This is a genomic window from Pseudomonas sp. MF06569 (genome assembly GCF_059862735.1).
Map to the genome: position 1 here is coordinate 115,344 of NZ_JCBCUZ010000009.1, position 56,744 is coordinate 172,087.

Genomic DNA, 56,744 nt, shown 5'->3' on the forward strand with positions numbered 1-56,744 from the left:
TATTCGGGTTTGGACATAAACCTTTTGGCCATGGCAATCATGAGGTCGAGACTAGCGGGATCACTTTGATCGTTTTCGGCAAGCGTCTGCAGCTTTAGATTCAAGGCCTCGAAAAACTCATCGGCGCCAGAAACCTTGGCTACTACTGCCTTGCGGTGATCCACGAGTTCCTGTGCACGCGGCCCCAACGACCCCCGGCTGATCCAGAATGTTGGGTAGCGACGGCTTGGAGCCCTCATAAACGCCTCGCGCAAGGCGTTGTCCCATTCGCCCGACCACCCGGCAATGACCAATCCAAACTCGTCAATAATTCTGTCCAGGATTGCGTTGAATTCTGGCGGATAGGCATCAAGCTCCACATCCGTGTTCAGGATCCTAGCGTCCTTATAATCCCCGTGGATCTTCAGGATGTAGCACTGAGTGTGGGTGAGCGGCTCAGCTCCTAGCAGTTGATCGTGCGAACTTACGACCGTTGGGGTAATACCAACATCCCGCAGAGCGTTTTCCATCAGCTGATCGAAGTTGGTAGTGATGATGACCCGGACATGTTTCGACCTGATCATCTCAGCGATCGCTCGATGGGCTGGAGTCGGAAGCTTCACACCACGCTCTCGCTCATCATCTGTCGGCTCCAAGAAGCCCTGGATGATTGCGCGCCTCTCGGACTGCGTTGAGGCAACTTCTTCCAGTAGTGCAGAGTAGCTTGGCTGTTTGCCCGTTTCTTTTACGTACCAAGCCGCCCAATCAATCTGCTCTTCGGCGCCAGAGGCTAGCGCCGCCTTTCTGATGAGCTCCAAAGTGATTTCCCACCCGGTTGGAATTCCTGCTGTTTTGGAAAGCCCCGATCCAATCAGGACGGCATATACCCCTTTGTTCTCGTGCATCGAGAAAGCCAGGCGGGTGGTTGGATCGTTCGCAATTATGCTCATCAGTACATCCGTGATGTGATGGTTAGCCGGGTGGCTCAGGACGGGTCAGGACGGGTCAGCTTAGCGCTTTGTTATCAGACTTTCTTCTTGATCAGATCCAGCACTTTCTGACCATCAGGCATCCCTGACATTGTGCGCAGCAGCACAACGTTTCTATCCAGGATCTTCTTGATTTCAGCTGCCGTGATCGGCTTATCGAGAGTCTGGAAGTCTTGCAGTTTTTGGTAATGGCACTCTTCCAGATGACCGTGGTGAGTCTTGGTTAGCGTCTCTCCAGTACCTTTGCCATAAGCGACAATCCCCTTCCCGTTTTCGTACAAAAACACCACATCACCGGCATTGATGCGATTGATGTTGCGTTTCCATGGGTCATAGAACGCGGCTGCGATCTGTTCACCGAGCATCATGTCGTGATCCTCGATGCTATGGCGCTTGTTCGTGTTCAGCACATGAAAAGCAGCTGCCGGCGCGTCTTCAATTTGCGCTATGGCTTCATCTCTATCATCGAGCTTCATCGCCTCTCTGGCGATCTCCGCACCTTTTTCCAACAGCTTAAGCATGACCTCCTGACGAGATATCTCGATGTGGTCAGCGAGGCCTTCGACAAAGGCGTAGAGCTCCTTAGGCATCCGTACCGTCGCGACGGCAAGCTCATTTTTGGCTTTCGCGGAATTTTCAATCAAAGAAACGATGTCGTTCATATCTTATCTCCGGCTTAGTGATGGCCGAAGAATTTCACGCATCAATAAGTGATGCAATATTTGAGGATAAATAAATTCTTTTCCAGAGCAATTATAAGAATCTCCGATTAATGCATGGCATGCTTCTACGCAGCAGGAGCAACGGCCTCAGCTGGAGCTTTTTGTACTGCGATGGCATCCGAGCGATGCCATCAGGCTTTTGCTGGCCCAGTCAAAGACCTCAAGCCCGCCCTCGCGTAGCCAAATCGCGGGCATCTTTATCCACGGCAGCAGCCTCATTTCCCCCCTTGCATGCCTATCACGATCACTGCTGCCAACGGCCAAAAACAGGCGATTTTTACTCGTCCGCCGAACGAAACTGTTCGTCTATCGAATCGTGGCGTACTGTATCCATGCACAGTTATGGTGACCTAACTTACCGTCTGCTTTGGGTCGATTTCTGTCTGTCGCCAACGACAACAATGCGCAGCTCTCAGCCGATCATGGTTACAAAGCGTACTGGTCGGATCGAACGCAAACGCCTGGTCAAGTGCAATTCAATCGAGCGGTCAGTGCCGATGCAATCAGGTGGTCAAGTGGAGTGCAATTTCGCATATGGCCTTACGAATACTCATGACTGGTCATTTTTCTTGCCTGACACGGCACAGCAACCAGCAGCATGTATGCCCCTGTGTATGCCTTGAATCATAGAGTCACGAAAAGCCATTGATTACTGGGATATTACAGCCCTGTTCAAACGTCCCCGGCCCACCAAATAGCTGTCCAGACCTGTCTCAGACAGTCTGCGAAACACCCAAGAAGCCCGCCTAGTGCGGGCTTTCTTGTTTCTGGCTATCCGCCACTGCCCCCTCTATACCTTCCCGCGTGCATCCCCCTGTGGATTCTTGACCTGATTTAGAACCATCAATAGATGGCAAGGGGAGTCGCCCGAACCTGCGCCACATAATCCAACAACAACGCTATTTTGTTTTGGTCGTCAGATCACCCGCCACTTCCTTGGCCAGCGCCATAAACGCCCGTGCAGCCGAGGATTGATAGACATTCTTACGCTGCATCAATACCGCGGTGCGCTCTAACCGGTGCGGCCCTAACTCGACAGACACCAACTCTGGGTGCTCCCGCGCTATGGCGGCCGGCAGCAAGGTCGACAGCGTGGTTCTGCGCACCACTTCAATCAACGCGCCAATCACATTTGCCTCCATCACCACGCGCGGGCGGATGCCGTGTTGGTTGCAATAACGGTCGATCTGCTCACGGGTAGCGAACGCTTTGCTGAGCAGAATCAGCGATTGCGCATTCAGCGTCTCCAGATCGATAGCCCGCTCCCCGGCCAGCGGATGTCGGCTACCAACAACCAAGGCAAGCGTTTCAACCAGCAGCGGATAAGCCTCGATGTCTGGCGCATGCACCTCATCAAACGCAATCCCCACATCCAGTTCGTCCGTCAGCAGCAGGCTCTCCATGTGCTCCTGGGCGAGTTCATGCACGCTCAGCGCAATGTTCGGGTAGCGACAGTGAAAGGCTTCCACCAACGGCCCAACCAGGTAGGTAGTGAAGGTTGGCGTCACCGCTATACGCAGCGCTCCTCGACTCAAATCGGCCACATCATGGATCGCACGCATGCCTTCGCGCAGCTCCTGCGCCGCCCGCAATGCATAACGCAGGTAAACCTCCCCGGCATCGGTCAGGCGTGTTTTGCGCCCGGAACGATCAAACAACTGCGCCCCGAGGCTTTCCTCCAGCTGTCGCACTTGCTGCGACAACGCCGGCTGCGAAACATGCAGTGCCGCCGCCGCACGGGTAAAGCCCTGATATTCCGCGACCGCAAGAAAATACTGAATATGACGGGCTAGCATGGTTACACCCATAAGATTATCTAATGCTGATAATCATATATGAGACTTTTACCTTATTGCACGAGCTCCGTAACCTTTGCCTCAACGCATCGCGAACCAACGGAGTCAACCATGCAAGACATCATCGACGGTTTCCTTAAATTTCAGCGCAATGCCTTTCCTGAGCGCGCCGGTCTGTTCAAAGACCTGGCCAACCAGCAGAACCCACGGGCGTTATTCATCTCTTGCTCCGACAGCCGGCTGGTGCCGGAACTGGTCACACAGCGTGAGCCGGGCGACCTGTTCGTCATCCGCAACGCTGGCAACATCGTGCCCTCCTACGGCCCTGAGCCGGGCGGCGTGTCCGCCTCGGTCGAGTACGCCGTCGCAGCCTTGAAAGTCAGCGACATCGTGATCTGCGGGCATTCCGACTGCGGCGCCATGACCGCCATCGCCACCTGCAAATGCCTGGATAACATGCCCGCCGTGGCCGGCTGGTTGCGCTACGCCGATTCCGGTCGGGTGGTCAACGAGGCCCGCCAGCATGTCGATCAGCATGCCAAGGTCGCCTCGATGGTGCGCGAAAACGTCATCGCGCAGTTAGCCAATATCCAAACCCATCCCTCGGTACGCCTCGCACTCGAAGAAAAGCGCGTGACGTTGCATGGCTGGGTCTACGACATCGAAAGCGGTTGCATCCAGGCCTTCGATAGCCGCACCGGCAAGTTCGTGCCGTTGGCCGAAAGCCCTGCCGTTTGCGCGGCTTCGCACTAACCCTAATTTCTACCCACGGAGATATCACCATGATCCAGTCACAAATCAGCCAAAATACTCGCCTTGCCCTGACAGACGTCATCCTTTTGGCCAAGGCCCGCAAAGACCTGTCGTTCGCTCAGATAGCCGAAGGCACCGGCCTGCACGAAGCTTTCGTCACCGCCGCCCTGCTCGGCCAACATCCACTGCCAGCAAACGCGGCCCAAGTGGTCGCCGACACCCTGGGCCTCGACGCAGATGCCGCGCTCCTGCTGCAAAGCATCCCGCTGCGCGGCAGCATCGGCAACGGCATCCCCACCGACCCTACTATCTACCGCTTCTACGAAATGATTCAGGTCTACGGAACCACGCTCAAGGCTCTGGTTCACGAGAAGTTTGGCGACGGCATCATCAGCGCCATCAACTTCAAACTGGACGTCAAGAAGGTCGATGACCCGGACGGCGGCTCCCGCGCGGTGATCACCCTGGATGGCAAGTACCTGCCGACCAAACCGTTCTGATCACTCGACCCATGGGCCCGGCGCCGCATAGCTGCCGGGCTCCATTTTCCTGGAAATCTGGAAGAGGGCCTCTGAACATGAAAGCGTTACTTGTTCTGATATTCGGCTTTTTTTGTGCTGCGGCGATGGCCGACGAGCCGCTACCGGTTGAGCAATACAGCTATACCCAGCACCTGGACATCGCCCACGTCATTTCCATCAGCGAAGTCGCCAACGTCTGCGCTGTGGTCCCCGTACGTATGACCTATGAAGACTCTAAGGGCCAGAAACACATTCTTGAATACCGAGTGATGGGTAACGGCTGCTCCAACGGTTGAGCGGCCCAAAGTTTGTTTTTTATCGATGCGCCTGAGGGCAGCAATATAGAGGGCCAACGTCATGGATTTAATCTTTCGCAATGTACGCATTGACGATGCAAAACCGCTGATGGACGTAGCGGTACACGACGGCAAAATTATCGAGATTGCGCCTACCATTTCAGCGCAAGCCGTGCAGGAAATTCAGGGCCACGGCAACGTGCTGATCCCGGGTTTTGTCGAAGGTCACCTGCACCTGGAAAAAGCCAACATCATGCACCGCAAGGCCAATCGCTCCGGCACATTGAAGGAGGCGATAGCGGTTACCGCCGAACTCAAACCCACGTTGACTCGCGACGACATTCTCGAGCGCTCGACTCAAGCACTCCGTGCATTGGTGCAGTCCGGCACTACCCACGTACGAGCCCACGCCGAATTCGACCCGGTGCAAGGCTTCACCGGCTTTGATGTGGTGCTGGAACTGCGCGATAAGCTGCGCGACGTCATCGACATCCAGGTGGTGGCTTTCCCACAGGAAGGGATCCTGAAACTACCGGGCATGCAGGCAATGATGGTTGAAGCCATGGAGAAAGGCGCAGATGTCGTGGGTGGTATTCCCTACAACGATGACTCGGCCCATAAACACATCGACTACGTATTCAACCTGGCCAAGCGTTATGGCAAGGACATCGACTTCCATCAGGACTTCGCCGACAACGCCGAGCACATGACCATTGAATACCTCGCGCACAAGACTATCGAGGAAGGTTATCAAGGGCGCGTGTGTGTCGGTCATCTGACCAGCCTGAGCGCCGTGCCGCCGCCCAGACAGCGGGAGATCATTGCCTTGATTCGCGAGGCCGACATCAGCGTCATGTGCCTGCCCGCCACCGACTTGCACCTCGGTGCGCGCGGCGACGGCCATAACGTACGCCGCACCCTGACGCCGGTGCGGGCACTGCGTGACGGCGGCGTGAATGTGTGCCTTGCCACCAACAATATCCGTAACGCATTTACCCCGTTTGGCACAGGCGATTTGCTCAATATCGCGCAATTGGCGATTCCGGCCTGCCACCTGGGCGGGGCGGATGACCAGGCCACGGTGTTGTCGATGCTCACTACTAATCCGGCGAAAGCGCTGGGGCTGAAGGATTATGGATTGGCGCCGGGTGCGTCTGCTGATTTGGTGTTGCTGGATACGCAGTCGGTTGGTGATGTGATTCTCGACCTGCCCACGCGGTTGATGGTGCTTAAGCGCGGGAAGATCGTGGCGACATCGGTCTGTCAGCGCTCGGTGGCTTTCTGATCCTGCGCGCTTGCCCTGGATAGAAAACCAGATTCAGGAACTGCTGCCGCATCGCTGGCAACCGGCTTAGTTGCGCAAGATGGAATGCCCGGACGGTTACAGCCGACCGAGGCATTTGAGTGGTTCAAGGTAGACCGGGCCATCGGTAACGTGCGCAACCAACGGCCCGACCTGATAAAGAGGATTGATTGAAGTAAAAGTACCTGGGGCTGCACTCAGTTAAGCGATCATAGCTCGCGCTTCATACCAATTTACTTCGCCATAGATTAATAAATCCAAGAAGCTTACTTGATATTTCCTTGTGGTGACTTTCCGTAACATATGCAATCGCATACGCGATCGCGTTCGAAAGAACCAATGAAATACAGAGCCCAGAGAGCCCTGAGAAGCCAATTTTCTGCAACCAGAACAATACCGTGTAATGCGTCAGAAACAGGGTGAAGCTGTAGCCCGCCAACGCGCTAAAAGCATATGAAAGCCGTGGCCGAAGCATCTCCCTGTCGGAGTTATATCCAACAGCCAGGAGCAGCAACCCAATAGAAAGAAGCACGCCCGCGAAAACATTATAAGCATTAAGCGTTTTTAGATACGCTGCCACCGAAGCCAACAACACGACCGAAGCTAAATACTTAGCACCGACCACCCGCGAAATTCGTTCGAATAGAAACGCCGAAAAAGCGCCAACAAACCAAATGATTTCTAGATGCCCGGCTTCACCTTGAGCGTTAACGTAAAATGTGTAGTACCCACCAAAGCCGATACATACGCTCGATAAAATCCAATTTTTCCGGAAAAAAACGATTCCGCCAAACAAAATATATATCCACCACTCAAACATTAAGCTCCACACGGGCCGCATCGTCCCGAATGGCATCGATGGCACTAATGACAGACTATTTAAAAAAGCATTCGCATTTAAATTCTCCCGAAGACCTGCATCAGGAAAGGCCAGGAAGCCAAAATAATCGACGACCAATACAAACACCAAGCAAGGTACAAGCGTCGTGTAGATTCTTGCAAACCTATCGACGTAATACCTTAAATAGTCGCCACCCTTGTACTCTATGTTCGCAAGCACACTCCTACAAATAAGGAAACCTGACACAAAGAAAAAACCAACGACAGCAATTGATTGAATATAGGGTGCCTTTAACGGGAAAAACCCATCCCAGTACCCAAAAAAGAACCCGAACCCATGTCCAATTACGACTATCTGGGCAAGGAAGAACCGGATAAAGTCAAAATAGGTAACACACTTTGAACTTAATGGCTTCACCAGCACACCCCTAAAATCTATTAAGCCCACTCTTGCGCGGCATAGCCATTTTTGCCCACGCAACTGATCACTTCTACTGGTGAAAAGAATCGCCATCACCCTCAAATCTCACGCCACGAATGTAAGCTTGGCAAGCCCGCAAAGCAATAATTGCCTGATCACCCTCCCCGGCTATGGCGATAATTCGTCCAGCAGCCGATGGGTCAAGTTTGCCTCTCGCGACTCCATGCTGCCGGAGTCGGCAGGGGTTGACAGCCCACCGCTATCGCCTTGGACTGCGGCGGCGAGTAAGACGTAAGGGAGCGGTGAACACACCTTCCGAGCTCCCAAATTAAGGGCGATGTTGTCCGCCTATTTTTAAGCGGACCCGATAGCCCTTAAATGCGCCAACGAAGCTCATACCCCAAGTCGTTCAAAGCCCAGGTTGTCCAGGAATGCCTGCAACCCGGCGCCTCCATTTCCAGCGTTGCCATTAGTCACGGCATCAATGCCAACGTGATCCGTAAGTGGCTGCCGCTTTATCGAGATCAACCGCCCGCAACGCTGCCGGCGTTCGGACCGATAAAGGTCGCTCCAAAGCGAGCGACTGAACCGTCAGTGATCATTGAGCTGCCTTTTGGCGAGCAAACCATCACGGTGAAATGGCCATCCTCAGATCCCGAGGGTTGCGCCCGTTTTGTTCGTGGGCTTGCTCCATGATCCGCATCGATGCGATCTGGCTGGCCACCGAACCGATGGATATGCGCGCCGGCACTGAGACCGCGATGGCTCGCGTCATTGCAGTCTTTGGTGCGGCGCAGCCGCACTGCGCTTATCTATTTGCAAACCGTCGCGCCACTCGCATTAAAGTCCTTGTACATGACGGGTTTAGCGTTTGGCTGGCGGCTCGCCGACTGACTCAAGGAAAATTTCACTGGCCCAGCAGTCGACATGGCACCCAAATGGAGTTCAGCCCCGAACAGCTTCAGGCGCTGGTAATCAGGCTTCCCTGGCAGCGACTTGGATCTACCGGATCAGTCCGTATGCTTTAGAGGACATGGCTGACAGACATCGAGATGAGGGTCAGTCAAAGTCAGCACCATGACTCCTACCACTTCCCTCGATCAACTCAATACGGAGCAACTGCGCAGCTTGGCTGCGCAGTTGCTCCAGCATGTTGAGCATTTGGATCAGCAGGTTGCCGTGCTGGGCAAAGAAGTCCTGCACCATAAAACCCGAAACCAGCAGCTTATCCACGAAATAGCTCAGCTCAAGCGCCATCGCTTCGCCAAGCGCGCTGAGTCATTTAGCCCCGACCAAGCCAGTTTGCTCGATGACCTGATCGACACCGATATCGCGGCGATTGAGGCCGAGCTTGAAATTCTGGCGCCGAAATCAGCGTCATCTCCAGCGCGCCTGAAGCCCAAACGCAGCGCATTACCTGCCGAGTTTCCACGCACACTGATCCATCACGAACCCGAAAACACCCAATGCACTTGCGGCTGCGCCCTCAAGCGTATCGGCGAAGACGTCAGTGAAAAGCTCGACTACACGCCGGGGGTGTTCAGCATTGAACGACATGTGCGGGACAAGTGGGTCTGCAACGACTGCGAAACCCTGGTTCAGGCACCCATTCCCGCGCAGTTTTTTGATAAAGGCACCCCTACAGCGGGCCTGCTGGCCCAAGTGATGATCGCGAAGTACGCCAATCATTTGCCGCTGTATCGCCAAGAGAAAATCTTTGGCCGGGCTGGCTTGGCTATCCCGCGCTCAACATTGGCCCAGTGGGTCGGTACTTGCGGTGTGCAACTGCAGCCGCTGGTCGATGCGCTGCGTGAGGTGGTGCTGGAGCACGATGTGGTGCACGCCGATGAAACGCCGGTGCAGATGCTTGCGCCAGGCTCGAAGAAAACTCATCGCGCCTATGTCTGGGCCTATGCGACGACCTCGGCTGCCGATATTCAGGCAGTGGTGTATGACTTCAGCCCTGGTCGTTCGGGCGAGTATGCCCGCAACTTTCTGGGCGACTGGAAAGGCAAGTTGGTCTGCGACGACTACGGCGGCTACAAAGCCAGCTTTGCTCTGGGCATGACTGAAATCGGTTGCATGGCCCATGCCCGGCGCAAGTTTTACGAATTACACGCCACCAAGAAAAGCATCCTCGCGGAGCAGGCGTTGCAATACATCGCTGCGATATACGAGGGTGAGCGCGAAATTCGAGACCTGGAGCCTGATAAGCGACGACGAATACGTCAGGAAAAAGCAGCTCCGCAGATGGAAACCTTGCATGCCTGGATGATCGCCCAGCGCGAGCTTGTGTTTGAGGGGTTGGCCATCACCAAAGCCTTAGCTTACAGCCTCAAGCGCTGGATAGCATTGAGCCGTTATCTGAACGATGGAACGTTGCCCATAGACAACAACCATATTGAGCAGCAAATTCGTCCTTGGGCTCTTGGAAGAAAAAAATGGCTCTTCGCAGGGTCGTTACGCAGTGGCAAACGTGCTGCTGCGCTGATGAGCTTGATCCAGTCGGCCAAGCTCACCGGGCATGATCCGTATGCCTGTCTGAAGGACGTTTTCGCCCGGCTGCCGACGCAGCGGGCAAGTGAAATCGGAGAGCTGTTGCCACATCGTTGGCAACCGACTTGATTACGCAAGATGGGATGGCCGGGCGGATACACTTAATCGAATCAGTTACAGGAAGTAGCATGGCGGTTGAAAACCTTTTCCCGAGTTATAAGGGATGTAATGGGATAGACGGCAACAGACGACATGCCGAGGCGACAGAGGCAGCACAGGCCGCGTGGGACAGGACTGTGGCCGCGAACGCCAGGAACGATCGGGAAGGTGACAAACGTAGAAAGGCGATCAAGAAACCGGAGGAAGTCAGGCCAGTTGGCTGCGTTTTCGCCAAATCGTGTACGTTGCCCGATGGGATTATCAACCACAGTAACTCGTGCGGTGTTATCCCGTTGGAGTTGCTCAGTCAGTACGGTGCTTACGCGGTACTAGGTACCTCCAGTGCAGCGTCAGCCTCGGGTACGGCACTCCAATGGATTGGCGGCTCTGGCAGTGCGATGGAACTGGCCAAACGCATGGGCGGCAGTTTGTGGACGATGGCTCCCCCCAATGTGAAGATCATAGTTGGCATGGTGTTACCCAACACGACTTCACCCGACAGCGCCTTCTACACGTCCGAGCAATAAGCTGAACTCACCGAAGCCAATACGCGGGTGCGGGTAAACGTTAAACACCTGCCAGACGGTGCCGTAACCCTGTACGGGTTCTATACCGGCACCAAGAGTGAATGGCAGAAAGTGCCGGTGATTGCGGCCGAGGCCAGCGGCGATCAGATGGTCGCGGATTTTGGAAATGGGATCAAAATCATCTGGACCCCGGCAGCCGATCCCAACGCCGTGCTGGGGATTCCAGCGCTCGAAGGCGTCACGCTGAAACCTGCCGCGTGGGTGTTTCCACCCGGTGAGAAAGCCAACCAAATTCTGATTAACCCAGCGTATCCGCCGGACTATCAGGACGCGATTATCTGGTTTCCGAGTCAGCCCCAGGTTGCGCCGATTTACCTGTCAATCAACGTCAGGGGTGGCGGGGATATTAAGTACCACAAGCCCCCAAAAGAGCTTGCCGCTTTTCCAGACGCTAAACCTGCAAAAGATAAAAGCTCAATCCAAGGAGGAGGCGGTAAGCGGCGACGCTGGAAAGATAGCAAAGGGCGCATCTACGAATGGGACAGCCAGCACGGGAAAGTTGAAATTTATAGCCCGCAAGGCACTACGCACCTTGGCGAGTTTGATCCTGAAACAGGTGAACAATCCAAACCCACCATACCGGGAAGGACAACCCCGAAATAAGAGAGACTCCATCATGTTTTTATGGATTAGCGGTTTTTTACCAGGCGATAACGAAGACGATTCGCTGAAGTACGAGTTAGATGTATCTCATGAGTTTGAGCAACGCGTGTTGGATGTTCTTGGATGGTCTGACCTAGGTAGTAGCCCTGATGGTGATTGGCTACTTAATGCTGAGCAGGTACAGCAGATTTCGAACATTGTTGGTGAGTCTTTACCAGCGGACTTAGATTTATTTATCGGTGTAACTGCTTAATTATGAGTGGATGGTCGTTCGGGCATGTTCCAGGTTACGGAAGCACCCTCAACCTCGCCATGGCGGGGTTGAGTCAGTAGGAGAGGCGCGGCTCTATGACGGTGCTGTATGAATCGCCCCCCCCCCCCGCCGCCACAGACAGTTTCCAGCCTCATAACGAGGGACTTTCAAAGACCTCAGGCAATCGGAATCAATGGATCAGCCGCCGCCCACGCCGCGTCACGGTTTGCGGCTGGCGGGTAGATCCACACGGTGTTGATCTGGGTCTTCAGCGATTTGCCTTCCTCGCGGGTCAGCTTGACCTGGCGATCCCAGCCTTCGGTGTAGACCGCGCCCCAGCCTCCCAGGTCCAGGCACGTGACGTACTTGGGCTGGCTGTACGCAATCGGTGCCACGCCCAGGATCTGGGCTGCAACGTTGTTGCCTGCGTGACGCCCCAAAACAATGGCGTGCTGACATGTCATCAGTGCATGGTTGCCCAGGTCATCGGTTGCGGCGTAGGCAACATCACCGGTGGCAAAGATGTCTTTCTGGCCAATGACTTTAAGGTGGGCATCCACATGCAGACGCCCAAGGGAATCACGTTCTCCCGGGATCTGCGCTGTCAGCGAGCAAGCCCGCACACCTGTGGTCCAGACCACGGTCTTCGCGTCGATTCGCTGGCCATCTCCAAGGGTCACGCCCTGTTCATCAACGACCACCACCGACGATTTCAAGCGCCATGTCACTCCCAGTTCATCGCTGGCCTCGGCAATCGACTGGCTGATTTCAGCCCCCATTGACGCCCCGACTTTTTCACCACGGTCCACGATGATCACTTCAACGTCGGCGTGATCACCCAGTATGGCCCGCAGACGAGCTGGCATTTCGGTCGCTGTTTCAATGCCGGTAAAACCGCCACCCGCCACGACCACTGTGTTGCGGCCACGGCTTTCTGGAAGGTCTGCCAGTGACTTGAGGTGATTTTCCAGGCGCACGGCTTGCTCGATCTGGTCCACATCGAAAGCGTGTTGCGCCACGCCTTGGGTCTCGGGGATCGCAAGCCGGCTGCCAGTGGCCAGAACAAGTTTGTCGTAGCTGAGTACGTGTTTCGTACCGGCGGCATCGATGTAACCGACCGTTTTTTGCTGGGCGTCGATGGTCTCTGCCGCCCCCTTGATGAACGTTACACCTACTGCATCGAACAATTCGCCAATCGGTGCGAACAGCTGGTGCGCGTCCGGCTCGTAAAAACGCGGGCGTATGCGCAGCTCGGCCTGAGGGGCCAATACGGTCACTTCAACTTCGTCGTGGCCATGAATGTCGAACAACCGCGTTGCACTCAAAGCGGTCCACATGCCACCGAAGCCTGCGCCAATAATCAGAATATGCTGTTTCATTTTTTATCCCCTGATGAGAAGCCCGAGCAAAGCAACCCCGAATGACGATCACCACCGAACCTCAATAACGGCGACTATATTAGTCGTAGTTATGTAGAGCAATCTTTATTTTTTGCCCATGACCCTGCCGCAACGCCCAAGGAGCGTTGCTCGCCTGACTGATCGCTGCTAAAATATGCGACTAATTCAGTCGGAGATATTGATGTCTCTTTACAGCGCGGGCGTTGAGTACGGCATTCACTGCCTGCTTTTTTTGGTAGGCGATGGCGGCGAAAGCCGTGAGGCAAGCGTGCGTGATCTTGCAGAGTTGCAAGGCGTACCTCAGGACTACCTGGCAAAGATTTTCACCAAGCTGGCCAAGTCCAGACTGGTCGTGGCCACCGAAGGCGTGCGCGGCGGATTCAAGCTGGCCAGGCCTGCTGACGAAATCAGCATTCTCGATATCGTCAACGCTATCGACGGCCAGAAGCTTATTTTCGATTGCCGGGAAATTCGTGGCCGCTGCGCACTCTTCGAAGGCTCGCCGCCTGCCTGGGCGCTGGACGGCCACTGTTCGGTTCACGCGGCGATGATGACGGCACAAAAGCGCATGGAAGAGGCCCTGGCCCAACAAACCATTCTTGATCTTGCCCGAAAGGTCGGCCGAAAATCCCCCGCCGAGTTCCCGGCACAGGTCGGCAAATGGATCAACGATCGTCGTGAGAAGAAAAGCGCCGCGCAGCCTTATGACGACCAGGCCATCCCGGTAACTGACATCTCGGACTAAGCCCAGGCCCTTTTACAAACCCCACCGCAAGCGCCGACAAAATCAGCACAATCGATACCCCCTCACTGACATCCACCGAGTGTCCAAGCATCAGCACCGACCCTGCGACCCCGAATACCGGAATCAGCAAGGACAGCGGCGCCACCTTGGACACCGGGTATTCGCGCAGCAATAAATTCCAGCCCCAGTAGCAGAAATGCGTCGCTGCGTAGACCTGAAACAAAAGCGAGAACACCGCTACCCACTCAACGTGTTCGACCAATGCGGTAAACGGCGCAGATCCGTGGGCCAGCCAGGTGAGCAGCAACAAGGGAATCGGCGGGAACACGCTGGCCCAGACCACAAAGGCGAACATCTCCCGGACCCTGGACTGCTTGATGATGACGTTGCCCACACTCCAGCTGAATGCACTGATCAGCAACAAGCCATAACCCACGGTCGTGCCGTGGCCGGGACTGGCGAGAATAATGCTGACCAGACCCAGCACCGCAAGCCCTACCCCCAGCATCTGACCCAGGCTCAGATGCTCGCGAAACAGCAACACCCCCCAGCCCAGGGTGAAAAAAGCACTGAACTGAACCAACAGGGCTGCAGTTCCGGGCGGGACTCCCAATTCGATGCCCAGGTTAATCAGCGCCCACATCGCAACACCAAAAATCAGTCCATAAGCCGCCAGCCACTGCAGGGCTATCGGGGGACGCTTGATAAAAAACACCCACGGCAACGCCGCGAGGGTAAATCTGAGCGCAGTCAGCAACAACGGATCAATGGCAGCCAGACCCAATTTGGTAATGGGAAAATTAAACCCCCAGACGGCCGTCACCATGACGGCCAGGGCCACGTGTTTCTTTTGCATAGCGTTCTGCTTCCAGTAGGCAGGGCTGGCGAGCGTGCGCACCAACCGAGGCGTCACTATGAACACTTGCTACCAAGGCCCGCTTGCACTATCAGGTCATAGATCATTAAATTCGGGCCATGCGCGAAACTGACATCGATACCTACGAGAACATCCCCCGTGACGCAGTGGTCACGGCCAATAACTATGCAGACGGCCAGCACTTTGCGCTGCACACCCATCGTCGCGGGCAATTTGCCTATGCCGCCAGCGGTGTCATCACCGTATTTACCGACCAGGGCAATTGGGTCGTACCCCCGCAAAGGGCTATCTGGGTTCCAGCGGGGGTGCCTCACGAAATGAGCATGGCCGGGCCGGTGACCATGCTGAACACTTATATCCGCAGCCCCGCCTGCAGCCGGCTTGGCCTGCCCGCACAGTGCCAGGTCTTCGGTATCTCGCCCCTGCTCCACCAGTTGCTGATCCAGGCCGTGGATATCCCGGCGCTGTATGACGAGACCCGTCGGGAGGGTCTTGTGATGGGGTTGCTGCTTCACGAAATAGCCGGCATGCCGCCCCTGTCACTCAATGCACCGTTGCCGGGTGAGCCAAGGCTGGCACAGGCCTGTCGTACGTTGCTGGAACAACCGTCACTGGATATCGGGATTGATGAGATGGCCCGCCAGGTCGGCATGAGCCGCCGCACCTTCACCCGGCTATTTCGCCAGCAAACCGGAATCAGCTTTGTCGAATGGCGCCAGCAAGCATGCCTGTTGGCAGCCGTGGTGCGCCTGGGTAACGGCGAAGCCATTACGCGAGTGGCGACTGACCTGGGCTATAGCAGCCCGAGCGCCTTTACCAGTGTGTTTCGCAGAGTACTGGGCGCGGCACCCAGCCGGTATTTTCCGAAAGGACTGCCTTGAACCGGTCACGGCCAAAGCTAATACCCATAAAAAAAACCTCGGCCCTTTCACAAGGGCCGAGGTTGTTTATGACGTGAGCTCAAGCCGCGCTTGTCGACTGCCCGCCACGCACGTCAGGCTGCTTCCAGGACTCTGCCGCCGACTCATCGATGGCTTGCTGGATAGCCTTTTTACGATGCTCTTCAGCACGACGGCCGAAGAACCACACCATGAAGGTCATCAGCGACACCGCCAGCAGGATCAGGCTGGCCACGGCGTTGATCTCGGGTTTGACCCCCAGGCGCACCGCCGAGAACACTTCCATCGGCAAGGTCGTGGAACCCGGCCCCGACACGAAGCTGGCCAGTACCAGATCGTCCAGCGACAGGGCAAAAGACATCATGCCCCCGGCAGCCAGTGACGGCGCGATCATCGGGATGGTGATCAGAAAGAACACCTTCCACGGCTTGGCACCCAGGTCCATCGCCGCCTCTTCGATCGACATGTCCAGCTCGCGCAGACGTGACGACACCACCACCGCCACATAGGCCGAACAGAATGTGGTGTGGGCGATCCAGATAGTGACCAGGCCACGCTCTTGCGGCCAGCCGATCATCTGCGCCATGGCCACGAACAGCAGCAACAGCGACAGACCCGTGATCACCTCAGGCATCACCAGCGGCGCCGTTACCAGGCCGCCAAACAGCGTACGGCCCTTGAAGTGCGAGATTCGGGTCAGTACGAACGCCGCCAGGGTGCCCAGCGCGACGGCTGCAATCGCCGTGTAACAGGCAATCTCCAGCGAGCGCATCACCGAGCCCATCAGTTGCGTGTTGTCCAGCAACCCCGCGTACCACTTCAGCGACCAGCCGCCCCATACCGTGACCAGCTTGGAGGCGTTGAACGAGTAGATCACCAGGATCAGCATCGGCAGGTAGATGAACACCAACCCCGCGACCAACATAAAACTAGAAAAACGGATGCGATTCATATCTTGCCCTCCAGCTCTTTAGCCTGGCTGCGGTTGAACAGAATGATGGGCACGATCAGGATCGCCAGCATGACGACAGCCAGCGCGGACGCTACGGGCCAGTCACGGTTGTTGAAGAATTCCTGCCACAACACTTTACCGATCATCAGGGTTTCCGGCCCCCCGAGCAGTTCCGGAATCACGAACTCGCCCACCACCGGGATAAACACCAGCATGCAGCCGGCGATGATGCCGTTTTTCGACAACGGGACCGTGATTTTCCAGAAGCTGTTGAACGTGCTCGAACCCAGGTCAGACGCGGCTTCCAGCAGGCTGGTGTCGTGTTTCACAAGGTTGGCGTACAGCGGCAGGATCATGAACGGCAGATACGAATACACAATGCCGATGTACACCGCGATGTTGGTGTTGAGGATCTGCAAAGGTTCGCTGATCCAGCCCATCGACATCAGGAAACCATTGAGCAGGCCGTTGTTGCTGAGGATGCCCATCCAGGCATACACCCGGATCAGAATCGCGGTCCAGGTCGGCATCATGATCAGCAGCACCAGCACGGTCTGCATCTCTTTGCGCGCATTGGCGATGGCATAGGCCATCGGATAACCAATCAGCAGGCACAACAAGGTGCTGAAAAAGGCCATCTTCAGCGAGCCCAGGTAGGCGGCGATGTACAACTCGTCGTCACCCAGCATGGAATAGTTGCTCAGGTTCAGCAGCAGCTGAATTTTCTGGTCAACGTAACCGTAGATCTCGGTGTAGGGCGGAATGGCGACGTCGGCTTCGGCAAAGCTGATCTTCAGAACGATGAAGAACGGCAGCATGAAGAACAAAAACAGCCACAGGAATGGAATCCCGATGACCAACTGACGGCCACCGGGGGTTATTCGTTGCAGTCGGCGCTTGAGTTTTCGCATGTTCATGAGCGCAGTACCACGCCGCTGTCGTCTTCCCACCACACGTAGACCGCGTCGTCCCAGGTAGGGCGCGCGCCACGGCGTTCGGCGTTGGCCATGAACGACTGGACGATCTTGCCCCCGGGCAGTTCCACATAAAACACCGAGTGACCACCCAGGTAAGCGATGTCATGCACCTTGCCGTGGGACCAGTTGTAGGCCGACTCGGGCTTGAGGGTGCTGACCAGCATTTTTTCCGGGCGGATGGCGTAGGTAATCGATTTGTCCTGCAGGGACGTCGTCACGCCGTGGCCCACGTAGATCTTTTGATCCAGTTCCGGGCTGTGGATGATCGCGTAGCCCTCCTCGTCATCAATGACCGAACCGTCAAAGGAGTTCACGTTGCCGATGAACTCGCACACCATCCGGCTGACAGGCGCTTCATAGATGTCGACCGGGCTACCGATTTGAGCAATCCAGCCCAGGTGCATGATGGCGATACGCTCAGCCATGGTCATGGCTTCTTCCTGGTCATGGGTCACCATCACACAGGTCACGCCAACCCGCTCGATGATCTCCACCAGTTCCAATTGCATCTGCGAGCGCAGTTTTTTGTCCAGCGCGCCCATCGGCTCATCGAGCAGCAGCAGTTTCGGGCGCTTGGCCAGCGAACGGGCCAGGGCCACGCGCTGACGCTGACCACCGGACAATTGGTGCGGCTTGCGTTTGGCGTACTGGGTCATGTGCACCAGTCGCAGCATTTCCTCAACGCGGGCCTCAATGTCACTGGCGGACAAACGGTCCTGCTTCAAGCCAAAGGCGATGTTCTGCGCCACCGTCATGTGCGGGAACAGCGCGTATGACTGAAACATCATATTGATCGGCCGCTCGTAGGGCGGCATGTCAGTGATGTCTACACCGTCGAGGAAAATACGGCCCTCTGTTGGGCGCTCGAAGCCTGCCAGCATGCGCAGGAGGGTCGACTTTCCGGAGCCGGAGCCTCCGAGCAGGGCGAAGATTTCGCCTTGATGGATCTCCAGGGACACATCGTCAACAGCGATGGTTTCGTCGAACTTCTTGGTGACACGGTCGACTTTTACCAACACTTTCTTCGGTGCCTGGTGACCTTCAAGAGCCTTCCTATAGGTACTGGAGGCGTTTGCCATATGAAACTCCCAACAGGTTTCAGTCGCCAGGCCAACGCGGCCCGACTTAGTAGTGGATAACCCGCAGCGAACGGGCTCATTCGGCGCCGCATTTGCGGTTGCCTGGTTGTACTTGTTGTTATCGCGGTGTGTTGCCGTGAGGGACTGACACGCAAAGAAACGCCCACCTGCTTACGCAGACAGCCCAATCCATAAGCGAAGATGAAAACCGTCAGTCAGCGTGAATCACGAAGAGATGCTCGTTGCCGGCATGCATCGCCAAACGCCTGGAAAATACTCAAGTAGACAGGGTTGTTCTGAACCTGCCATTCCGGATGCCATTGCACACCCACGGCAAAAGCCTGGCTGAACTCGACAGAAACCGCCTCGATCAGACCGTCCGGTGCAACGGCTTCGGCACGCAGGCCGGGGGCCAGGCGATCAATGCCCTGGCTGTGAATCGAATTGACCTGGAACGTGCGAGGCAAGCCCAGCGCGTCGAAGACACCACCCGGCTGCACCTCGACGTCATGAGCCGGTGCGTACTGCACGGCCAGGTCCGGGTGATCCGCTTCGCGATGATCGAGAAAGCCGGGGAGCTCGTGGACCTTCTGGTGCAGGCTGCCACCGAATGCCACGTTCATTTCCTGGAAACCTCGGCAAATGCCGAGCACCGGAACGCCCGCAGCAATGGCCGCACGCAACAGAGGAAGGGTCGTGGCGTCACGCGCCGGATCGTGATCCGTGCCCGGCGTGCTGGGGGCACCTTGATAGTGGAATGGCTCCACATTCGAAGGCGAACCCGTGAACAACACACCATCCAGATGGGCGAGCAGCTCATCTGTTTCGGTCAGTTGCCCCAGGGAAGGAATGATCACCGGCAACCCCAGAGACGCGACGCTGACAGCACGCAAGTACTTGTCGCCGCTGACGTGGTAAGGGTGCAGGCCAATCTGTTTGACGCATGCAGTAACGCCGATCAATGGCTTGAGTGCCATTTTTATCACCTCGAAGTTTCACACTTGAACGAGCTTTTCCGGAGCTTAGTCTTGTTGATTTTAATTAACAACTCCAATGTAAAAAATCTAAAACACTTCAAGGCAAATCATCAGCCTTCTCAGGCTCGAAATGGCTTATCAGAGACCAAAAAGCCCTCATTCGACCTAAAAAATAACGATTTAAGACAGGGTGTTCGCTATTGACTTCACTAAACCTTTCGGATTGACTGAGCTCGTGAAAGGGCAGTGAACATAATAATTAACATAATAGGTGCATCATGTCGGTTCCCCTGCGCGCAGTTCAGCTCAATGAAGCGAACGCATTCCTTAAGAAATATCCTGAGGTTTTGTACGTCGACCTTCTCATTGCGGATATGAACGGCGTGGTGCGCGGCAAGCGCATCGAGCGCACCAGTCTTCACAAGGTTTACGAGAAAGGCATCAACCTGCCCGCCTCCTTATTTGCACTCGATATCAACGGCTCTACGGTGGAAAGCACCGGCCTGGGTCTGGATATCGGTGACTCGGACCGGATCTGCTACCCCATCCCCAACACCCTGTGCATCGAGCCGTGGCAGAAACGTCCGACGGCACAACTGTTAATGACCATGCACGAACTGGAAGGCCAGCCGTTCTTCGCTGACCCACGGGAAGTGCTGCGTCAGGTCGTCTCCAAATTCGATGACATGGGCCTGACGATTTGTGCAGCCTTTGAACTCGAGTTCTACCTGATCGACCAGGACAACGTGAACGGCCGCCCGCAATCGCCACGGTCGCCGGTGTCAGGCAAGCGTCCAATGTCGACCCAGGTGTATTTGATCGACGACCTGGACGAGTACGTTGACTGCCTGCAAGACATTCTTGAAGGCGCTAAAGAGCAAGGCATTCCGGCTGACGCCATCGTCAAGGAAAGTGCCCCGGCCCAGTTCGAAGTCAACCTGCATCACGTGTCCGACCCCATCAAGGCCTGCGACTACGCGGTACTGCTCAAGCGTCTGGTGAAAAACATCGCCTACGACCATGAGATGGACACCACCTTCATGGCCAAGCCGTATCCGGGCCAGGCGGGCAATGGGCTGCACGTGCACATTTCGATTCTCGACAAAGAAGGCAACAACATCTTTGCCAGCGAGGATCCCGAGCAGAACGCCCCATTGCGTCACGCGATCGGCGGTGTGCTGGAGACCCTGCCCGCGCAGATGGCCTTCCTTTGCCCGAACGTCAACTCATACCGCCGCTTCGGTGCACAGTTCTATGTACCGAACTCGCCAAGCTGGGGCATCGATAACCGCACCGTGGCAGTGCGTGTGCCAACCGGTTCTGCCGATTCCGTGCGCATCGAACACCGCGTCGCCGGCGCCGATGCCAACCCGTATCTGTTGATGGCCTCTGTACTGGCCGGTATTCACCACGGCCTGACCAACGAAATCGAGCCAGGCCCACCGGTAGAAGGCAACAGCTACGAGCAAAACGAACAGAGCCTGCCGAACAACCTGCGTGACGCTTTGCGCGAACTGGACGACAGCGAAGTCATGGCCAAGTACATCGACCCGCTGTACATCGACGTATTCGTCGCCTGCAAGGAAAGCGAACTCGCCGAGTTCGAGAACTCCATCTCGGACCTTGAGTACAACTGGTACTTGCACACCGTGTGATGGACCAATCCGCTGTGGGACTCGGGCCTGCCCGCGATGTCGTCGGCACATCCAGCATGGATGTCGCCTGACACACCGCTTTCGCGGGCAAGCCCCCTCCCCGGCGCCTGTGTTTTCTCCACTCGTCAATGGGTTGCCTGCACGTCCGGCGACCCATTTTCCCCTGCATCGAGTCACTCCAATGGCAAACACTCGCAGTGACTGGGAGCAACGCTTTCAGTCTTTGACACTAGAAGGCCGGGCATTCATTGATGGTCAATACCGTCCGGCACTCAGCGGCGAAACCTTCGAATGCATGAGCCCGGTGGACGGTCGCTTTCTGGCGAACGTCGCCAGCACCGACGAAGCCGACGCCAATGCGGCGGTGATCGTTGCTCGCAAGGCGTTTGAATCCGGCGTCTGGGCCAGGCTCGCCCCGGCTGAGCGCAAGCGCATCCTGATTCGTTTTTCCGATTTGATTCTGGCAAACCAGGAAGAACTGGCGCTGCTGGAAACCCTGGACATGGGCAAGCCCATCAGCGACTCCATGACCATCGATATCCCGGCGACCGCCAACGCGATTCGCTGGAACGCCGAAGCCATCGACAAAATCTACGACGAAGTCGCGCCCACCCCCCACGATCAACTGGGCCTCATCACCCGTGAACCTGCTGGTGTTGTGGCGGCCATCGTGCCGTGGAATTTCCCGCTGATCATGGCCAGCTGGAAGTTCGCCCCGGCCTTGGCGGCAGGCAACTCGTTCATCCTCAAGCCTTCGGAGAAATCGCCACTGACGGCGATCCGCATCGCGCAACTGGCACTGGACGCCGGTATTCCGAAAGGGGTGTTCAACGTCCTGCCGGGCTTCGGGCACACCGTCGGCAAAGCGCTTGCGTTGCACATGGACGTCGACGTCCTGGCCTTCACCGGCTCGACAGCCATTGCCAAGCAACTCCTGATCTACGCGGGCCAGAGCAACATGAAGCGGGTGTGGCTCGAGGCGGGCGGCAAGAGCCCTAACGTGGTGTTTGCCGACGCGCCGGATTTGCCCGCCGCCGCGCAAGCAGCCGCCAGCGCCATTGCCTTTAACCAGGGCGAAGTCTGCACCGCAGGTTCGCGCCTGCTGGTGGAACGCTCGATTCGCGAGCAGTTCATTCCCCTGCTGGTTCAGGCATTGCAAGCCTGGAAACCGGGCCATGCCCTGGACCCGGCAACCACCGTGGGTGCCGTCGTCGATCAGCGCCAAATGGAAGCGGTCCTGCGTTACATCCAGATCGGCAAGGACCAGGGCGCACGCCTGCTCACAGGCGGCAATCGCACCCTCGAAGACACCGGGGGCCTGTACGTGGAACCGGCCATCTTCGACGGTGTGACCAACGCCATGACCATCGCCCGGGAAGAAATCTTCGGTTCTGTGCTGTCGCTGATCACCTTCGACACCGAGCAAGAAGCGCTGGCGATAGCCAATGACTGCATCTACGGCCTGGCCGCAGGCGTATGGACCAGCAACCTGAGCAAGGCCCACACCTTTGCTCGCGGTTTGCGCGCCGGCAGCGTATGGGTCAACCAGTACGACGGCGGCGACATGACTGCGCCGTTTGGCGGGTTCAAGCAGTCGGGTAACGGTCGGGACAAATCCCTGCATGCGTTCGACAAATACACCGAGCTCAAGGCCACCTGGATCAAGCTCTGACACCTTTGCGACGGCTGTCGCCAGCACGTGTCGACAGCCATCGGAGAAACTTATGAAACAGACACACATCAACAGCTACTACGCCGCGACCCGCAACCACACGGGCGACTTCCCGACGCTTGAAGAGCGGGTGGAATGCGATGTCTGCGTGATCGGCGCGGGCTACACCGGCCTGTCTTCAGCCCTGTTCCTCGCCGAAGCAGGCTACAGCGTCACCGTGCTCGAAGCCGCCAAAGTCGGCTTCGGGGCCAGCGGTCGCAACGGCGGTCAACTGGTCAACTCCTACAGCCGCGACGTGGACGTCATCGAAGCGCGCTACGGTGACAAGACTGCCGAAGTGCTTGGCAGCATGATTTTTGAAGGCGCCGACATCATCCGTCAGCGCATCCAGCACTACGACATCCAGTGTGATTACCGTCCCGGCGGGATCTTTGCGGCGCTGAACAAAAAGCAGCTCAAAGGCCTGACCGAGCAAAAAAACAGCTGGGAACGCTACGGCAACCAAAACCTGACACTGCTCGATGCACACGACATCAAGCGTGAAGTGGGTTGCGACAACTACGTGGGCGGCCTGCTGGACATGCAGGGCGGACACATCCACCCGCTGAACCTGGCACTCGGCGAAGCGTCGGCAATCATCGGCCTGGGCGGCAAGATCTTCGAGCAGTCGGCTGCAGTGGAAATCACCTACGGCGAGCCGATCACCGTGCGCACCGCCAAAGGGGTGGTTCGGGCCAAGTACCTGCTGATCGCGGGCAACGCCTACCTGCCGCAGAACCTGGACAGTCGCGTGACCAGCAAAAGCATGCCCTGCGGTTCGCAAATTGTCGTGACAGAGCCGCTGGCGGAAAACGTCGCCCGTAGCCTGATCACCCACAACTACTGTGTTGAAGACTGCAACTACCTGCTCGACTACTACCGCCTGACGGCCGACAACCGCCTGTTGTACGGCGGCGGTGTGGTCTACGGTGCCCGCGAGCCGGACGACATCGAGCAACTGATCAAGCCGAAAATCCTCAAGACCTTCCCGCAATTGAAGGACGTGAAAATCGATTACCGCTGGACCGGCAACTTCCTGCTGACCATGTCACGCATGCCGCAATTCGGGCGTATCGAGAAAAACGCCTACTACATGCAAGGCTACAGCGGTCACGGCGTCACCTGCTCGCACCTGGCGGGCAAACTGATTTCTGAAATGATCCGCGGTGACGCCGAGCGTTTCGATGCGTTTGCTTCGTTGCCGCACATGCCCATGCTCGGTGGCCGGACCTTCCAGGTCCCGCTGACTGCCATGGGCGCTGCGTACTACGCAATGCGCGACCGTTTCGGGATCTAGCTGCGCCCCTGTGGGAGCGGGCTTGCCCGCTCCCACTCCGGCAATCAGGGTTGGCCTGCGCTATTTACCGAACCTGCTGAGCAACACGAACAAACGTGATTTAATAGTCGCCTTTCACGTTTCTGGGACAGGGGTACGGTGCGATTTGCAGCATCCGTCGACCGCCATCTCCCCCATCACCCTTAAGTAGTTCTCACATAAGGCTGTCATGGACACGGGCTCACGACTCAAATTAGTACGCGAAAGCTACAAAATGTCCCAGCGCGAGCTGGCCCGGCGTAGCGGCGTCACCAATGCCACCATTTCCCTGATCGAACAGAATCGCGTCAGTCCTTCTGTCAGCTCCCTTAAAAAGTTGCTGGAAGGCATCCCCATGTCTCTGGCCGACTTTTTCACCTTCGACCAGCCTCCCCGCGAACACCAATACGTCTTCCGCGCCAATGAACAGCCGGACCTGGGGCGTGATGGCTTGCGGTTGCTGCTGATAGGCGCTTCGGTGCCGGGTCGGCAAATGCGGTTATTGCGCGAGCAATACGCGCCGGGTGCAAGCTCCGGGGAAGAGCCGATCGTGCACGCCGAAGGGGAAGAGTGCGGGCTGGTTGCCCGCGGCACGGTAGAACTCACCGTGGACGGGCAAATCAGCATATTGAATGCCGGGGACGGCTATTACTTCCCGACCACCCTGCCCCACCGTTTTCGCAATATTGGCGCGGATGAGGCAGAGATCATCAGCGCCAACACACCGGCCAACTTCTGATCCTGACGACCCCGTCTGCCAGGTAACTCGCGGTGATTCCATCGCGAGCAAGCCCGCTCCCACAGAAACTCCAGCATTTGTGTTCAACACAGAACCTGTAGGAGCTGGCTTGCCAGGTATCCCACAGACACACCAACATTTGTGTTCAACACAGAACCTGTGGGAGCTGGCTTGCCTGCGATGCAGGCGACGCGGTCGCTCATTTACACCCGCGACCGGCGCCCAAAGAATGGATGGCTCGGGTCGTTGTAGCCCGGTGTCGATGAGTGCCCCGTCACCACCAGATCATTGATAAACGCTTCGTCCTGCGCAGTGAACCTGTAGTTCAGCGCCGGTACGTAGTCTTCCCATTGCTGTTCGGTACGCGGACCGGCAATGGCCGAGGTGATCAGGGCGTTGTTCAGCACCCATGAAAGGGCGAACTGCCCTGCGGTGATGCCTTGCCCCTCGGCGTATTCACGTATGCGCTGGGCCAAATTCAGAGACTCGGGGCGCCACTCGGTCTGCTGCAGGCGCGGGTCGTTACGCCCGGCGCGAGTGTCCTGGCCCGGTGCCTGATCAGGGTCGTATTTGCCCGTCAGCACGCCACGGGCCAACGGGCTGTAAGAGATCACGCCAATGCCGTAATGCTCGGCCGCAGGCAGGTGCTCGACTTCGATCTGGCGGTTGGCCAGGTTGTACAGCGGCTGGCTCACGCTCGGCCGCTGGATGCCCAGCAGGTCAGCGCTGCGGCTGAATTCGGCCAGCTTCCAGCCTCGATGGTTGGACAGCCCGTAACCGCGAATCTTGCCCGCCCGGATCAGGTCATCAAGGGCTCGAAGCGTCTCGTCCACCGGCGTGTCATGGTCTTCGCGGTGCAGGTAAAACAGGTCGATATAGTCGGTGTTCAGGCGCTTGAGGCTGGCTTCGGCCGAGGCGATGACGTTCTGGCGCGAGGCGCCACTGTTGTTCGGCCCGCTACCGCCCGGGTCGGGATTGACGAACTTGGTCGCCAGCACCCATTGCTGGCGGCGCTCGCCGATCAAGCGACCGACCACCTCTTCCGAAGCCCCCCCGTTGTAGCCGTTGGCGGTGTCGATGGAGTTGATGCCCTGCTCAAACGCGCGGTCGGTGATACGCCGGGCGACGTCGTCCGGGGTCTGCCCGCCGAACATCATGGTGCCCAGGGTGATGGGCGAAACCTTCACACCGTTGCGGCCCAGGTTGCGGTACTGAATGTCGCTCATGATGACTCCCTGCGTGGTGATCGTGAAATCAAGTGGCGCAAACAGTAGTCAGCGGGGCTGAAGCGGTCAACGCCCAACGAAGCATAACCATAGAGCCGTTTTGCCAAGATTTCGCTTATACATAAATGGCATTTAAACGGCTGAATTAATTATTTATGGATCTAAAAAACCCTCGGTAATCTCATGACTTTTCGGACCGCATGAAAAGGAATCATCATGAGCCGTCGCCCCCATGGCCCTGACTATTCACCTGCACTCACTCCCGCTGCAGGTTCGCGCCCATGAATATCCCAACCGGTTTTCTCGACAGCAGCGGCAGTGTTCCCTTCAGCCTGCCCGAGCGCGATCAACAGGGCGACGACCCTATCGCCAAACGTATCAGCCTCAACCTGCGGCGCCTTCGCGACAAGCGCCAGCTGACCCTGGAAGGGCTGGCCCATGCCAGCGGCGTGAGGCGGGCGATGATCGCGCAGATAGAAGCCGGCAGCAGTTTTCCCTCGGTCAAAGTGCTGTGCAAGGTGGCAGCCGCGCTTCAGGTGTCGATCGCCGAATTTCTCGACCCCGGCACCGTTATCCGCCGCGCCTTGCCTCCCGAGCACGGTGAACCGACGGTGGCGTTCCATGAGTTGCGCCTGAGCCCCCAGGCCAGGCAAACCCTGCCCGGCAACCCCCACAGCGGGCAAAAAAACCTAGTGGTCGCCCAAGGCACTTTGGAGCTGACCCTCAATGACGAACTCATCGTCCTGAACACTGGCGACTCAATCCTGTTCAGCACCGAACAGCCCCACACCTGCCACAACCCGAGAGACAGCGAAGCCGTCGCCTATCTGGTGACCAGCCCTGCGCAAGTGCAGGAATAGCCCGCTTTTGCCTACCCACTGCCTGGAGCCTTCGCCTTGTCACGTCAGCTATCCCCACTGGATTTCCCTGAAAGCCCGCTGTCCCGCGCCTTCGAGCAACCGCTGTTTCTGGGCCTGTTCCTGCCTGTGCAATCGGGCGGCTGGAGCCCATCGGCGCTGCCTCGCAGCACCACCTGGACCTTCGACTACAACCGCCAGTTGACCCTGCGCGCCGAAGCGCTGGGCTTCGATCTGGTGTTCGCCCTGGCCGAATGGCTGGGCAAGGGCGGCTACGGTGGCGATATCCGCTACCACGACGAGTCCCTGGATGCCTTCATCACCCAGGCAGCACTGGCGTCGGTGACAGAGCGGATCTTGCTGATTTCCACCCTGCACGTGCTCTACGGCCCCTGGCATCCGCTGCATCTGGCCAAGTTCGGCGCCACCCTGGATCACATCAGCAAAGGCCGCTGGGGCCTGAACCTGGTCACTGGCCATCGCCACCGCGAGCACAGGCGCTTTGGGCAGGCGCCCATCGAGCATGATCAGCGTTACCGCCAGGCCGACGAATTTATCCGCGTGGTGCAGGAGCTGTGGCACAGCCAGGAAAACGTCGATTTCAGCGGCGATCATTACAAACTTGAAGAGGCCTATGTCAGCGTCAAACCGTCCTTTGGCCGCCCGGTACTGGTCAACGCCACCGGCTCACCCGCAGGTATCGACTTCGCCGCCCGCCACTCCGACATCGTGTTCACCACCAGCCCCGGCAGTGCCGAAATCGAAAGCGCGCTGGACAAGCTGCCCGAGCATTTGCAGCGGATCAAACACGCCGCCCACGGCTATGGCCGTCAGGTACGGACCCTGATCAACCCGCTGGTGATTTGCCGCGACAGCGATGCCGAAGCCTGGGAAGTCCACGCCGCCATCACCGCCGCAGGCGACCCCGGTGCGCTGGAGGGTCATGCCCGCGAAGCCAGCGATGCCCATGCCTGGCGCGGCCACCAACCGGCCGAGCGTTACGTGGGCGGCAATATCCAGCTGGTCGGCAGCCCCGAGACCGTGGTGCGCGACATCATCCGCCTGAAAGAGGCCGGTATCGACGGCCTGCAACTGAGTTTCTTCGATTTCGCCCCCGACCTTGAACAGTTTGGCGAGCGCGTTTTGCCGCTTTTGCGCCAGGCTGGCTTACGCCGCTAACCCACCCCAGGATGACCGCCATGCCCTTTACCCGTCGTCAATTTGTTGTTGGCCTGTCTGCCCTGTCCGCACTCGGCGCCAGCATTCCGTTCCTGCCCTCAGCCCTGGCCGACGCGACGGGCGAAGCCGTCAGCGGGCGGCGGGTGTTCAACCTGTTGATCAACCCCGAACCACCGTCGCTGAGTTCGTTCAACACCACGGCGGGCACCAGTGTCACGGCCAGCAGCAAGGTGCTGGAGGGCTTGCTCACCTATGACGAAAACCTCAACGCCCGCCCTGCACTGGCGACCGCCTGGGAGGCTGCACCCGATGGCCTGAGCTACCGCTTCACCCTGCGCGAAGGGGTCAAGTGGCATGACGGCGAGCCCTTCACCTCGGCTGACGTGGCCTTCTCCCTGGACCTGATCAAGCGCTTCCACCCCCGAGGCTCCAGCACCTTCGCCAACCTTGAGCGCGTCGACACCCCCGACGACCACACCGCCATCGTCCACTTGAGCAAGCCTGCGCCGTACCTGATTCGCGGCTTTGCCGGAGGTGAAACGCCCATCGTGCCCAAGCACCTGTATGCCTCGGGCGACCCATTGAGCAACCTGCACAACAATGCCCCGGTGGGCACCGGCCCTTTCCGCTTCAAGCGCTGGGAACGTGGCAGCTTTATCGAATACGAACGCAACCCGCAGTACTGGGATCCGGCGGCAACCGTGGTCGACACCCTGATCCTCAAAGTCATCCCGGACGGCGCCGCCCGCATGGCCGCGTTCGAAAACGGCACTCTGGATGCCGGCGGGCAAAGCCCGGTGCCCCTCAGCGAGCTTGACCGCCTGACCAAATCCGGCCGATTGAAGGCCACAACCCGGGGCTACCGCTACACCATTACCCCGACCATTCTTGAGTTCAACCTTGACCACCCGCTGCTGTCACGCCTCGAAGTCCGCCAGGCGATTGCCCATGCCCTGGACCGCGAAGTCATCCGCAAAGTGGTGTACTACGGCTACGCCGAAGCCAGCTATTCGCCCATTCCCAAAAGCTTCGCCAACTACGTCTACGAAGGCCCCAACCCGTACCCCTTCGACACAGAGGCCGCCAACGCGCTGCTGGACAAGGCGGGGCTTGAGAAAAAAGGCCCCTGGCGTTTCAGCCTGACCCTCGACCCGCTGCCCTACGGCGACAGCTACAGCCGCACCGCCACCTATGTGCGCAGTGCACTGGCGCGCATTGGCATCGAAGTGAAGCTGCGCGCCCAGGACTTCCCCACCTACATCAAGCGGATCTACACCGACCGCGACTTTGATTTCGCGGTGGTCGGCATGGGCACCCTGTACGACCCCACCGTCGGTGTTCAACGCCTGTACTGGTCGAAGAACTTCCGCAAGGGTGTGCCCTTCTCAAACGGCACCCACTACAACAACCCCGAGGTGGACCGCCTGCTGGAAAGCGCCGCTGTGGAGACCGACGAGCAAAAACGCGGCGATCTGTTCAAGGCATTCCAGAAAATCGTGATCGAAGAAGTGCCCTCCATCACCCTGGTGATGCAGCAACAGGTCTCGGTCTACAACACGCGGGTCAGCGGCTTCGAAGACGATGCCAACGGCCTGGACAGCAGCCTGGCCAATATCAGCCTGGCCGCCGCAGGGGGCGAGCATGCTTGAACGGCGCAGAATGTGGCGCCTGTCGAGGCGCACCTTGTGGCAAGCCATCCCCACCGTGATCGGCATCCTGGTACTTAATTTTCTGCTGCTGCGGCTGATCCCCGGCGACGCGGTAGACGTGCTGGCCGGTGAATCCGGGGGCGCCAGCGCCGAGACGCTGATCCAGTGGCGCAGCCATTTCGGCCTGGACTTGAGCCTGGTGGACCAACTGCAGCGCTACCTCGGCCAACTGGCCCATCTGGACCTGGGCCTGTCGCCACGCTTCAACCTGCCGGTCAGCCAACTGGTGCTGGACCGACTGCCCAACACCCTGCTGCTGATGGTCGGCGCACTGGGGCTGGCACTGGCCATCGGGATTGCTGCCGGAACCGTCATGGCGACCTGGGTCGGGCGCTGGCCTGACCGCGTGTTGTCACTGGCGGTGTTGTTGCTCTACTCCACCCCGGGATTCTGGATCGGCCTCATGGCGGTGCTGCTGTTCTCGGTCAAACTGGGCTGGCTGCCCAGCAACGGTTTCCAGACCCTGGGCCTGAACCTCAATGGCCCGGCCTGGCTGCTCGACCGGCTGCAACACGCCGTGCTGCCCGTACTGGCCCTGGCCACGTTTTATATCGCCCTGTATGCCCGCCTGACCCGCGCCGCGATGCTTGAAGTGCAACGCCAGGACTATGTGCGCACCGCTCGCGCCAAGGGGCTCGCGCCCTGGCGAGTAGTGTCGCGGCACGTGCTGCGCAATGCCCTGCTGCCCGTATCGACCCTGGCCGGGCTGCATTTTGCCGCCCTGCTCGGTGGCGCGGCCGTCACCGAAACCCTGTTCGGCTGGCCGGGCCTGGGCCGCCTCACCCTGGAGGCGGTGATGTCCCGCGACTACAACCTGCTGCTGGGCATCCTGCTGCTGTCATCGATGCTGGTCGTGGTGATCAACATCGCCGTGGACCTGCTGCAAGCCTGGCTCGACCCCCGTATCCAGGCCGACTGAAAAGGAGCTGCCCCATGACCACTGCCGTGCTGCAAAGCGCCCCGACCGGCTACAGCGAAAGCGTCTGGACGGCCCTGTTGCGTAACCCTTCGGCACTGATCGGCGCGACGATGCTGGCGCTGGTACTCACCCTGGCGCTGTTGGCCGGAACGCTCTATCCCGGTGATCCGCTAGACATGGTGGCCATGCCGATGCTCTGGCCCGGCGACGACCCGGGCTACGTTCTGGGCAGCGACTCACTGGGCCGCGACGTGGCTGCCGGCATCGCCCACGGCGCCCGGGGCTCCTTATTGATTGCCGCCAGCGCCACCCTCATCAGCGTATTGATCGGCGGGCTGGTCGGTGCCTTGGCCGGCTACCACGGCGGCAAGCTGGGGGATGTGCTGATGCGCATCTGCGAAGTGTTCCAGACCGTGCCGTCGTTTTTGCTGGTGATCGTCATCGTGGCCATCGGCAACCCGACACTTGGGATCATCGCGCTGGCGATCGGCATCTCCTCATGGCCAACGGTCGCGCGGCTGGTGCGCGCCGAATTCCGTACCCTGCGCGAAGCCGACTTCGTCACCGCCGCCCGCAGCCTGGGCTTCAGCAACAGCTCGATCATCCTGCGCGAAATCCTGCCCAACGCCCTTGCGCCACTGGTGGTCACCACCTCGATCCTGATCGCCCAGGCGATTCTGGTGGAAGCCGGACTGGCCTTTCTGGGCATGAGCGACCCGAATCAAGCCAGCTGGGGCGCCATGCTCGGCAGCGGTCGTGAACAGATCGCCAGCGGCTGGTACCTGACCGCCCTGCCGGGGCTGGCAATCATCTTCGTGGTGCTGGCCCTCAACCTTCTGGGCGACGGTCTCAACGACGCCCTCAACCCTCGCCTGCGACGGTATATCCCATGAGCCTTCTGGACGTACGCGGTTTGCGCGTGAGCTACGACAACGCCGATGCGGTAAAAGACCTGAGCTTCACGTTGCAGGCAGGCGAGACCCTGGCACTGGTGGGTGAATCCGGCTGCGGCAAATCCACCACGGCCCTGGCGCTGATGGGCCTGCTGCCGGACAACGCCCGGCTGGGCGGCCAGGTCTTGTTTGAAGGCCAGGACCTGCTGAGCATCGCGCCCCGGCAGATGCGCCAGTTGCAAGGCAACGCGCTGGGGATGATTTTTCAGGACCCGCTGTCCAGCCTCAACCCGGTATTGACCTTGGGCGAACAGGTGGCCGAAAACCTGCTGGCGCACACCGACCTCACCCGTCGCCAGGCCTGGAAACGCGCCGAAGAACTGTTCGCGCTGGTGCAACTGCCCCGCCCAACTGCCCACCTGCACGAGTACCCGCAACATTTGTCTGGCGGTCAGCGCCAGCGGGTGGTGATCGCCATGGCGATTGCCTGCCAGCCACGCCTGTTGATCGCCGACGAGCCGACCACCGCGCTGGATGTGAGCGTGCAGGCGCAGATTCTCGAATTACTCGCCCGCTTGCGCGGCGAACTGGGCATGGGGCTGCTGTTGATCACCCATGACCTGGGAGTGGTTGGCCAGCACGCCGACCGGGTGATCGTGATGCACGACGGTCACGCGCTGGAGAGCCAGCCGACCCGTGCCCTGATCGATCGCCCGCAACACCCCTACAGTCGCGGCCTGCTTCAGGCTTCGCTGGGAGCGGAACATGACCAGCACTACCTGAACAACCGCCTGGCCGAAATCAACATCGAGCGCCAGCCCGGCCAGGCCACGCGCTACAGCGTCAACAGCAGCCACTACGGGCCGGGGCGCAAGCCACGGGCACCCGCCGGCAACCCGGCGCTGCTCAAGGTCAGCGACCTGACCACCGGCTACGGCGACAGCACTGTGCTCAACCGTATCAGCCTGGAAGTGGGCGAGCGCGAGAGCGTGGGACTGGTCGGCGAATCAGGCTGCGGCAAGTCGACCCTCAGCCGCACCCTACTGCGTTTGCTGCCTGCCCGCAGCGGCACAGTCGAGTTCGACGGGCGCGACATCGCCAGCCTCGCCGGTGAGGAGCTGCTGGGCTGGCGACGCCAGGTGCAAATGATTTTCCAGGACCCCTATGCCGCACTCAATCCGCGCCACAGCGTGGAGACCATTCTCGACCGCGTGCAGCGCCTGCACGGACAGAACGACCCCGGGCAGCGCCAACAGGTACGCCTGGCAATGCTCGACGCCGTCGGTCTTGCGCGCAGCAGTCTGGCGCGTCTGCCCCATCAGTTCTCCGGTGGCCAGCGCCAGCGCATCGGCATCGCCCGGGCGCTGATCCTCAAGCCTCGGCTGGTGATCTGCGACGAGCCGGTGTCGGCACTGGATGTCTCGACCCAGGCCCAGATTCTCAACCTGCTGGTGGAACTGCGCGAAGAGCTGGGCCTGTCCTACCTGTTTATCTCCCACGACCTGTCGGTGGTGCGCTATTTCGCCGACCGGATCCTGGTGATGGAACAAGGACAGATTGTCGAGCAAGCCACCCCGCACACCCTCTGGCACTCACCCCGGCACCCTTACACCCGTCGTCTGTTGGCGGCGATACCGGGCGCTGCGGCGCCGAGCCCCCCACCCCTGCCTGTATCCGGCCTGCGCTTTGCTGTTGGCTGGTAATTCCAAGGAGCATCACATGTCACACATAGACTCAGCCTGGGGCGCCGTCCCGTCGGCCGGATACGAAGACCTGGCGCAACGTTTTCGCCCCCTGTTCGCCCGGATTCGCGAGGGTGCAGTGGATCGCGAACTGGAGCGGCGCTTGCCGATCCAGGAACTGCAATGGCTCAAGGAAGCAGGCTTCACCACGGTTCGCGTCCCCAAGGCATACGGCGGCGCGGGCGCCAGCCTGCCCGAACTGTTCAACCTGCTGATCGAACTGGCCGAGGCCGACTCGAACCTGGTGCAATCGTTGCGCGGGCACTTTGGTTTTTGCGAAAACCTGCTCAACAGCCGCGACCGTGAATATCAGGGCATCTGGCTGGAGCGACTGGGCCGTGGCGAGACCGTCAGCCCGGCGTCCGGCGAAGTGGGCAACGCCAAACAGCTTGAATTCGGCACCCGCCTGAGCCTGCACGGCGGCCATTGGCAACTGAGCGGCAGCAAGTTCTACACCACGGGTGCGCTGTATGCCGACTGGGTCGATGTCAGCGCCAACAACCCTGATGAACAGCGGGTCTCGGTGACGGTACGCACCAGCGACCCCGGGGTTGAAATCATTGATGACTGGAACGGTTTCGGCCAGACCCTGACCGCCAGCGGCACGACCCATTTTCGCGAAGTGCCGGTCGATCCGATCAACGTCATCCTGGCTGAAAACCGCTTTCGCTATTCACCGGCTTTTTACCAGACCGTGCACACCGCGACCCTGGCCGGAATTGGCCGGGCGCTGGCCGCAGAGACGGCCGGGCACGTGGCCAGGCGCACCCGCAGCTTCAGCAGCGGCAATGCCCCGCGTGTGGCACAGGATCCGCAAGTGCTGCAAGTGGTGGGCAACCTGCGAAGCGCGGCCTACACCGCGGGAGCCATCACGGCACTGAATGCACAGGCCCTGCAACGCGCCCATGAAGCGAGCTTGAGCGACGACGAACAGGCGTTGACCCTGGCGGTGAACATCGCGGAACTGGAAGTGGCGCAATCACAAACCATCGTCTCGGACCTGATCATCAAGGCCAGTGGTGATTTGTTTGATGCGCTGAGTGCGTCGGCCACCCTCAAGCCATTGGGGCTGGACCGTTTCTGGCGTAATGCGCGGACGTTGTCGTCCCACAATCCGCGTATCTACAAGAGCCGGATCGTGGGTGACTTCGCGGTCAACGGCACACCGCCGCCTGCGCAATGGCGCATTGGTGTGGCGTAGCATAAAAATCACGAAAAACCCGTATTCGCTGCCGAAGGAACGAGGCTGCGATCGAGATGGTGCGCCACTGCGACGTAGCGGTCGCAAGACCGGTACACGCGGCGTGCCTGATAAACCGTGCAAGCTGACTTTACGACTGCTGCGCAGCCGGACGCAGCCTCGCACGGCTCGTCAGCGACTACAGATTCGCCACCTACCCGCGTGTAGTCGCTGACGAGTAGAACGAGGCTGCGATCGAGCGCGCAGCGGTCGCAAATCCGGTACACGCGGTGTGCCTGATAAACCGTGGAAGCCGACTTTACGACTGCATCGCAGCCTCGCACGGCTCGTCAGCGACTACAGATTCGCCACCCACCCGCGTGTAGTCGCTGACGAGTAGTACGAGGCTGCGATCGAGCGCGCAGCGGTCGCAAATCCGGAACACGCGGTATGCCTGATTAACCGTGCAAGCTGACTTTACGACTGCTTCGTCGCAGTGGCGCACCAAACCGATCGCAGCCTCGTTCCTTCGGCAGCAACTACAGGAGCTGGCCATTGAGCTCAATGACACACCAGCCCATCCCCAATCTTCAAGCTGTCCACCAGCAACGCATTGCTGCGCAAATCCCAGGCACGGGTCTGGCCGCCACGGGCCTGCCAGTCATGCAACGCTGCATTGATCAGCGCACGACTCTGTTTGTCGGTGCGGCTCAGGTATACCCGCACATCACTGCTCGCCTTCAATGTCTGCGGCAACAACGTGTAGAAACGCCAGTCCGGCGCCTGTGCAAGCGCCTGCAAGCTGTTGCGCTCTTCAGCCAACAGGTTGCACTCGCCCGCCATGAACGCCACCGCGGCACGAATCGACGATACATAAGTTCGCAACTCGGCCCCCTGTTGCACCAAGGTTTGCGCCCAGGGACTGCCAACGGCAATGCACACGCTTTGCCCCTGTATCGGGCGCCGGGGCGCATTGCGCAAGCCAATCAACGCACCCTCCCGGTACTGCACCGGCAATTTGCGCAAGCTCGCTACCCGATCAGCCGCCACAGGCAGTTTCAAGCTCCCGGCTATCACCAGATCGACGCTGCCATCGTTAAACCCGGCCGTATCGGGCAGCGCCTGCAGTTGCACCTTCAAGCCAAGGTAAGACCCCAGGGCTTCGGCCAACTGACTGTCCAGTTCATCCGGCTCGGCAACCAGGGCTTCCTGTCCCAGGGTCGGGCGCGGGTAACTGCGTACGCCCACGCGCAGCACCTGGCGCTGTTCGGCCGCCTGCAACAGCGGCCCCCGGGGCATATCGCCCGGTGCCACAGGCCATTGCAAGGCGACCAGCGCCACTGCGCCAGTCACCACTGCCGCCAACCACCTAACCACCGTGGCGCAAGCCCCGACGCCAATAGGTAAAACGCCGCTCCAGCAAGGCCAGCAAAAAGTTCAGCAACAACCCCACCACCGCCAACAGCAGAATGCCTGCGTACATGCTGGGAATCTGGAACACCTCCTGGGAATTGAGCGTCAGAAAACCCAACCCGGAATGAGCCCCGATCATCTCGGCAGCCACCAGTGCCGTGATGCAATACGCACCCGCCAGACGAATCCCGGTAAAGATCGAAGGCGACGCCGCCGGCAGCACGATTTTGGTAAACAGAAACCAGCGGTTCGCGCCCATCGACAGTGCCGAGTTGATCAGCAATCCATCGACCTGCTTCACGCCGCTGATGGTACTCAACAGGATCGGCCAGAACGACGCCCAGAAAATGATCGCGATCTTGGACAATTCACCAATGCCCAAAAACAGAATAAACACCGGGAACAACGCCAGCGCCGAGGTCTGGCGGAAGAACTGCAACAACGGATCGAGCACACTTTCGACCCGTGCAAACCAGCCCATCATCAACCCCAGGCTGACACCCGAGGCGATGGCCAGCAGCAACCCGGCAAAAGAGCGAAACAGGCTGGCCTGCACGTGCTTGAGCAAGTCACCGCTGCTGGCCAGGTCCAGCACCGCACCCAACACCGCTGACGGCGGGCTCAGGTAGCCGGGATTGACGATCCCCAATTGCGGCAGCGCCTCCCAAAGGGCCAGGAACGCCACAATGCCCACGGTGCTGTCGAACACCCGGCGTGAAGTCAATTTAAAGCCCATGGTCATACTCCAATCCGATAACCACCCAGAGTCGCAATGCTCTGCCAGTTCTGATGCGTCGCCGCTGCTGCTGGCTCAAGGGTTATGTCGGTCACTTCATCGCGCAGGGCCTCCCAGGCGCGCTGGCGATAGTGAACAAAGGCTTGGGTATTGCGCAGTTCAGGAAGGCGGGGGCGGGCCAGGTCGATATCGAAAATCTCTTTGATCCGCCCCGGACGCTGAGTCATCACCGCCACCCGATCCGACAGGAAGATCGCCTCGTCCAGGCTGTGGGTGATGAACACGATGGTTTTTTTATGGGTGTCCCAGATGCGCAGTAATTCGCTCTGCAAGGTCTCGCGGGTTTGCGCGTCCAGGGCCGCGAAGGGCTCGTCCATCAGCAACACGTCCGGGTCGTAGGCCAGCGAGCGGGCAATGGCCACGCGCTGGCGCATGCCGCCGGACAACTCGTGGGGGTAGCGCGAGGCAAAACCGTTGAGCCCCACCAGCTCCAGGTATTCGCGGGCGGTTTCCAGTCGCTGTGCCTTGCCGACACCGCGGATCTCCAGGCCCACGGCGATGTTGTCGAGCACCGTGCGCCAGGGCAGCAGCGCATACCCCTGGAACACCACCCCCTGATTGCGGTTGATGCCTTGCAGGGGTTTACCGTCCACCAGCAGGTCGCCAGCGGTCTTGTGGGCAAGCCCGGCGAGGATGTTCATGAAGGTGGATTTGCCACAGCCCGACGGCCCGAGGATGGACAGAAACTCGCCCTCGCGCACCTGCAAGTCGAACCCCTCCAGCACGGGCACCCGCTCCTCACGCCCGGCTTCGTCCCGTGCCTGAAACTCCATGTTCAGGTCACGGGCGATGATCTTGTGGGCCGCCATCAGGCGTGTCCCCGGGCAAATGGGTTGAATTCGTTGGTGTAGACATCCTTGACCCCTATCGAGCCTTTCTTGATCTTGCCTTCGTTTTCGAGGATGTCGATGTAGTACTGAATCGGCGGTTCGGTCACCACCAGATCGTCGATATAGGCAAAGCGCTCCACCAATTCAAGCTTCATGCCGATGCGCTCCGAAGTGATCTTGCGGGCGTCGTCTGGGTTGGCATTGACCCAGTTGGCAGCACGGGCAATGGCATTGACCACGTCGCGGGTGGCCTCCGGATTCTCGCGACTGAACTTGCCGAACACGCTGTACGGCGCCATGCCGCCCAGGCCGCCGTCCAGGTCGTAGTCGCTCCACAGCTTGCGCAGCGCCGGGTTGTTCTCGGCCCCCCCGGACGATGGCGGATGGATGATGGCAACGTCGATATTGCCGGTGGCCAGGGTTTGTTCGCCCTGGTTGTCCGGCACCACCACCCAGTTGATCTTGTCGACGTTGACGCCCTGCTCGCGCAGGTATTTTTTGGTCACGAACTCGGCGCAGGCGCCAAAGCTGTTGAAGCCGATGGTTTTACCTTCAAGGTCCTTGGGTTTGAAGATGCCCGAATTGTCGCGCACGAAGTATTTCATGTGCCGGGCTTCTTGCAGCGTCCTGCCACCGGCGGCGACCACCTTGAGATCCAGGCCACTGGCGATGGCTGAAATCACCAGGGGCACCATGCGCGCACCGAAGTCGATTTCGCCGGTGCCGGTCAACGGAATGATCTGCGGTGCGGCGATGCGCCCGATGTACTTGGGCCGTGCGCGGGTGCCCTCGAAATAGCCGAGGGAGTCGGCGACGTAGACCAGATCGAATGACGGGTTGTCCGGGTACTTGAAGTCCACGACCTGATCGGCGCGGCCCTTGATCACGGCGGCGCTTTTACCGGCGCCCGCGTCCTTTTTTTCGCAGCCGGGCAGCAGGATGCCGGCAGCACCGACTGCGCCCAGTACGGCGCAACTTCTGAGGAAAGCTCTTCTGTTGTTGATCGGGTTCATGCCCGCTCCTTATGGATTGAGTGCTGCTGTTGTGGGAGCGGGCTTGCTCGCGATGGCATCACCGTGATTCGACAGGCAGACCGCAGCGCCTGCATCGCGAGCAAGCCCGCTCCCACCCAAGACAATCAGGCTGTTTTCAGGGCGTAACGCGAATCCGGACGCGTCAGGCCGTAGTGCTCGCGCAACGTGCTGCCCGCGTACTCACTGCGAAACAAACCGCGCTTGCGCAAAATCGGCAGCACTTCATCCAGGAACACGTCAAAACCATCGGGGAACGCGGGCGGCATCACGTTAAAACCATCGGCCGCGCCACTGCGGAACCACTGCTCGATCAAGTCGGCAATCTGCACCGGCGTCCCCACCGGCACCCAATGACCCCGCGCACCGGCCAGGCGGTTGATCAACTGGCGCAAGGTGACGTGCTCGCGATCCACAATGTCGATGATCAGCTTGAAGCGGCTGGACTGGCTTTCAACACCCTCGAAGTTGATCAGGTGACGGGGGAACGGCGCGTCCAGGTCCTGCCCGCTCAAATCCACCCCCAGCATGCGTCGCAGTTGTCCCAGGGACACATGGGGCAGTACCAGATCGTTGAGTTCATCGAACTTGCGCTGTGCTTCGGCCTCGGTGCTGGCGATGTACGGGCTGATGCCCGGAAGGATTTTCAGCTGGCCAGGGTCGCGGCCCACCGCCTTGGCCCGGGCACGGATATCGTTGGCGAATTCGGTCGCGCTGTTCAGGGTCTGGTGAGCGGTGAAAATCGCTTCGGCATGCCTGGCGGCAAAGTCACGGCCATCTTCGGAAGAACCGGCCTGCACCTGCACCGGCCGCCCCTGTGGCGAGCGCGGCGAGTTCAACGGGCCCTTGACCTTGTAGTAGGCGCCCACGTGGTTGATCGAGTGCACCTTGGTGCTGTCGGCAAACACCCCGGCCGTTTTGTCCAGCACCAGCGCGTCGTCTTCCCAGCTGTCCCACAGATTACCGACCACGTTGACGAATTCTTCAGCCTGGGCGTAGCGGTCATGGGCCGAGGGATGTTCATCCAGGCCGAAATTGGCCGCGGCGGCGGCCATTGAGGTGGTGACGATATTCCAGCCCGCACGGCCCTTGCTCAGGTGGTCCAGTGCGCTGAACGAGCGGGCCAGGTTGTAGGGTTCGCTGTAGGTGGTACTGGCCGTGGCAATCAGGCCGATACGCTGGGTCACTGCGGCAATGGCGGCAAGCCAGGTGACCGGTTCAAAACGGATGCGCAGGCCTTCACGGCCGCTTTCGGCCAGTGACGGCGAGTCGGCGAAAAAGATCGCATCGAGTTTTTCCCGCTCGGCACGCAGCGCCAGCTGCTGGTAGTAACCAATGTCCATCGACGATTCCGGCACCGACTGTGGATGACGCCAGGCCGCTTCGTGATGGCCGTTGGGGTAGATAAACAGGTTGAGGCTGAGCTGACGTTCGGACATGTTCTGTTCTCTGAATTCAGGTGACGGAGGGGTTCAATGCAGTTCGGCGAAGTCGCTCAGCACGTCGTCGCGCAGGGCAATAAAACGGCTGTCGCTGCGGTTGCGCGGGCGCGGCAGGTCGATGTCGAGAATGCGCCGGATACGCCCGGGGTTGGGCTGCATGACCACCACGCGATCGCCCAGGAACACGGCCTCGTCCACATCGTGAGTGACCAGGATCATGGTGATTTTTTCCTTGGCCCAGATGTTTTGCAGCTCCCCCTGCAGGCGCGCACGGGTCAGGGCATCGAGGGCGCCCAGGGGTTCGTCCAGCAGCAGCACGCTGGGGCGATTGACCAGCCCCCGGGCGATGGCCACACGCTGGGCCATGCCGCCGGAGATCTGATGCGGGTAGGCGTCGATAAAATCCTGCAGGCCCACCAGCTCGATATGCTCGCGCACGGTGTCGCGCTTTTCCTTCGCGCTCAGGGGCGAATTCTTGAGCGCGACCGCCACGTTCTGTTCGACGTTGAGCCAAGGGAACAAACGGTGATCCTGAAACACGATGCCGCGCTCCAGACCCGTGCCGTCGATGGGTTGGCCATTGAGCAGGATGCGACCCTCGTACTCTTCGTCCAGGCCAAGAATCAGGCGCAGCAGGGTGGACTTGCCGCAACCGCTGGCGCCGACGATGCTGATGAATTCGCCGGGGGCGATGTCGAGCTGGATATTGTCCAGTACCTGCAATTGGCTGGTGCTGCCCGGTCGGGACGCAAAGCGCTTGCTGATGTTTTCCAGGGTCAGGCTGTTATTGAACATGCTGCAATCCTTCTGAAAGTGCCGATCAACGCGGGTCAATGCCGTACAGGCGCTGCATCCGTCGCTCAAAAATCCGGGCCAGTGCATTGAGGCTCCAGCCCACCAGGCCGATGACCACCATGCCGAACAGCACCAGGTCCATCATGAAATGCTCGCTGCCATCGATCAGCGTGTTGCCGATGCCCTCCCCCGACACCAGCAGGTATTCGGCACCGATGGTCGCCAGCCACGAATACACCAGCGCCAGATACAGCCCGGTGAAGATCGACGGCAAGGCGGCGGGCAACATGACCCCGACGATGGTTTGCCAGCGGCTGAAGCGGTAGACCCGCGCCACTTCCAGCAGGTTGGGCGGCACATTGCGCAGGCCGTCGCAGGTGTTCACCACCACCGGCACCAGCGCTGCCAGTGACAGGAACACCACCTTGGCCACATCACCTAGGCCAAACCACACCGAGATCAGCGGGATCCAGGCGAACAGCGAAATCTGCTTGAACGTGTTGAAGCTGGGGCCCACCAACCGCTCGAAGTAGTGCGACAGGCCCAGCAGGCAGCCCAGCACCAGACCCAGGGTGGTGCCGATAAAAAAGCCGCTGAGGTTGCGCGCCAGGCTGGCGCTGATCGCCCGCCAGAACTTGCCTGAAGCAATCTGGTCCCAGGCCGTGGCCGCGACTTTTTCCGGCGAGACCAGCAGACCGGACTGACTCCAGCCCATGTGTGAAGCCAGCCACCACAGGGCGACGGCGCTGATCGGCAATACCCAGCCGCGATAGCGACGGCTGATGCTGCTGCCATGATTGATTGCCAGGGCGCTACTCATGACAGGCGCCCCGCTACAGGTGCGCGGCCACGATTGAGGCGCCGCTCGGCGTGATCAAAACCGCGATCGATCAACAGTCCGATCGCACCGACCACCACCACCGCCGCCATCACCAGATCCAGCTGGAACAGTTGGCGACCATACACAATCAGGTAACCCAGCCCTTCGCTCGACGCCACCAGCTCAACCACCACCAGTGACAGCCAGGCTTTGGTGAAGCCAAGGCGCAGACCGGTGAACAGGGTCGGAATGGCCGCAGGCAACACGATAAATACCACGCTCTGCCAACGGCTGAAGCCGTAAGCCCGACCCGCTTCCAGCAACCCTTTGGGGGCCTGGTGAAAAGCCTGCAAGGTGCACAGCGTGATCGGCACCATCGCGGCCTTGGCGATCAGCACATACTTGAGCGGCTCGCCGATGCCGAACAGCAGCAAGGCAAACGGCAGCCAGCCCAGTACCGGTATCTGCACCAGAGCATTGAAGGTGGGAAGCAGATAATCCTCGACGGTTTTCGACAGCCCCATGGCCAACCCCAGCGCCACACCGACAGCGGCGCCCAGGGCAAAGCCGACCACCACCCGTTGCAGGCTGGCGGCCGCATTTATCCACAGGTCGCCTGACGTGAAGAGGTCCGACAGGGTTTCATAGACATAGGCGGGCGGCGGCAGCACCTGCTCTGAGAGCAGGCCCAGTTCAACCCCCACGTACCACAGGCCCAGCAACGTCAGCGGCAACAGCCACGGCAACGCCTTGTCACCCAGTCTTGAAGCCCAGGCCGATGTGCGGGGCACCTCGACCTTGCGTACGGGCCGGGTCGGTGCGGGTGGCAAGCGCTTGACGTTGGCCTTGGGTAGCGCCGGTGCGTACTGCTGGGGTGTGACGGTCTGTGCCCTGGCCATGTGCGTGGTTCCTTAGCTACTACAAAAAACAGAGTTCCTGTTGGCGACCTTGTGGGAGCGGGCTTGCTCGCGATGCAGACGACACGGTCTGTCTGGATAACCGCGTCGATTCAATCGCGAGCAAGCCCGCTCCCACAGGGGGGGATGGGTTACTTGCCCGCTACCGCATTGCCTTCAGGCTGCTTGCCATCCGGGCCATAGGCCGTCCAGAAGGTTTCAAGGCCTTTGGCTTTAAGGGCCGCCTGCAGGTATGAAGGCTCAAACCAGCCATCGATACTGACCGGACGACGGATCAGCTTTTCGTCCTTGGCCTGCTCCGCCACCGCCTTGTAGCGGCTCAACAAAAAGGGATCGATCAGCGGGGAAGCCTTGTCGCGGATGCTGACCCCGGCAGAGTCGGCGCGCAGCGACTCAACCGGTTCATTACTCTTGGCCCACTCGGCGAAAACGGCCTCACGGTGGTCTTCTTCGGACGTCCATTTCGCAGCGTCCACCAGGGTGTCGACGACCTTCTGTACATTGGCCGGATGCTCTTTTTCATAGGCCCCGCGAACCACCAATGCGGTCTGGCGGGTGTAGCGCACATCCTGGGTGGGGTTGTCGTAAATGATGTCGATCAGGCCCTTGTCGCGCAGCTTGAACAGTTCACGACCGCCAAAGGCGGCATCCACGCCGTTGGAAACCAGCGCTGCCTGAGTGCTGCCGGTATCGAGGTTGATGACCTTGATATCGCGCTCGGTCAGGCCGTGCTCGGCCAACAGGTTGATCGACACCAGATGGCCGTTGGTACCGCGAAACACCGCGACTTTCTTGCCTTTGAGGTCATCGATACTTTTGATGTCCGAGCCCTTGGGCACGGCCAGATACAGATTGGCTCTCACACCCAGGGCCGCCAGCAGCTTGGTGTCCAGGCCGTTGGCGCGTCCGACCACGGCAGGCAGATCGCCCTGATAGGCGAAGTCCAGTTGCTGGTTGGACAAGGCCTCGTTGACCGCGGGGCCAGCCCCTTTGAAGAAGAACCACTGCACGTCGGTTCCGCTTCCGGCGAAAGCCTTTTCCAGCAGTTGCTGGTTGCGCACGATCCCGAGGGTCGAGCCACTGAACGTCACCGGATCACCCCCACCGGCGGTAGCGACACCGATCCGTAAAACATCGGCCTGGGCCAGCGGCACAGCCATGACTGCTGCCAGCGCGGCGGCGATGCGACCTTTGCGAAACAGGGATTTAGCGTTGAATGAGGCCATGGGCTGGTTTTCCTGGGAGCGATGGGGTTCGGCCGGTCAGGCGGCGAGGTGTTTTTTGTCGGCTTCGGTTTTGGGCGAGCGCGTCTCAGGCGTCGGCTTGAGCGCCTGGCTCAGGCGACCGTCCACACCCACCGGCACGTCGCCGTCGATGGTGGTGCGGCGCACGATGCGTTGGGCATCGCCGTAGTCGTTGATCGCAATATGCTGCGTGGCGCGGTTGTCCCAGATCACCACATCGCCTTCCTGCCAGCGCCAGCGCACGGTGTTGTCGACATGGGTAATGCGGTCGTGGAACAGGCGGATCAGTTGTTTGGAGTCATTGCTGCTAACACCCTGCAGTTCTTTTACAAAGTGGCCCAACAACAAACTTCTTTCGCCGGACTCAGGGTGAACGCGAACCAGGGGATGTTCGGTTTCATACACTTGGGCGGTGAACTGTTCGCGATAACGCTTAAGGCCCGACTCATCGGTATCGCGCGGCGCGGCATAGTCATACACATTGGTATGCAAGGCACGCAAACTGTCGGCCAGTTGTTTTAAAGGCTCTGGCAAGTCGGCATAGGCCGATGCGGTATTAGCCCACACGGTATCGCCGCCATAAGGCGGAATGACCACACCGCGCAAGATGGAAATCTTTGGGTAGTTGGCAACAAAGGTCACATCGGTGTGCCAGGAGTTGGCGCGGGTTTCCTTGGCATCCAGATGCAGGATGGCGGCACTTTTCTCGGCAGAGCGCACGGTCGGATGGGGCACCTGATCACCGAAGCGTCGAGAGAAGGCTTCATGTTCGGCGTCATCCAGATGCTGATCACGAAAGAACAGAACTTTGTATTTCAGCAGTGCCTGATTAATAAACTCGAATGATTCGGCACTGATATCCCCGCCCAGTTTTATGCCTTCAAGTTGTGCACCAATCCGACCTGCCACAGGTTTTACTTGAATAGTCATTGCGCCACTCCTGCCTCACGAGTTGTTGTGGACAGATCATAAAGGCATAAAAGCAGCGCTGACTAATCACTATTTAATCTAAAGATAGATGAGCACTTTTATAGAACTCGACCCGTTTTAACGACTTTAAATAGTTATAAGTTTTTTGGTTGTAAGGTCATAACTGATTAAATGAATGAACCTGAAGCCAGAAGCTAAAGGCTCACCAGTAGGCTGGTTTGTCGGCTGGTTTTTTGCGGGTGGGTATACGTGCAGGGAACTGATACCGGGCCAGTTCGGCGTTAGTGACCACCTGTCGCATCCAGTTCACGTACTGCTTCAACGAACCCGGAGCCGTTCGCTGAATGCCCTCACGGTGAGGCAGGATCACTCCTAGCTGCAGTCCGGGGAAATCCTCCCTGAGCGCCCTTAAAGCCGGGGTCATATCGGTATCGGCAGATACCAGGACAAGCTGCTCTACACGCAGTTCAAGTGGTAACGCGGCCTGCCGGGCCGCAAGCCGGTACATACTGATCGCGATATGAACGTCCGTCTCTTTCTCTTCAAGCTTCCAGATCTCAACCTGGTCATCCCTGGAGGCCGCAGTGGCCTTATCAACAAAACGCGGCGCCTTGCCTGATTCAAGCTGGTGACGTCCGTAATACACATCGACACCCCGTGATATCAGCGCACGAATGTAGGTGTCCTGGGCCTCTTTTGAGGCAATGCCACGGCTGGCCAATGAGGGTTTGACGCCGGAGGTGAAAAAACTCACAGCAGCAAGCGTGCTGTCGCAGTGTTCGATACGGATGATATGAGCCAACAGGGCAGGAAGATCCAGCCACTTGTACGGAGTGCCGGTCAGCAGGCCGTAAAACACGTTGTAGCCGTCTACAAAGCACGCTGTGCGCAAGATTTCCTATCCCTGGAAACGAAAAAACCGGCCCTGGGCCGGTTTTTTCACCCCAACGGCCAGCGAACTGAATCACTGCGTACGGGGCTGAGTAGTGGGCCGATTATTGCGCAACACCAAGCGCAACACAAGATGAATTCGGGTGATCTGTTGCATGGGTAAAGCGAGCGCTACTGTCGCAAAATCGAACAGTGTGCGGGCGGTTTCGTTTAACACAATCCGTGTCAAATTAAGCCCGGGGCTGGTTTGTGCCTATGGCGGCTTAATGTCTTCAGAACATATGAACAACGCAGAACACTCAACCGCCCAATGGCACTTGCAAAAGAAACGGGCAGAGGCAAGTGTAATGACAAATGTCATTACACGAGTCAAAGCCATGGCCTCCATCAATATCCGCATCGACGATGAACTCAAAGCCCGCGCTTACCAGGAACTTGAGCGCCTGGGTGTCACCCCATCTGAGCTGGTCCGCCAGGCATTCCAGTACGTAGCCGAACGCGGCCAACTGCCCTTTCGCCCCATGCTGGTGACAGAAGAAGACGAAGCCCTCATCAATACCGTGCGCAAACGCCTGGCTGCGCCGCAAAGGGTCAAGGTGACACTGGATGACCTTTGATCTTGAGTTACCGCAAATCCAGAGCCCTGTAAAAACAGGATTTCAACTGGGTTAACCCCTCTGGCATATGCCTTGCACCCTCGCAGTATGCTTTTGCCAAGGTGCTGCCTTCCATGAACGAATCACTCGCCGGCCCTCTGGCCTGGGTCAACGGCAGCGATGCCCCGGAAAAAACCGAAATCAACCTGGGTTTTATGGCCCTCACTGATTGCGCCTCGGTGGTGGTGGCCGCCACTCAAGGCTTCGCCCAGCCCTTCGGCCTGACCCTTAACCTCAAGCGCCAGTCGTCCTGGGCCAGCCTGCGGGACAATCTGGTCAGCGGCCAGCTCGACGCCGCCCACAGTCTGTACGGCCTGATCTACGCCGTGCACCTGGGCATTGGCGGCGTGACAGCCACCGACATGGCCGTGCTGATGGGGCTCAATCAAAACGGCCAGAGCCTCAACCTCTCCCACGGCTTGCAGGCCCAGGGCGTGATCCGTCCTGAGGCGCTGCAACAACACGTGCACCAAAGCCGCGCAAAACTGACCTTTGCCCAGACTTTCCCCACAGGAACTCATGCCATGTGGCTGTATTACTGGCTGGCGAGTCAGGGCATTCACCCTTTGCAAGATGTCGACAGCGTGGTGGTGCCGCCGCAACAGATGGTCGCGCACTTGCAAGCCGGACGGATTGACGGGTTTTGCGTCGGCGAGCCCTGGGCCGCCAGTGCGGTGGAACACAATATGGGGTTCACCCTCACCACCACTCAGGCCCTGTGGCCCGATCACCCGGAAAAAGTCCTGGGCTGTACCCGCGCCTTCGTCGAGCAGTACCCCAACACCGCCCGGGCGCTGGTCATGGCGATTCTGGAAGCCAGCCGTTTTATCGAGCAAAGCGACGAAAACCGTCGCAGTACCGCACAGTTGCTGAGCGCCCCCGAGTACCTGAATGCACCCGTCGAGTGCATCGCACCGCGTTTGCTGGGCGATTACAGCGATGGCCTGGGCAATCACTGGCAAGACTCCCACCCGTTGCGCTTTCATGGCGACGGTGAGGTCAACCTGCCCTACCTGTCCGACGGCATGTGGTTCATGACCCAGTTCCGCCGCTGGGGCTTGTTGCGCGACGACCCGGATTACCTCGGCGTCGCCCGTCAGGTTCAGCAACTGGCGCTGTACCGCGATGCCGCCAGCGCTGTGGGTGTGAACGCCAGTGGAGCCAACATGCGCAGCAGCCAACTGATCGACGGCAAGGTGTGGGACGGCTCTGACCCCGCAGGCTATGCACGAAGCTTTGCGCTGCATGCCATGAGCGCCAGCGCTCCCCTTCTAGCCCGTCGTTGACTGGAGCCTGCCCATGCTGCGTATCTTGCTGATCAACGACACGGCTAAAAAAGTCGGCCGCCTCAAAGCCGCGCTGAGCGAAGCCGGCTTTGAGGTGATCGACGAATCAGGCCTGACCATCGACCTGCCCGCGCGCGTCGAAACGGTGCGCCCGGATGTGATTCTGATCGATACCGAGTCACCCAGCCGCGATGTGATGGAACAAGTGGTGCTGGTTTCTCGGGACCAGCCACGGCCAATTGTGATGTTCACCGACGAGCACGACCCCGGCGTGATGCGCCAGGCAATCAAGTCCGGGGTCAGTGCGTACATCGTCGAAGGCATTCACGCACAACGTTTGCAGCCCATTCTCGATGTGGCCATGGCCCGCTTTGAAAGCGACCAGGCCCTGCGCGCCCAACTGAACGCCCGGGACCAGCAGCTGGCCGAGCGCAAGCGCATCGAACTGGCCAAGGGCCTGTTGATGAAAATGAAAAGCTGCAATGAAGAAGAGGCCTACACCCTGATGCGCCGCCAGGCCATGAGCCGTCAGCAAAAGCTGATTCAGGTCGCGGAACAGATCATTGCCATGAGCGAGTTGCTGGGCTGACCACCCTCCCTGGGTTGGCACACTTCTCGCTAAGCAATCCCTACCGGTAACCAACGGCGGTTGCCACACCCAAGACAAAGACGTCGCTGACCTCATTCGCCCATCGCGGATCAGGTAGCGGCGTTTTTTCGTTTTGGCCCTGCTGGCTCATGACTCCTTCTCGAAACGATTAACCGTTGAGGTGCGCGATGAATTCAAGCTTCTGGAAATCCGGCCATACCCCGACCCTGTTCGCAGCCTTTCTCTATTTCGACCTGAGCTTTATGGTCTGGTACCTGCTCGGGCCGCTGGCGGTGCAAATCGCCGCCGACCTGCACCTGACCACCCAACAACGCGGGCTGGTGGTGGCCACGCCGATCCTGGCCGGGGCCTTGCTGCGCTTTGTCATGGGCCTGCTGGCGGATCGCCTGTCACCGAAAACCGCCGGGCTGATCGGTCAGGTTATCGTGATCTGTGCGCTGTTCGTCGCCTGGAAGCACGGCATTCACAGCTACGAACAAGCCCTGCTGCTGGGGCTGTTCCTGGGCATGGCGGGCGCCTCGTTCGCCGTGGCGCTGCCGCTGGCCTCGCAGTGGTATCCGCCACAGCACCAGGGCAAGGCGATGGGCATTGCCGGTGCAGGCAACTCGGGCACGGTGTTCGCCGCCCTGCTGGCCCCGCTGCTCGCCGCCGCCTACGGCTGGAGCAATGTGTTCGGTTTTGCCCTGATCCCGCTGGTGCTGTGCATATTCGTATTTGCCTGGCTGGCCAAGAACGCTCCCGAGCGGCCTAAAGCCAAGTCCATGGGTGATTATTTCAAGGCCCTGGGCGACCGCGACAGCTGGTGGTTCATGTTTTTCTACAGTGTGACGTTCGGTGGCTTTATCGGCCTGGCCAGCGCCCTGCCCGGCTATTTCAACGATCAATACGGGCTGAGCCCGATCACCGCCGGTTACTACACAGCAGCCTGCGTCTTTGGTGGCAGTTTGATGCGGCCTTTAGGCGGCGCTCTGGCGGACCGTTTCGGCGGGATTCGCACCTTGCTGGGCATGTACACCGTAGCGACCATCAGCATCGCGGCAGTGGGCTTCAACCTGCCAAACTCCTACGCCGCACTGGCACTTTTCGTCTGCACCATGCTGGGTCTGGGTGCCGGTAACGGTGCAGTATTCCAATTAGTGCCGCAGCGTTTTCGTCGTGAAATCGGCGTCATGACCGGTTTGATCGGGATGGCCGGTGGTATCGGCGGTTTCGCCCTGGCCGCAGGCATGGGGGCAATCAAGCAAAGCACTGGCAGTTATCAGCTGGCCTTGTGGTTGTTTGCCAGCCTGGGAGTGCTGGCCTGGTTTGGCCTGCATGGGGTCAAGCGCCGCTGGAGAACCACCTGGGGCTCGGCTGCCGTGACCGCAGCCCGCGTGTAAAGCCGTCATGAGCCTGCAACTGAGCTTCGCCCACGCCAGCGCCATCGGCCCGCGCGCCGAGAATCAGGACGCGCTGCGCGAGGTCACGCCGGTGCCGCTGCTGGCCGCGAGCAAAGGCTATTTGTTCGCCATCGCCGATGGTGTCAGCCAATGCGCCGATGGCGGGCTGGCGGCCCGCTCGACCTTGCAGGCACTGGCGCTGGACTATTACGCCACGCCTGAAACCTGGAGCGTGGCCCAGGCACTGGAGCGCTTGCTGCTCGCGCAAAACCGCTGGCTACAGGCCAATGGCGGCGGGCAACCGCTGCTGACCACGGTCAGTGCCCTGGTGCTGCGCGGCAGGCGGTTTACCCTGGCCCATGTCGGCGATTGCCGGGTGTACCGCTGGCACGGCGAGACCTTGCAGCGCATCAGCGAAGATCACGTCTGGGATCAGCCGGGCATGCAGCATGTGCTCAAGCGGGCGTTGGGGCTTGATCAACATCTGGTGGTGGATTTCCTTGATGGGCCGCTGCGTCAGGACGAGACCTTTGTGCTGCTCAGTGACGGCGTCTGGTCGACATTGGGCGATACCGCCATCGCCGCCATTGTGCGTGATCTGCCCGACCTGCAAAGCGCCGCCAGCACCCTGGTCAATGCCGCGCATCGGGCAGGCAGCCAGGACAACGCCAGTGCCCTGCTGGTCAGGGTCGACACCCTGGGCGAGAGCGACATCGGCGATGCCTTGATGCAATTGCAGCAATGGCCATTGCCCCCCGCCCTGAGGCCTGGGCAGCACTTTGAGGGCTGGCAGGTCGAAAGCCATCTGGGCCAGAGTCAGCAATCGCTGCTCTACCGAGTACGGGACGCACAACAACAGCCCTGGCTGCTGAAAACCCTGCCGGCCCGCCTGCATGACGATCATCAGGCAGGGCAGGCCTTACTGTCGGAGGAATGGTTTCTCAAGCGGGTAGCCGGGCGGCACTTTCCTGAAGTACACCCGGCCAGTCAGCGTCAGCATCTGTACTACGTGATGCGTGAATACCCTGGCATTACCCTGGAGAAACTCTTTGCCAAGGGTGGGCCACTGCCCCTGGCGCAATGGCTGGACCTGGCCGAGCGTCTGCTACGGGCCGTAGGGCTGCTGCATCGGCGGCAGATTTTTCACCGCGATATCAAGCCGCACAATGTGCTGCTGGGTGACGACGGCGAGCTGCGCGTGCTGGACTTCGGGCTGGCCTACTGCCCGGGCCTGTCTGAGGATCTGCCATCGGCGCTGCCCGGTACTCCCAGCTACATCGCTCCGGAAGCCTTTCGCGGCGAAAAACCCGCCGCCCGACAGGACCTGTATGCCGTGGGCGTGACCCTGTATTACTTGCTGACCGGACATTATCCCTACGGTGAAATCGAAGCTTTCCAGCGCCCGCGCTTTGGCGTGCCGGTGAGCGCCAGTCGATACCGCCCCGACCTGCCGGAATGGATTGCCCACAGCCTGGAACGCGGCGTTGCAGCCGATCCGCAGCTGCGATTTGAGACCGCCGAAGAGTGGTTGCTGCAACTGGAACAGGGCGAACGCCAGAGCCTGAACGTACGCCCCAGGCCCTTGCTGGAGCGAGAACCGCTGATGGTATGGCGGGCAGTGGCGTTGATGTCGTTGTTGATCAATCTGGTGCTGATGTTTTTGCTGCTTCACACCTGACAGCCGCTCGAAAACCCTGTAGTCGCTGACGAGCCGTGCGAGGCTGCGATCGGCTGCGAAGCAGTCGTAAAAGCCAGCTAAACCGCGTGCTCAGGTTTTACGACCGCTTCGCGCTCGATCGCAGCCTCGCACGGCTCGTCAGCGACTACAGGGGTAACGCTCCAACATCGGGCGGGGCGCTTTCATTCGGTGCATAAAACCCTCACCTCAACATTTCATCGCCCTTTAAACACAGGCCCTGGCAACTTGGCACAACCGCTGCATTAGCTCTTTCATCAATCATAAAACCCGGTCTTCAACGACGAAGAACAGGTTTCCCGAGAGAACGGGACAAGGACAAAGGTGTCCTCGCCAGGTAACTGGCGGGACACCTTTTTTGTTTGCGTACGATTTGTCGAGCATGGCCGCGGAGAACCTGATGAAAAAACTAAAACTGGTGATGATCGGCAACGGCATGGCCGGGGTTCGTACCCTGGAAGAATTGCTCAAGCTAAGCAGCGAGCTCTATGACATCACGGTCTTCGGCGCCGAACCCCATGCCAACTACAACCGCATCCTGCTGTCCCCCGTACTGGCTGGTGAACAGACCTTTGATGAGATCGTGCTCAACGATCTGGACTGGTATCAGGACAACAACATCACGCTGCTGCTCAACCGCAGAGTGGTGACGATCGACCGGGTAAAACGTCGGGTCATAGCCGACGACGGCACCGAGGCCGAATACGATCGCCTGCTGATCGCCACCGGCTCATCGCCGTTCATTCTGCCGATCCCGGGCAACACCCTGGACGGCGTCATCGGCTACCGCGACATTGCCGACACCCAGGCCATGATCGACACCGCCAAAACCCACACCCATGCGGTGGTCATCGGGGGCGGCCTGCTCGGCCTGGAAGCAGCCAACGGCCTGATGCTGCGCGGCATGCATGTGACCGTGATCCACAACGGCGAATGGCTGCTGGATCGCCAGCTGGACCGGATCAGCGGCCAACTGCTGCAAGACGCCCTCGAAGCCAGCGGCCTGCATTTTCGGTTGTGCGAGCAGACCAGCGCCCTGCACGACGCGGGCAATGGCCGGGTCGGTTCGGTGGAGTTCAAGAGCGGCCAGATCATCCCTGCCGACCTGGTGGTGATGGCTGCAGGCATTCGCCCCAACATCGAACTGGCAGAGCGTGCAGGCATCCCGTGCAGCCGCGCGATTCTGGTCAACGACACCCTGCAAACCTACGACCCGCGCATTTACGCCATCGGTGAATGCGCCAGCCATCGCGGTATCGCCTATGGCCTGGTGGCTCCCCTGTTCGAACAGGCCAAGGTCTGCGCCAACCACCTCGCGCAATTGGGCTTTGCCCGCTACCAAGGCTCCGTCACCTCGACCAAGCTGAAGGTCACGGGCATCGACCTGTTTTCTGCGGGGGATTTCATGGGCGGTGAAGGCACCGAAACCATCACCCTGCGTGATCCCATTGGCGGGGTCTACAAGAAGCTGGTGATCAAGGACAACGTGCTGGTGGGGGCCTGCCTGTATGGCGACACCGCTGACGGCAGTTGGTATTTGCGCCAGATCCGTGAGCACCACAGCATTGACGGGATCCGCGATCATCTGATGTTCGGTGAAGAGGTTCTGGCCCTGGGGGAAGTGCGCTGATGAACCGCCAGATCACCGCCTCCACCTGCTGCTATTGCGGGGTCGGCTGCGGCGTGCTGATCGAGCATGACGGCGAGCGCATTCTCGGCGTCAGCGGCGATCCGGCCCATCCGGCCAATTTCGGCAAGTTGTGCAGCAAGGGCTCGACACTGCACCTGACCGGCGACCTCAACGCCCGCGCGCTGTACCCGCAACTGCGTCTGGGCAAGACCCTTGCACGTGGCCGCACCGACTGGGACAGCGCACTGGATCACGCCGCCAGCGTGTTCGCCGCCACCATCGCCGAACACGGCCCCGACAGTGTGGCGTTTTACATCTCCGGGCAGTTGCTGACCGAGGACTACTACGCCTTCAACAAACTGGCGCGGGCGCTGGTGGGCACCAACAACATCGACAGCAATTCGCGGCTGTGCATGTCTTCGGCCGTGGTCGGCTACAAGCGCAGCCTGGGCGCCGATGCGCCGCCTTGCAGCTATGAAGACCTTGAGCTGAGCGATTGCGTGATGATCGTCGGCAGCAATATGGCCTACGCCCATCCGATACTGTTTCGCCGACTGGAGGAGGCAAAAGCTCGGCGCCCGCAGATGAAAGTCATCGTTATCGACCCGCGCCGGACCGACACCTGCGATCTGGCCGACCTGCATCTGGCCATTGAACCGGGGTCCGATGTCGCTTTGTTTCACGGGATTTTGCACCTGTTGTTGTGGGAAGACTGGATCGACCGCGACTTTATCAAGGCCCACACCCAAGGCTTGCCCGAGCTGAAAAACCTGGTACGCGACTACACCCCGCAGATGGTGTCGCAGCTCTGCGGCATCAGCGTCGAGCACTTGCAGCAATGCGCCGAATGGGTCGGCACTTCGCCGAGTTTTCTGTCGCTATGGTGCATGGGCCTGAACCAGTCCACCGCGGGCAGTGCAAAAAACAGTGCGCTGATCAATCTGCATCTGGCCACCGGGCAGATCGGCCGTCCGGGTGCAGGGCCGTTCTCCCTGACCGGTCAGCCCAATGCAATGGGCGGGCGCGAAACCGGAAGCCTGTCCAACCTGTTGCCCGGCCACCGCGAGGCCGCCAATCCCGAGCACAGGGCCGAAGTCGCTGCCTACTGGGGCGTTGAACAACTGCCGCACACCACCGGCCTGAGCGCCATCGAGCTGTTCGAGCAGATGGCCAGCGGCAAGATCAAGGCGGTGTGGATTGCCTGCACCAACCCGGCGCAATCCATGCCGGACCAGACCGCCGTGCGGGCGGCGTTGCTGGCCTGCCCGTTTGTGGTGTTGCAAGAGGCGTTTCATACCACCGAAACCGCCGCCTTCGCCGACCTGCTGCTGCCCGCCGCCAGTTGGGGCGAAAAGGACGGCACGGTGACCAACTCCGAGCGGCGTATTTCCCACGTGCGCAAAGCCATCACAGCACCGGGGGAAGCCCGTTCCGATTGGGCGATTACTGTTGATTTCGCACAGCGCCTGGAAAAACATCTGCGCCCTGCGCAACCCGGCCTGTTTGCGTTTACCCACGCTGCGCAGGTGTTCGACGAGTACAAGTACCTGACCCGCGGGCGTGATCTCGATTTGTCGGGCATCAGCCATGCCGTGCTTGACGCCCTCGGCCCGCAGCAATGGCCCTTCCCTGTCGGCGCCCGTGAAGGCACTGCGCGGTTGTATCTGGACGGGATCTTTCCTACTGCCTCCGGGCGGGCACAGTTTGTCGCCGACCCGTATCGAGCAGCCAAGGAGCAGCGCGATGCGGGCTTCCCGCTGACCCTGATCACCGGCCGCCTGCGCGACCAATGGCACGGCATGAGCCGCACCGGCACTGCCGCGCAGTTGTTCGGTCACGTCAGCGAAGCGGTGTTGAGCCTGCACCCGGATGAACTGCGCCGCCATCGCCTGCAACCCGGTGACTTGATCAGCCTCAAAAGTCGACGCGGGGCGGTGATCATGCCGGTCAGCAGCGATGACAGCGTGCGGCCGGGCCAGGCGTTTTTGCCGATGCACTGGGGCGACCGCTTTCTCAAGGGCGGGGTCAACACCCTGACCCTGCCAGCGTTCGACCCGCTCTCCAAACAGCCGGAACTCAAACACAGCGCCGTCCGGCTTGAGCCGGTGCAATTGCCCTGGCAGCTCTTCGCCCTGATAGAAGGCAATGTTCAACAGAAATTCGAGACATTGCGCCCGCTCTGCGAAGCTTTTTCGTATGTGAGTTTCAGCCTGACAGGCCGCGAGCGCCCTGCGCTGTTGATCCGTGCGGCCAGCGCCAGCGCGCCAGACCCGCAACTGCTGCACGACATCGACCACGCCCTGGGGCTCGACGAGGGGCCGGTGCTGGCTTACGACGACCCGCGCCGTTGCATTGGCAAGCGGGTACGCATCGACAATGGCCGCATTACTGCCATTCGCCTGGCTGGCGAAACCCTGGCCCAGCACTGGCTGCAAAACCTGTGGCAGGAAGGGCGCGCCGATGAACACCTGCGCCGCTGGCTGCTGGCGCCATTGAGCGCGCCACCCGGCAACGGCGATACCCCGGCCGCGGGCAACAAGATTGTGTGCAACTGCAAGAACGTCAGCCAGGGCGCGATAAGTGCTGGCATCGACCAGGGGCTGGACTTGCAGGGGCTGAAAAATACATTGGGCTGCGGAACGCAATGCGGCTCCTGCGTCCCGGAAATCAAACGCTTGCTGGCTGCCCAGGCGCAGCTGATCGCCGTTATCTCATGAGGAAATCACAATGAGTGCAAAAGTCTGGCTGGTAGGTGCAGGCCCGGGTGATCCGGAGCTGCTGACGCTCAAGGCCGTGCGCGCCCTGCGCGAAGCGGATGTGGTGCTGATTGACGATCTGGTCAATGACGCGGTGCTGGAGCATTGCCCGGCTGCCCGAGTGATTTCGGTGGGCAAGCGCGGTGGCTGTCGTTCGACGCCACAGGCGTTTATTCATCGCCTGATGCTGCGTTATGCCCGTCACGGCAAATGCGTGGTGCGGCTCAAGGGCGGCGATCCGTGCATCTTCGGCCGTGGTGGCGAAGAGGCCCAGTGGCTGCGCGAACACGGGGTTGAGGTGGAACTGGTCAACGGCATAACGGCCGGGCTGGCGGGCGCTACGCAATGCGCGATCCCGTTGACCCTGCGCGGCGTGGCCCGGGGCGTGACGCTGGTGACGGCCCACACCCAGGATGAGAGCCAGGTGAACTGGCAGGCGCTGGCACAAAGCGGTACCACGCTGGTGGTGTACATGGGCGTGGCCAAATTGAGCGAAATCCGCGAGCAATTGCTGGCGGGCGGCATGGCGGCGGATATGCCGGTGGCCATGATCGAAAATGCCTCCCTGCCCCACCAGCGCGAATGCCGCAGCCATCTGGGCGCGATGGAGCAGGATGCCCAGATGTTCCAACTGAAAAGCCCGGCGATTCTGGTAATTGGACGCGTGGCAGCCGCGAGTGCCGCACAACAGCTATTGGAAACCGACTTGCCCGCGATGGCAGCACTGCAATCTGGCCGGTAGACCGCGTCGCCTGAATCGCGAGCAAGCCCGCTCCCACAATGATGGGGGGCTGTGTCGCGGATGTGTGGACCGCACAAAACCTGTGGGAGCCGGGCTTGCCCGCGATGGCAGCACTGCAATCTCGCCGGTAG

Annotated in this window: 52 protein-coding genes and 3 pseudogenes (1 of these 55 only partly in view); 33 read left to right on the plus strand and 22 right to left on the minus strand. The window is 59.6% G+C overall.

Annotation, left to right across the window (positions count from 1 at the left end):
• The 3 genes from AC19YQ_RS11470 to cynR all read right to left on the minus strand — a co-directional run.
• Positions 1–929 carry the 5' portion of an SIR2 family protein gene (locus AC19YQ_RS11470; protein ID WP_500595151.1) on the minus strand. The gene continues 835 nt to the left of window position 1, outside the view, so 929 of the gene's 1,764 nt are visible here — the first part of the coding sequence; its start codon is at positions 927–929; its stop codon lies beyond the left edge, outside the window.
• Positions 930–1,003: 74 nt separating this feature from the next.
• Entirely contained in the window at positions 1,004–1,630 is a 627-nt protein-coding gene (locus AC19YQ_RS11475) for a hypothetical protein (protein WP_150689182.1), read from the minus strand.
• Positions 1,631–2,589: 959 nt separating this feature from the next.
• On the minus strand, positions 2,590–3,486 hold the full coding sequence (gene cynR / locus AC19YQ_RS11480) for a transcriptional regulator CynR (protein WP_500595152.1): 897 nt from the start codon (positions 3,484–3,486) through the stop codon (positions 2,590–2,592).
• A 111-nt stretch (positions 3,487–3,597) separates the two neighbouring features.
• Between cynR and AC19YQ_RS11485 the strand changes: the two genes are divergently transcribed.
• The 5 genes and pseudogenes from AC19YQ_RS11485 to AC19YQ_RS11505 form a co-directional block, all read left to right on the plus strand.
• Positions 3,598–4,239 (plus strand): carbonic anhydrase, encoded by a 642-nt coding sequence (locus AC19YQ_RS11485; RefSeq protein ID WP_500595153.1) that lies wholly within the window; start codon positions 3,598–3,600, stop codon positions 4,237–4,239.
• A gap of 29 nt (positions 4,240–4,268) precedes the next feature.
• Positions 4,269–4,739 (plus strand): cyanase, encoded by a 471-nt coding sequence (gene cynS, locus AC19YQ_RS11490; protein ID WP_500595154.1) that lies wholly within the window; start codon positions 4,269–4,271, stop codon positions 4,737–4,739.
• A 77-nt stretch (positions 4,740–4,816) separates the two neighbouring features.
• On the plus strand, positions 4,817–5,056 hold the full coding sequence (locus AC19YQ_RS11495) for a DUF2790 domain-containing protein (protein WP_500595155.1): 240 nt from the start codon (positions 4,817–4,819) through the stop codon (positions 5,054–5,056).
• A 61-nt stretch (positions 5,057–5,117) separates the two neighbouring features.
• Positions 5,118–6,341, plus strand: a complete 1,224-nt coding sequence (locus tag AC19YQ_RS11500) for an amidohydrolase family protein (protein WP_500595156.1) — start codon at positions 5,118–5,120, stop codon at positions 6,339–6,341.
• A 99-nt stretch (positions 6,342–6,440) separates the two neighbouring features.
• A pseudogene (locus AC19YQ_RS11505) lies at positions 6,441–6,533 on the plus strand (SOS response-associated peptidase family protein); the annotation flags it as partial.
• 49 nt (positions 6,534–6,582) lie between these two features.
• On the opposite strand, the gene AC19YQ_RS11510 reads toward AC19YQ_RS11505, so the two are convergent.
• On the minus strand, positions 6,583–7,713 hold the full coding sequence (locus tag AC19YQ_RS11510) for an acyltransferase family protein (RefSeq protein WP_500595157.1): 1,131 nt from the start codon (positions 7,711–7,713) through the stop codon (positions 6,583–6,585).
• Positions 7,714–7,998: 285 nt separating this feature from the next.
• Between AC19YQ_RS11510 and tnpA the strand changes: the two genes are divergently transcribed.
• From tnpA to AC19YQ_RS11545, 7 genes and pseudogenes are all read left to right on the plus strand, one after another.
• Entirely contained in the window at positions 7,999–8,316 is a 318-nt protein-coding gene (tnpA, locus tag AC19YQ_RS11515) for an IS66-like element accessory protein TnpA (protein WP_500595158.1), read from the plus strand.
• Entirely contained in the window at positions 8,313–8,648 is a 336-nt protein-coding gene (tnpB, locus tag AC19YQ_RS11520) for an IS66 family insertion sequence element accessory protein TnpB (RefSeq protein ID WP_500595159.1), read from the plus strand. The genes tnpA and tnpB overlap by 4 nt, the downstream gene beginning before the upstream one ends.
• A gap of 49 nt (positions 8,649–8,697) precedes the next feature.
• The gene (gene tnpC / locus AC19YQ_RS11525; RefSeq protein WP_500595160.1) at positions 8,698–10,245 is read left to right on the plus strand and encodes an IS66 family transposase; all 1,548 of its coding nucleotides are present in this window, start codon (positions 8,698–8,700) and stop codon (positions 10,243–10,245) included.
• Positions 10,246–10,568: 323 nt separating this feature from the next.
• Complete coding sequence (locus AC19YQ_RS11530; protein ID WP_500595161.1) at positions 10,569–10,802, plus strand: hypothetical protein; 234 nt, start codon at positions 10,569–10,571, stop codon at positions 10,800–10,802.
• A gap of 15 nt (positions 10,803–10,817) precedes the next feature.
• Positions 10,818–11,168, plus strand: a pseudogene (locus AC19YQ_RS11535) (S-type pyocin domain-containing protein); the annotation flags it as partial.
• A gap of 39 nt (positions 11,169–11,207) precedes the next feature.
• Positions 11,208–11,465 (plus strand): colicin E3/pyocin S6 family cytotoxin, encoded by a 258-nt coding sequence (locus tag AC19YQ_RS11540; protein ID WP_500595182.1) that lies wholly within the window; start codon positions 11,208–11,210, stop codon positions 11,463–11,465.
• 13 nt (positions 11,466–11,478) lie between these two features.
• Positions 11,479–11,718 carry a pyocin S6 family toxin immunity protein gene (locus AC19YQ_RS11545; protein ID WP_500595162.1) on the plus strand — a complete coding sequence of 80 codons (240 nt, stop codon included), beginning with the start codon at positions 11,479–11,481 and terminating at the stop codon, positions 11,716–11,718.
• 176 nt (positions 11,719–11,894) lie between these two features.
• Here AC19YQ_RS11545 and AC19YQ_RS11550 read toward each other — a convergent pair whose 3' ends face one another.
• A complete protein-coding gene (locus tag AC19YQ_RS11550) occupies positions 11,895–13,097 on the minus strand; it encodes an NAD(P)/FAD-dependent oxidoreductase (RefSeq protein ID WP_500595163.1) in 1,203 nt (400 codons plus the stop codon).
• Positions 13,098–13,299: 202 nt separating this feature from the next.
• On the opposite strand from AC19YQ_RS11550, the gene AC19YQ_RS11555 reads away from it, so the two are divergent.
• Positions 13,300–13,863: an RrF2 family transcriptional regulator gene (locus AC19YQ_RS11555; protein WP_500595164.1), complete on the plus strand. Its 564-nt coding sequence runs from the start codon at positions 13,300–13,302 to the stop codon at positions 13,861–13,863.
• Here the strand turns inward: AC19YQ_RS11555 and AC19YQ_RS11560 are convergent.
• Positions 13,784–14,719: an EamA family transporter gene (locus AC19YQ_RS11560; protein ID WP_500595165.1), complete on the minus strand. Its 936-nt coding sequence runs from the start codon at positions 14,717–14,719 to the stop codon at positions 13,784–13,786. The two genes, AC19YQ_RS11555 and AC19YQ_RS11560, sit on opposite strands and share 80 nt — an antisense overlap.
• Positions 14,720–14,838: 119 nt before the next feature.
• Between AC19YQ_RS11560 and AC19YQ_RS11565 the strand changes: the two genes are divergently transcribed.
• On the plus strand, positions 14,839–15,621 hold the full coding sequence (locus AC19YQ_RS11565) for an AraC family ligand binding domain-containing protein (protein ID WP_500595166.1): 783 nt from the start codon (positions 14,839–14,841) through the stop codon (positions 15,619–15,621).
• A gap of 79 nt (positions 15,622–15,700) precedes the next feature.
• Here AC19YQ_RS11565 and AC19YQ_RS11570 read toward each other — a convergent pair whose 3' ends face one another.
• From AC19YQ_RS11570 to AC19YQ_RS11585, 4 genes are all read right to left on the minus strand, one after another.
• Positions 15,701–16,591: an ABC transporter permease subunit gene (locus tag AC19YQ_RS11570; protein WP_133078324.1), complete on the minus strand. Its 891-nt coding sequence runs from the start codon at positions 16,589–16,591 to the stop codon at positions 15,701–15,703.
• Positions 16,588–17,508 (minus strand): ABC transporter permease subunit, encoded by a 921-nt coding sequence (locus tag AC19YQ_RS11575; protein ID WP_133078325.1) that lies wholly within the window; start codon positions 17,506–17,508, stop codon positions 16,588–16,590. The genes AC19YQ_RS11570 and AC19YQ_RS11575 overlap by 4 nt, the downstream gene beginning before the upstream one ends.
• Complete coding sequence (locus AC19YQ_RS11580; RefSeq protein ID WP_133078326.1) at positions 17,505–18,647, minus strand: ABC transporter ATP-binding protein; 1,143 nt, start codon at positions 18,645–18,647, stop codon at positions 17,505–17,507. Before AC19YQ_RS11580 ends, AC19YQ_RS11575 begins: the two co-directional genes overlap by 4 nt.
• Before the next feature lie 215 nt (positions 18,648–18,862).
• Positions 18,863–19,624, minus strand: coding sequence for a gamma-glutamyl-gamma-aminobutyrate hydrolase family protein (locus AC19YQ_RS11585; RefSeq protein WP_133078327.1), 762 nt, complete (start codon positions 19,622–19,624; stop codon positions 18,863–18,865).
• 278 nt (positions 19,625–19,902) lie between these two features.
• On the opposite strand from AC19YQ_RS11585, the gene AC19YQ_RS11590 reads away from it, so the two are divergent.
• The 4 genes from AC19YQ_RS11590 (at position 19,903) to AC19YQ_RS11605 (ending at position 25,044) form a co-directional block, all read left to right on the plus strand.
• Complete coding sequence (locus AC19YQ_RS11590; RefSeq protein WP_019827394.1) at positions 19,903–21,279, plus strand: glutamine synthetase family protein; 1,377 nt, start codon at positions 19,903–19,905, stop codon at positions 21,277–21,279.
• Between the two features lie 181 nt (positions 21,280–21,460).
• Entirely contained in the window at positions 21,461–22,951 is a 1,491-nt protein-coding gene (locus tag AC19YQ_RS11595) for an aldehyde dehydrogenase (protein ID WP_219262402.1), read from the plus strand.
• A 52-nt stretch (positions 22,952–23,003) separates the two neighbouring features.
• Positions 23,004–24,287: an NAD(P)/FAD-dependent oxidoreductase gene (locus AC19YQ_RS11600; RefSeq protein WP_500595167.1), complete on the plus strand. Its 1,284-nt coding sequence runs from the start codon at positions 23,004–23,006 to the stop codon at positions 24,285–24,287.
• A 208-nt stretch (positions 24,288–24,495) separates the two neighbouring features.
• Positions 24,496–25,044: a cupin domain-containing protein gene (locus tag AC19YQ_RS11605; protein WP_046810696.1), complete on the plus strand. Its 549-nt coding sequence runs from the start codon at positions 24,496–24,498 to the stop codon at positions 25,042–25,044.
• Between the two features lie 203 nt (positions 25,045–25,247).
• Here AC19YQ_RS11605 and AC19YQ_RS11610 read toward each other — a convergent pair whose 3' ends face one another.
• Positions 25,248–26,270, minus strand: coding sequence for an aldo/keto reductase (locus AC19YQ_RS11610; protein ID WP_219262400.1), 1,023 nt, complete (start codon positions 26,268–26,270; stop codon positions 25,248–25,250).
• A gap of 281 nt (positions 26,271–26,551) precedes the next feature.
• Here AC19YQ_RS11610 and AC19YQ_RS11615 point away from each other — a divergent pair, with 281 nt between their 5' ends.
• The 7 genes from AC19YQ_RS11615 to AC19YQ_RS11645 are packed head-to-tail and all read left to right on the plus strand — an operon-like array spanning position 26,552 to position 34,770.
• Entirely contained in the window at positions 26,552–27,130 is a 579-nt protein-coding gene (locus tag AC19YQ_RS11615; protein ID WP_500595168.1) for a helix-turn-helix domain-containing protein, read from the plus strand.
• Positions 27,131–27,166: 36 nt separating this feature from the next.
• Positions 27,167–28,306, plus strand: a complete 1,140-nt coding sequence (locus tag AC19YQ_RS11620; protein WP_326427401.1) for an LLM class flavin-dependent oxidoreductase — start codon at positions 27,167–27,169, stop codon at positions 28,304–28,306.
• Between the two features lie 20 nt (positions 28,307–28,326).
• Positions 28,327–29,955 (plus strand): ABC transporter substrate-binding protein, encoded by a 1,629-nt coding sequence (locus tag AC19YQ_RS11625; protein ID WP_133078865.1) that lies wholly within the window; start codon positions 28,327–28,329, stop codon positions 29,953–29,955.
• Positions 29,948–30,934, plus strand: a complete 987-nt coding sequence (locus tag AC19YQ_RS11630; protein ID WP_133078864.1) for an ABC transporter permease — start codon at positions 29,948–29,950, stop codon at positions 30,932–30,934. Before AC19YQ_RS11625 ends, AC19YQ_RS11630 begins: the two co-directional genes overlap by 8 nt.
• A 14-nt stretch (positions 30,935–30,948) precedes the next feature.
• Positions 30,949–31,827 carry an ABC transporter permease gene (locus AC19YQ_RS11635; protein WP_219262395.1) on the plus strand — a complete coding sequence of 293 codons (879 nt, stop codon included), beginning with the start codon at positions 30,949–30,951 and terminating at the stop codon, positions 31,825–31,827.
• Entirely contained in the window at positions 31,824–33,530 is a 1,707-nt protein-coding gene (locus tag AC19YQ_RS11640; RefSeq protein WP_500595169.1) for a dipeptide ABC transporter ATP-binding protein, read from the plus strand. Before AC19YQ_RS11635 ends, AC19YQ_RS11640 begins: the two co-directional genes overlap by 4 nt.
• Before the next feature lie 16 nt (positions 33,531–33,546).
• Positions 33,547–34,770 (plus strand): acyl-CoA dehydrogenase family protein, encoded by a 1,224-nt coding sequence (locus AC19YQ_RS11645; protein WP_219262393.1) that lies wholly within the window; start codon positions 33,547–33,549, stop codon positions 34,768–34,770.
• Between the two features lie 540 nt (positions 34,771–35,310).
• Here the strand turns inward: AC19YQ_RS11645 and AC19YQ_RS11650 are convergent.
• The 11 genes from AC19YQ_RS11650 to AC19YQ_RS11700 all read right to left on the minus strand — a co-directional run bounded on the left by AC19YQ_RS11650 (position 35,311) and on the right by AC19YQ_RS11700 (position 45,859).
• A complete protein-coding gene (locus AC19YQ_RS11650; protein ID WP_500595170.1) occupies positions 35,311–36,102 on the minus strand; it encodes a type 2 periplasmic-binding domain-containing protein in 792 nt (263 codons plus the stop codon).
• A 16-nt stretch (positions 36,103–36,118) separates the two neighbouring features.
• Positions 36,119–36,898 (minus strand): ABC transporter permease, encoded by a 780-nt coding sequence (locus AC19YQ_RS11655; RefSeq protein WP_048352525.1) that lies wholly within the window; start codon positions 36,896–36,898, stop codon positions 36,119–36,121.
• 2 nt (positions 36,899–36,900) lie between these two features.
• Positions 36,901–37,767: an ABC transporter ATP-binding protein gene (locus AC19YQ_RS11660; protein WP_500595171.1), complete on the minus strand. Its 867-nt coding sequence runs from the start codon at positions 37,765–37,767 to the stop codon at positions 36,901–36,903.
• Positions 37,767–38,801, minus strand: coding sequence for an ABC transporter substrate-binding protein (locus AC19YQ_RS11665; RefSeq protein WP_500595172.1), 1,035 nt, complete (start codon positions 38,799–38,801; stop codon positions 37,767–37,769). Before AC19YQ_RS11665 ends, AC19YQ_RS11660 begins: the two co-directional genes overlap by 1 nt.
• Positions 38,802–38,926: 125 nt before the next feature.
• On the minus strand, positions 38,927–40,258 hold the full coding sequence (locus AC19YQ_RS11670; RefSeq protein WP_326397311.1) for an LLM class flavin-dependent oxidoreductase: 1,332 nt from the start codon (positions 40,256–40,258) through the stop codon (positions 38,927–38,929).
• A gap of 33 nt (positions 40,259–40,291) precedes the next feature.
• Positions 40,292–41,056: an ABC transporter ATP-binding protein gene (locus AC19YQ_RS11675; protein WP_500595173.1), complete on the minus strand. Its 765-nt coding sequence runs from the start codon at positions 41,054–41,056 to the stop codon at positions 40,292–40,294.
• A gap of 25 nt (positions 41,057–41,081) precedes the next feature.
• Positions 41,082–41,876 (minus strand): ABC transporter permease, encoded by a 795-nt coding sequence (locus AC19YQ_RS11680; RefSeq protein ID WP_219262389.1) that lies wholly within the window; start codon positions 41,874–41,876, stop codon positions 41,082–41,084.
• On the minus strand, positions 41,873–42,775 hold the full coding sequence (locus tag AC19YQ_RS11685) for an ABC transporter permease (RefSeq protein WP_338648836.1): 903 nt from the start codon (positions 42,773–42,775) through the stop codon (positions 41,873–41,875). The genes AC19YQ_RS11680 and AC19YQ_RS11685 overlap by 4 nt, the downstream gene beginning before the upstream one ends.
• 149 nt (positions 42,776–42,924) lie before the next feature.
• A complete protein-coding gene (locus tag AC19YQ_RS11690) occupies positions 42,925–44,019 on the minus strand; it encodes an ABC transporter substrate-binding protein (RefSeq protein ID WP_133078855.1) in 1,095 nt (364 codons plus the stop codon).
• Between the two features lie 36 nt (positions 44,020–44,055).
• Entirely contained in the window at positions 44,056–44,967 is a 912-nt protein-coding gene (locus AC19YQ_RS11695) for a TauD/TfdA dioxygenase family protein (RefSeq protein ID WP_133078854.1), read from the minus strand.
• A 202-nt stretch (positions 44,968–45,169) separates the two neighbouring features.
• Positions 45,170–45,859, minus strand: coding sequence for an NYN domain-containing protein (locus AC19YQ_RS11700; RefSeq protein ID WP_500595174.1), 690 nt, complete (start codon positions 45,857–45,859; stop codon positions 45,170–45,172).
• Positions 45,860–46,235: 376 nt separating this feature from the next.
• Between AC19YQ_RS11700 and AC19YQ_RS11705 the strand changes: the two genes are divergently transcribed.
• The 8 genes and pseudogenes from AC19YQ_RS11705 (at position 46,236) to cobA (ending at position 56,613) form a co-directional block, all read left to right on the plus strand.
• Positions 46,236–46,475, plus strand: coding sequence for a type II toxin-antitoxin system RelB/DinJ family antitoxin (locus AC19YQ_RS11705; RefSeq protein WP_500595175.1), 240 nt, complete (start codon positions 46,236–46,238; stop codon positions 46,473–46,475).
• A 113-nt stretch (positions 46,476–46,588) separates the two neighbouring features.
• Positions 46,589–47,800 carry a CmpA/NrtA family ABC transporter substrate-binding protein gene (locus AC19YQ_RS11710; RefSeq protein ID WP_500595176.1) on the plus strand — a complete coding sequence of 404 codons (1,212 nt, stop codon included), beginning with the start codon at positions 46,589–46,591 and terminating at the stop codon, positions 47,798–47,800.
• Positions 47,801–47,813: 13 nt separating this feature from the next.
• Entirely contained in the window at positions 47,814–48,389 is a 576-nt protein-coding gene (locus AC19YQ_RS11715) for an ANTAR domain-containing response regulator (RefSeq protein WP_133078852.1), read from the plus strand.
• 188 nt (positions 48,390–48,577) lie between these two features.
• Positions 48,578–49,789, plus strand: coding sequence for an MFS transporter (locus AC19YQ_RS11720; RefSeq protein WP_133078851.1), 1,212 nt, complete (start codon positions 48,578–48,580; stop codon positions 49,787–49,789).
• A gap of 7 nt (positions 49,790–49,796) precedes the next feature.
• The gene (locus AC19YQ_RS11725) at positions 49,797–51,467 is read left to right on the plus strand and encodes a bifunctional protein-serine/threonine kinase/phosphatase (protein WP_133078850.1); all 1,671 of its coding nucleotides are present in this window, start codon (positions 49,797–49,799) and stop codon (positions 51,465–51,467) included.
• Positions 51,468–51,885: 418 nt separating this feature from the next.
• Positions 51,886–53,109: pseudogene (locus AC19YQ_RS11730) on the plus strand (NAD(P)/FAD-dependent oxidoreductase); the annotation flags it as partial.
• Positions 53,110–53,114: 5 nt separating this feature from the next.
• Complete coding sequence (locus AC19YQ_RS11735; protein WP_500595177.1) at positions 53,115–55,832, plus strand: nitrate reductase; 2,718 nt, start codon at positions 53,115–53,117, stop codon at positions 55,830–55,832.
• Between the two features lie 10 nt (positions 55,833–55,842).
• The gene (gene cobA, locus AC19YQ_RS11740) at positions 55,843–56,613 is read left to right on the plus strand and encodes a uroporphyrinogen-III C-methyltransferase (protein ID WP_500595178.1); all 771 of its coding nucleotides are present in this window, start codon (positions 55,843–55,845) and stop codon (positions 56,611–56,613) included.
• Positions 56,614–56,744 lie beyond the last annotated feature (131 nt).

What these genes read in the sequence shown, in the direction of transcription:
- AC19YQ_RS11475 (WP_150689182.1), bottom strand. Translation starts at nt 1,630, where the DNA reads ATGAACGACATCGTTTCTTTGATTGAAAATTCCGCGAAAGCCAAAAAT.
- cynR (WP_500595152.1), bottom strand. Translation starts at nt 3,486, where the DNA reads ATGCTAGCCCGTCATATTCAGTATTTTCTTGCGGTCGCGGAATATCAG.
- AC19YQ_RS11485 (WP_500595153.1), top strand. Translation starts at nt 3,598, where the DNA reads ATGCAAGACATCATCGACGGTTTCCTTAAATTTCAGCGCAATGCCTTT.
- cynS (WP_500595154.1), top strand. Translation starts at nt 4,269, where the DNA reads ATGATCCAGTCACAAATCAGCCAAAATACTCGCCTTGCCCTGACAGAC.
- AC19YQ_RS11495 (WP_500595155.1), top strand. Translation starts at nt 4,817, where the DNA reads ATGAAAGCGTTACTTGTTCTGATATTCGGCTTTTTTTGTGCTGCGGCG.
- AC19YQ_RS11500 (WP_500595156.1), top strand. Translation starts at nt 5,118, where the DNA reads ATGGATTTAATCTTTCGCAATGTACGCATTGACGATGCAAAACCGCTG.
- AC19YQ_RS11510 (WP_500595157.1), bottom strand. Translation starts at nt 7,713, where the DNA reads ATGGCGATTCTTTTCACCAGTAGAAGTGATCAGTTGCGTGGGCAAAAA.
- tnpA (WP_500595158.1), top strand. Translation starts at nt 7,999, where the DNA reads ATGCGCCAACGAAGCTCATACCCCAAGTCGTTCAAAGCCCAGGTTGTC.
- tnpB (WP_500595159.1), top strand. Translation starts at nt 8,313, where the DNA reads ATGATCCGCATCGATGCGATCTGGCTGGCCACCGAACCGATGGATATG.
- tnpC (WP_500595160.1), top strand. Translation starts at nt 8,698, where the DNA reads ATGACTCCTACCACTTCCCTCGATCAACTCAATACGGAGCAACTGCGC.
- AC19YQ_RS11545 (WP_500595162.1), top strand. Translation starts at nt 11,479, where the DNA reads ATGTTTTTATGGATTAGCGGTTTTTTACCAGGCGATAACGAAGACGAT.
- AC19YQ_RS11550 (WP_500595163.1), bottom strand. Translation starts at nt 13,097, where the DNA reads ATGAAACAGCATATTCTGATTATTGGCGCAGGCTTCGGTGGCATGTGG.
- AC19YQ_RS11555 (WP_500595164.1), top strand. Translation starts at nt 13,300, where the DNA reads ATGTCTCTTTACAGCGCGGGCGTTGAGTACGGCATTCACTGCCTGCTT.
- AC19YQ_RS11560 (WP_500595165.1), bottom strand. Translation starts at nt 14,719, where the DNA reads ATGCAAAAGAAACACGTGGCCCTGGCCGTCATGGTGACGGCCGTCTGG.
- AC19YQ_RS11565 (WP_500595166.1), top strand. Translation starts at nt 14,839, where the DNA reads ATGCGCGAAACTGACATCGATACCTACGAGAACATCCCCCGTGACGCA.
- AC19YQ_RS11570 (WP_133078324.1), bottom strand. Translation starts at nt 16,591, where the DNA reads ATGAATCGCATCCGTTTTTCTAGTTTTATGTTGGTCGCGGGGTTGGTG.
- AC19YQ_RS11575 (WP_133078325.1), bottom strand. Translation starts at nt 17,508, where the DNA reads ATGAACATGCGAAAACTCAAGCGCCGACTGCAACGAATAACCCCCGGT.
- AC19YQ_RS11580 (WP_133078326.1), bottom strand. Translation starts at nt 18,647, where the DNA reads ATGGCAAACGCCTCCAGTACCTATAGGAAGGCTCTTGAAGGTCACCAG.
- AC19YQ_RS11585 (WP_133078327.1), bottom strand. Translation starts at nt 19,624, where the DNA reads ATGGCACTCAAGCCATTGATCGGCGTTACTGCATGCGTCAAACAGATT.
- AC19YQ_RS11590 (WP_019827394.1), top strand. Translation starts at nt 19,903, where the DNA reads ATGTCGGTTCCCCTGCGCGCAGTTCAGCTCAATGAAGCGAACGCATTC.
- AC19YQ_RS11595 (WP_219262402.1), top strand. Translation starts at nt 21,461, where the DNA reads ATGGCAAACACTCGCAGTGACTGGGAGCAACGCTTTCAGTCTTTGACA.
- AC19YQ_RS11600 (WP_500595167.1), top strand. Translation starts at nt 23,004, where the DNA reads ATGAAACAGACACACATCAACAGCTACTACGCCGCGACCCGCAACCAC.
- AC19YQ_RS11605 (WP_046810696.1), top strand. Translation starts at nt 24,496, where the DNA reads ATGGACACGGGCTCACGACTCAAATTAGTACGCGAAAGCTACAAAATG.
- AC19YQ_RS11610 (WP_219262400.1), bottom strand. Translation starts at nt 26,270, where the DNA reads ATGAGCGACATTCAGTACCGCAACCTGGGCCGCAACGGTGTGAAGGTT.
- AC19YQ_RS11615 (WP_500595168.1), top strand. Translation starts at nt 26,552, where the DNA reads ATGAATATCCCAACCGGTTTTCTCGACAGCAGCGGCAGTGTTCCCTTC.
- AC19YQ_RS11625 (WP_133078865.1), top strand. Translation starts at nt 28,327, where the DNA reads ATGCCCTTTACCCGTCGTCAATTTGTTGTTGGCCTGTCTGCCCTGTCC.
- AC19YQ_RS11630 (WP_133078864.1), top strand. Translation starts at nt 29,948, where the DNA reads ATGCTTGAACGGCGCAGAATGTGGCGCCTGTCGAGGCGCACCTTGTGG.
- AC19YQ_RS11635 (WP_219262395.1), top strand. Translation starts at nt 30,949, where the DNA reads ATGACCACTGCCGTGCTGCAAAGCGCCCCGACCGGCTACAGCGAAAGC.
- AC19YQ_RS11640 (WP_500595169.1), top strand. Translation starts at nt 31,824, where the DNA reads ATGAGCCTTCTGGACGTACGCGGTTTGCGCGTGAGCTACGACAACGCC.
- AC19YQ_RS11645 (WP_219262393.1), top strand. Translation starts at nt 33,547, where the DNA reads ATGTCACACATAGACTCAGCCTGGGGCGCCGTCCCGTCGGCCGGATAC.
- AC19YQ_RS11655 (WP_048352525.1), bottom strand. Translation starts at nt 36,898, where the DNA reads ATGGGCTTTAAATTGACTTCACGCCGGGTGTTCGACAGCACCGTGGGC.
- AC19YQ_RS11660 (WP_500595171.1), bottom strand. Translation starts at nt 37,767, where the DNA reads ATGGCGGCCCACAAGATCATCGCCCGTGACCTGAACATGGAGTTTCAG.
- AC19YQ_RS11665 (WP_500595172.1), bottom strand. Translation starts at nt 38,801, where the DNA reads ATGAACCCGATCAACAACAGAAGAGCTTTCCTCAGAAGTTGCGCCGTA.
- AC19YQ_RS11670 (WP_326397311.1), bottom strand. Translation starts at nt 40,258, where the DNA reads ATGTCCGAACGTCAGCTCAGCCTCAACCTGTTTATCTACCCCAACGGC.
- AC19YQ_RS11675 (WP_500595173.1), bottom strand. Translation starts at nt 41,056, where the DNA reads ATGTTCAATAACAGCCTGACCCTGGAAAACATCAGCAAGCGCTTTGCG.
- AC19YQ_RS11680 (WP_219262389.1), bottom strand. Translation starts at nt 41,876, where the DNA reads ATGAGTAGCGCCCTGGCAATCAATCATGGCAGCAGCATCAGCCGTCGC.
- AC19YQ_RS11685 (WP_338648836.1), bottom strand. Translation starts at nt 42,775, where the DNA reads ATGGCCAGGGCACAGACCGTCACACCCCAGCAGTACGCACCGGCGCTA.
- AC19YQ_RS11690 (WP_133078855.1), bottom strand. Translation starts at nt 44,019, where the DNA reads ATGGCCTCATTCAACGCTAAATCCCTGTTTCGCAAAGGTCGCATCGCC.
- AC19YQ_RS11695 (WP_133078854.1), bottom strand. Translation starts at nt 44,967, where the DNA reads ATGACTATTCAAGTAAAACCTGTGGCAGGTCGGATTGGTGCACAACTT.
- AC19YQ_RS11705 (WP_500595175.1), top strand. Translation starts at nt 46,236, where the DNA reads ATGGCCTCCATCAATATCCGCATCGACGATGAACTCAAAGCCCGCGCT.
- AC19YQ_RS11710 (WP_500595176.1), top strand. Translation starts at nt 46,589, where the DNA reads ATGAACGAATCACTCGCCGGCCCTCTGGCCTGGGTCAACGGCAGCGAT.
- AC19YQ_RS11715 (WP_133078852.1), top strand. Translation starts at nt 47,814, where the DNA reads ATGCTGCGTATCTTGCTGATCAACGACACGGCTAAAAAAGTCGGCCGC.
- AC19YQ_RS11720 (WP_133078851.1), top strand. Translation starts at nt 48,578, where the DNA reads ATGAATTCAAGCTTCTGGAAATCCGGCCATACCCCGACCCTGTTCGCA.
- AC19YQ_RS11725 (WP_133078850.1), top strand. Translation starts at nt 49,797, where the DNA reads ATGAGCCTGCAACTGAGCTTCGCCCACGCCAGCGCCATCGGCCCGCGC.
- AC19YQ_RS11735 (WP_500595177.1), top strand. Translation starts at nt 53,115, where the DNA reads ATGAACCGCCAGATCACCGCCTCCACCTGCTGCTATTGCGGGGTCGGC.
- cobA (WP_500595178.1), top strand. Translation starts at nt 55,843, where the DNA reads ATGAGTGCAAAAGTCTGGCTGGTAGGTGCAGGCCCGGGTGATCCGGAG.